50 protein-coding genes (2 of these 50 running past the window's edge) are annotated in these 56,474 nt (G+C 69.0%); 23 read left to right on the top strand and 27 right to left on the bottom strand.

Features of this window, described 5'->3' with window-relative positions; translation table 11 throughout:
* Nucleotides 1-56 carry the 5' end (the start) of a LysR family transcriptional regulator gene (locus DIE08_RS07315; RefSeq protein ID WP_124901455.1) on the bottom strand. Its footprint begins 871 nt before the window's first position, so 56 of the gene's 927 nt are visible here — the first part of the coding sequence; it begins with the start codon at nucleotides 54-56; its stop codon lies beyond the left edge, outside the window.
* 205 nt (nucleotides 57-261) lie between these two features.
* Nucleotides 262-1,176 carry an NAD(P)/FAD-dependent oxidoreductase gene (locus tag DIE08_RS07310; protein WP_124901454.1) on the bottom strand — a complete coding sequence of 305 codons (915 nt, stop codon included), beginning with the start codon at nucleotides 1,174-1,176 and terminating at the stop codon, nucleotides 262-264.
* Between the two features lie 143 nt (nucleotides 1,177-1,319).
* Here DIE08_RS07310 and DIE08_RS07305 point away from each other — a divergent pair, with 143 nt between their 5' ends.
* From DIE08_RS07305 to DIE08_RS07290, 4 genes are all read left to right on the top strand, one after another.
* Nucleotides 1,320-1,760 carry an Rrf2 family transcriptional regulator gene (locus tag DIE08_RS07305; protein ID WP_059601208.1) on the top strand — a complete coding sequence of 147 codons (441 nt, stop codon included), beginning with the start codon at nucleotides 1,320-1,322 and terminating at the stop codon, nucleotides 1,758-1,760.
* 269 nt (nucleotides 1,761-2,029) lie between these two features.
* A complete protein-coding gene (locus DIE08_RS07300; protein WP_124620768.1) occupies nucleotides 2,030-2,620 on the top strand; it encodes a DUF2760 domain-containing protein in 591 nt (196 codons plus the stop codon).
* Nucleotides 2,617-4,458 carry an Hsp70 family protein gene (locus DIE08_RS07295; RefSeq protein ID WP_124901453.1) on the top strand — a complete coding sequence of 614 codons (1,842 nt, stop codon included), beginning with the start codon at nucleotides 2,617-2,619 and terminating at the stop codon, nucleotides 4,456-4,458. Before DIE08_RS07300 ends, DIE08_RS07295 begins: the two co-directional genes overlap by 4 nt.
* Nucleotides 4,459-4,463: 5 nt before the next feature.
* The gene (locus DIE08_RS07290; protein WP_124901452.1) at nucleotides 4,464-7,244 is read left to right on the top strand and encodes an Hsp70 family protein; all 2,781 of its coding nucleotides are present in this window, start codon (nucleotides 4,464-4,466) and stop codon (nucleotides 7,242-7,244) included.
* A gap of 153 nt (nucleotides 7,245-7,397) precedes the next feature.
* On the opposite strand, the gene ctlX is transcribed toward DIE08_RS07290, so the two are convergent.
* Nucleotides 7,398-8,399: a citrulline utilization hydrolase CtlX gene (gene ctlX / locus DIE08_RS07285; protein ID WP_260436470.1), complete on the bottom strand. Its 1,002-nt coding sequence runs from the start codon at nucleotides 8,397-8,399 to the stop codon at nucleotides 7,398-7,400.
* Between the two features lie 59 nt (nucleotides 8,400-8,458).
* Nucleotides 8,459-9,538: an ornithine cyclodeaminase gene (locus tag DIE08_RS07280; RefSeq protein ID WP_124901451.1), complete on the bottom strand. Its 1,080-nt coding sequence runs from the start codon at nucleotides 9,536-9,538 to the stop codon at nucleotides 8,459-8,461.
* A gap of 295 nt (nucleotides 9,539-9,833) precedes the next feature.
* Between DIE08_RS07280 and DIE08_RS07275 the strand changes: the two genes are divergently transcribed.
* A complete protein-coding gene (locus tag DIE08_RS07275) occupies nucleotides 9,834-10,265 on the top strand; it encodes an Lrp/AsnC family transcriptional regulator (RefSeq protein WP_006753967.1) in 432 nt (143 codons plus the stop codon).
* 218 nt (nucleotides 10,266-10,483) lie between these two features.
* On the opposite strand, the gene DIE08_RS07270 is transcribed toward DIE08_RS07275, so the two are convergent.
* Together DIE08_RS07270 and DIE08_RS07265 are read right to left on the bottom strand one after the other, a co-directional pair.
* Entirely contained in the window at nucleotides 10,484-11,905 is a 1,422-nt protein-coding gene (locus DIE08_RS07270) for a sensor histidine kinase (RefSeq protein WP_124901450.1), read from the bottom strand.
* Nucleotides 11,892-12,557 (bottom strand): response regulator transcription factor, encoded by a 666-nt coding sequence (locus tag DIE08_RS07265; protein WP_124901449.1) that lies wholly within the window; start codon nucleotides 12,555-12,557, stop codon nucleotides 11,892-11,894. The genes DIE08_RS07270 and DIE08_RS07265 overlap by 14 nt, the downstream gene beginning before the upstream one ends.
* Nucleotides 12,558-12,793: 236 nt before the next feature.
* On the opposite strand from DIE08_RS07265, the gene DIE08_RS07260 reads away from it, so the two are divergent.
* Both DIE08_RS07260 and DIE08_RS07255 read left to right on the top strand, forming a co-directional pair.
* A complete protein-coding gene (locus tag DIE08_RS07260; protein ID WP_059601225.1) occupies nucleotides 12,794-13,810 on the top strand; it encodes an ABC transporter substrate-binding protein in 1,017 nt (338 codons plus the stop codon).
* A 113-nt stretch (nucleotides 13,811-13,923) separates the two neighbouring features.
* Nucleotides 13,924-15,243 (top strand): MFS transporter, encoded by a 1,320-nt coding sequence (locus DIE08_RS07255; protein WP_124901448.1) that lies wholly within the window; start codon nucleotides 13,924-13,926, stop codon nucleotides 15,241-15,243.
* 150 nt (nucleotides 15,244-15,393) lie between these two features.
* Here DIE08_RS07255 and DIE08_RS07250 read toward each other — a convergent pair whose 3' ends face one another.
* Nucleotides 15,394-17,190 carry a sensor histidine kinase gene (locus DIE08_RS07250; RefSeq protein ID WP_124901447.1) on the bottom strand — a complete coding sequence of 599 codons (1,797 nt, stop codon included), beginning with the start codon at nucleotides 17,188-17,190 and terminating at the stop codon, nucleotides 15,394-15,396.
* Nucleotides 17,187-17,834, bottom strand: a complete 648-nt coding sequence (locus DIE08_RS07245) for a response regulator transcription factor (protein ID WP_124901446.1) — start codon at nucleotides 17,832-17,834, stop codon at nucleotides 17,187-17,189. The genes DIE08_RS07250 and DIE08_RS07245 overlap by 4 nt, the downstream gene beginning before the upstream one ends.
* Before the next feature lie 281 nt (nucleotides 17,835-18,115).
* Between DIE08_RS07245 and DIE08_RS07240 the strand changes: the two genes are divergently transcribed.
* Nucleotides 18,116-18,568: a hypothetical protein gene (locus DIE08_RS07240; protein WP_124620809.1), complete on the top strand. Its 453-nt coding sequence runs from the start codon at nucleotides 18,116-18,118 to the stop codon at nucleotides 18,566-18,568.
* A 102-nt stretch (nucleotides 18,569-18,670) separates the two neighbouring features.
* Nucleotides 18,671-20,689 (top strand): LssY C-terminal domain-containing protein, encoded by a 2,019-nt coding sequence (locus tag DIE08_RS07235; protein ID WP_124901445.1) that lies wholly within the window; start codon nucleotides 18,671-18,673, stop codon nucleotides 20,687-20,689.
* Between the two features lie 179 nt (nucleotides 20,690-20,868).
* On the opposite strand, the gene DIE08_RS07230 is transcribed toward DIE08_RS07235, so the two are convergent.
* Both DIE08_RS07230 and DIE08_RS07225 read right to left on the bottom strand, forming a co-directional pair.
* Nucleotides 20,869-23,349 (bottom strand): alpha/beta hydrolase fold domain-containing protein, encoded by a 2,481-nt coding sequence (locus DIE08_RS07230; RefSeq protein ID WP_124901444.1) that lies wholly within the window; start codon nucleotides 23,347-23,349, stop codon nucleotides 20,869-20,871.
* Nucleotides 23,336-25,063, bottom strand: coding sequence for a GMC family oxidoreductase (locus DIE08_RS07225; RefSeq protein ID WP_124901443.1), 1,728 nt, complete (start codon nucleotides 25,061-25,063; stop codon nucleotides 23,336-23,338). Before DIE08_RS07225 ends, DIE08_RS07230 begins: the two co-directional genes overlap by 14 nt.
* Nucleotides 25,064-25,427: 364 nt before the next feature.
* Between DIE08_RS07225 and DIE08_RS07220 the strand changes: the two genes are divergently transcribed.
* Together DIE08_RS07220 and DIE08_RS07215 are read left to right on the top strand one after the other, a co-directional pair.
* A complete protein-coding gene (locus DIE08_RS07220; protein WP_124901442.1) occupies nucleotides 25,428-26,471 on the top strand; it encodes an AraC family transcriptional regulator in 1,044 nt (347 codons plus the stop codon).
* A 76-nt stretch (nucleotides 26,472-26,547) separates the two neighbouring features.
* On the top strand, nucleotides 26,548-27,057 hold the full coding sequence (locus DIE08_RS07215) for a GNAT family N-acetyltransferase (protein WP_124901441.1): 510 nt from the start codon (nucleotides 26,548-26,550) through the stop codon (nucleotides 27,055-27,057).
* 8 nt (nucleotides 27,058-27,065) lie between these two features.
* Here the strand turns inward: DIE08_RS07215 and DIE08_RS07210 are convergent, their stop codons facing one another.
* A complete protein-coding gene (locus DIE08_RS07210) occupies nucleotides 27,066-28,019 on the bottom strand; it encodes a leucyl aminopeptidase (protein ID WP_124901440.1) in 954 nt (317 codons plus the stop codon).
* Between the two features lie 58 nt (nucleotides 28,020-28,077).
* Nucleotides 28,078-28,200, bottom strand: a complete 123-nt coding sequence (locus tag DIE08_RS36060) for a hypothetical protein (protein WP_006752127.1) — start codon at nucleotides 28,198-28,200, stop codon at nucleotides 28,078-28,080.
* A 503-nt stretch (nucleotides 28,201-28,703) separates the two neighbouring features.
* On the opposite strand from DIE08_RS36060, the gene DIE08_RS07205 reads away from it, so the two are divergent.
* On the top strand, nucleotides 28,704-29,951 hold the full coding sequence (locus tag DIE08_RS07205) for a YbfB/YjiJ family MFS transporter (RefSeq protein WP_124901439.1): 1,248 nt from the start codon (nucleotides 28,704-28,706) through the stop codon (nucleotides 29,949-29,951).
* A 46-nt stretch (nucleotides 29,952-29,997) separates the two neighbouring features.
* On the opposite strand, the gene hpaC is transcribed toward DIE08_RS07205, so the two are convergent.
* Nucleotides 29,998-30,543, bottom strand: a complete 546-nt coding sequence (hpaC, locus tag DIE08_RS07200) for a 4-hydroxyphenylacetate 3-monooxygenase, reductase component (protein WP_059601253.1) — start codon at nucleotides 30,541-30,543, stop codon at nucleotides 29,998-30,000.
* A gap of 331 nt (nucleotides 30,544-30,874) precedes the next feature.
* On the opposite strand from hpaC, the gene DIE08_RS07195 reads away from it, so the two are divergent.
* Complete coding sequence (locus DIE08_RS07195; RefSeq protein WP_124620829.1) at nucleotides 30,875-31,507, top strand: response regulator transcription factor; 633 nt, start codon at nucleotides 30,875-30,877, stop codon at nucleotides 31,505-31,507.
* A gap of 33 nt (nucleotides 31,508-31,540) precedes the next feature.
* On the opposite strand, the gene DIE08_RS07190 is transcribed toward DIE08_RS07195, so the two are convergent.
* The 5 genes from DIE08_RS07190 to DIE08_RS07170 form a co-directional block, all read right to left on the bottom strand.
* Nucleotides 31,541-32,284 carry an SDR family NAD(P)-dependent oxidoreductase gene (locus tag DIE08_RS07190; RefSeq protein ID WP_124901438.1) on the bottom strand — a complete coding sequence of 248 codons (744 nt, stop codon included), beginning with the start codon at nucleotides 32,282-32,284 and terminating at the stop codon, nucleotides 31,541-31,543.
* Between the two features lie 56 nt (nucleotides 32,285-32,340).
* Entirely contained in the window at nucleotides 32,341-33,465 is a 1,125-nt protein-coding gene (locus DIE08_RS07185; RefSeq protein ID WP_124620833.1) for an amidase, read from the bottom strand.
* A 32-nt stretch (nucleotides 33,466-33,497) separates the two neighbouring features.
* Nucleotides 33,498-34,031, bottom strand: coding sequence for a nuclear transport factor 2 family protein (locus tag DIE08_RS07180; protein WP_124901437.1), 534 nt, complete (start codon nucleotides 34,029-34,031; stop codon nucleotides 33,498-33,500).
* Nucleotides 34,032-34,039: 8 nt separating this feature from the next.
* A complete protein-coding gene (locus DIE08_RS07175) occupies nucleotides 34,040-34,417 on the bottom strand; it encodes a hypothetical protein (protein ID WP_011356094.1) in 378 nt (125 codons plus the stop codon).
* A 63-nt stretch (nucleotides 34,418-34,480) separates the two neighbouring features.
* Nucleotides 34,481-35,674 carry an acyl-CoA dehydrogenase family protein gene (locus DIE08_RS07170; protein WP_124620837.1) on the bottom strand — a complete coding sequence of 398 codons (1,194 nt, stop codon included), beginning with the start codon at nucleotides 35,672-35,674 and terminating at the stop codon, nucleotides 34,481-34,483.
* Between the two features lie 140 nt (nucleotides 35,675-35,814).
* Here DIE08_RS07170 and DIE08_RS07165 point away from each other — a divergent pair, with 140 nt between their 5' ends.
* The gene (locus tag DIE08_RS07165) at nucleotides 35,815-37,368 is read left to right on the top strand and encodes an ATP-binding protein (RefSeq protein ID WP_124620839.1); all 1,554 of its coding nucleotides are present in this window, start codon (nucleotides 35,815-35,817) and stop codon (nucleotides 37,366-37,368) included.
* A 62-nt stretch (nucleotides 37,369-37,430) separates the two neighbouring features.
* Here the strand turns inward: DIE08_RS07165 and DIE08_RS07160 are convergent, their stop codons facing one another.
* The 3 genes from DIE08_RS07160 to DIE08_RS07150 form a co-directional block, all read right to left on the bottom strand.
* Complete coding sequence (locus tag DIE08_RS07160) at nucleotides 37,431-37,817, bottom strand: tautomerase family protein (protein WP_059601269.1); 387 nt, start codon at nucleotides 37,815-37,817, stop codon at nucleotides 37,431-37,433.
* 65 nt (nucleotides 37,818-37,882) lie between these two features.
* Nucleotides 37,883-38,386: an aromatic-ring-hydroxylating dioxygenase subunit beta gene (locus DIE08_RS07155; protein ID WP_124901436.1), complete on the bottom strand. Its 504-nt coding sequence runs from the start codon at nucleotides 38,384-38,386 to the stop codon at nucleotides 37,883-37,885.
* Nucleotides 38,383-39,666 carry a Rieske 2Fe-2S domain-containing protein gene (locus tag DIE08_RS07150; protein WP_124901435.1) on the bottom strand — a complete coding sequence of 428 codons (1,284 nt, stop codon included), beginning with the start codon at nucleotides 39,664-39,666 and terminating at the stop codon, nucleotides 38,383-38,385. The genes DIE08_RS07155 and DIE08_RS07150 overlap by 4 nt, the downstream gene beginning before the upstream one ends.
* 324 nt (nucleotides 39,667-39,990) lie before the next feature.
* Between DIE08_RS07150 and DIE08_RS07145 the strand changes: the two genes are divergently transcribed.
* The 6 genes from DIE08_RS07145 (at nucleotide 39,991) to DIE08_RS07120 (ending at nucleotide 45,858) form a co-directional block, all read left to right on the top strand.
* Entirely contained in the window at nucleotides 39,991-41,325 is a 1,335-nt protein-coding gene (locus DIE08_RS07145; RefSeq protein WP_124901434.1) for an MFS transporter, read from the top strand.
* A 49-nt stretch (nucleotides 41,326-41,374) separates the two neighbouring features.
* A complete protein-coding gene (locus tag DIE08_RS07140; protein ID WP_124901433.1) occupies nucleotides 41,375-42,568 on the top strand; it encodes an acyl-CoA dehydrogenase family protein in 1,194 nt (397 codons plus the stop codon).
* Nucleotides 42,569-42,605: 37 nt separating this feature from the next.
* Nucleotides 42,606-43,133 (top strand): flavin reductase, encoded by a 528-nt coding sequence (locus tag DIE08_RS07135; RefSeq protein WP_059601279.1) that lies wholly within the window; start codon nucleotides 42,606-42,608, stop codon nucleotides 43,131-43,133.
* A gap of 3 nt (nucleotides 43,134-43,136) precedes the next feature.
* Nucleotides 43,137-43,865: an ethyl tert-butyl ether degradation protein EthD gene (locus tag DIE08_RS07130; protein WP_124901432.1), complete on the top strand. Its 729-nt coding sequence runs from the start codon at nucleotides 43,137-43,139 to the stop codon at nucleotides 43,863-43,865.
* A 67-nt stretch (nucleotides 43,866-43,932) separates the two neighbouring features.
* Nucleotides 43,933-44,853, top strand: a complete 921-nt coding sequence (locus tag DIE08_RS07125) for a LysR family transcriptional regulator (RefSeq protein WP_124901431.1) — start codon at nucleotides 43,933-43,935, stop codon at nucleotides 44,851-44,853.
* Nucleotides 44,854-44,940: 87 nt separating this feature from the next.
* A complete protein-coding gene (locus tag DIE08_RS07120) occupies nucleotides 44,941-45,858 on the top strand; it encodes a LysR family transcriptional regulator (RefSeq protein ID WP_124901430.1) in 918 nt (305 codons plus the stop codon).
* Nucleotides 45,859-45,911: 53 nt separating this feature from the next.
* On the opposite strand, the gene DIE08_RS07115 is transcribed toward DIE08_RS07120, so the two are convergent.
* Both DIE08_RS07115 and DIE08_RS07110 read right to left on the bottom strand, forming a co-directional pair.
* Nucleotides 45,912-46,895, bottom strand: a complete 984-nt coding sequence (locus DIE08_RS07115; RefSeq protein ID WP_124901429.1) for a PDR/VanB family oxidoreductase — start codon at nucleotides 46,893-46,895, stop codon at nucleotides 45,912-45,914.
* Between the two features lie 159 nt (nucleotides 46,896-47,054).
* Nucleotides 47,055-48,452: an MFS transporter gene (locus DIE08_RS07110; protein ID WP_124620851.1), complete on the bottom strand. Its 1,398-nt coding sequence runs from the start codon at nucleotides 48,450-48,452 to the stop codon at nucleotides 47,055-47,057.
* A 410-nt stretch (nucleotides 48,453-48,862) separates the two neighbouring features.
* Here DIE08_RS07110 and DIE08_RS07105 point away from each other — a divergent pair, with 410 nt between their 5' ends.
* On the top strand, nucleotides 48,863-49,993 hold the full coding sequence (locus DIE08_RS07105) for a porin (protein WP_124901428.1): 1,131 nt from the start codon (nucleotides 48,863-48,865) through the stop codon (nucleotides 49,991-49,993).
* A gap of 32 nt (nucleotides 49,994-50,025) precedes the next feature.
* Here the strand turns inward: DIE08_RS07105 and DIE08_RS07100 are convergent, their stop codons facing one another.
* Complete coding sequence (locus tag DIE08_RS07100) at nucleotides 50,026-51,057, bottom strand: LysR family transcriptional regulator (RefSeq protein WP_124620856.1); 1,032 nt, start codon at nucleotides 51,055-51,057, stop codon at nucleotides 50,026-50,028.
* Nucleotides 51,054-52,028, bottom strand: coding sequence for an AraC family transcriptional regulator (locus DIE08_RS07095; protein WP_124901427.1), 975 nt, complete (start codon nucleotides 52,026-52,028; stop codon nucleotides 51,054-51,056). Before DIE08_RS07095 ends, DIE08_RS07100 begins: the two co-directional genes overlap by 4 nt.
* A 149-nt stretch (nucleotides 52,029-52,177) precedes the next feature.
* On the opposite strand from DIE08_RS07095, the gene DIE08_RS07090 reads away from it, so the two are divergent.
* The gene (locus DIE08_RS07090) at nucleotides 52,178-53,284 is read left to right on the top strand and encodes an NAD/NADP-dependent octopine/nopaline dehydrogenase family protein (protein ID WP_124620860.1); all 1,107 of its coding nucleotides are present in this window, start codon (nucleotides 52,178-52,180) and stop codon (nucleotides 53,282-53,284) included.
* Nucleotides 53,281-54,291 (top strand): 3-hydroxybutyryl-CoA dehydrogenase, encoded by a 1,011-nt coding sequence (locus DIE08_RS07085; RefSeq protein WP_124901426.1) that lies wholly within the window; start codon nucleotides 53,281-53,283, stop codon nucleotides 54,289-54,291. Before DIE08_RS07090 ends, DIE08_RS07085 begins: the two co-directional genes overlap by 4 nt.
* A 134-nt stretch (nucleotides 54,292-54,425) precedes the next feature.
* On the opposite strand, the gene DIE08_RS07080 is transcribed toward DIE08_RS07085, so the two are convergent.
* Together DIE08_RS07080 and DIE08_RS07075 are read right to left on the bottom strand one after the other, a co-directional pair.
* Nucleotides 54,426-55,763, bottom strand: coding sequence for an MFS transporter (locus DIE08_RS07080; RefSeq protein ID WP_059601302.1), 1,338 nt, complete (start codon nucleotides 55,761-55,763; stop codon nucleotides 54,426-54,428).
* Between the two features lie 172 nt (nucleotides 55,764-55,935).
* Nucleotides 55,936-56,474: the 3' portion of an ABC transporter substrate-binding protein gene (locus DIE08_RS07075; protein ID WP_124901425.1), read on the bottom strand. It continues 508 nt past the right edge of the window; 539 of the gene's 1,047 nt are visible here — the last part of the coding sequence; the start codon falls outside the window, past its right edge — the gene reads right to left on this strand; its stop codon occupies nucleotides 55,936-55,938.

Raw genomic sequence — 56,474 nt, 5'->3', positions numbered from 1 at the left:
AACGAGTGCGACGCGCCGATCGCGCGCACGAGTCGAAGATCGTCGAGGTCGAGCATTTCGTATCTTTTAATGCTGATGTTGCCGAGCATTAAACACCACATTGCATGATGAATCCATCGACGCATGTTCGGATATCGACAAGCGTTTGTGAGGATCGACGTGCGGGAATGCCTGCCCGGCGAACGGGGTTGGCGTTGACCGGGCCATCGCGCAGGGAAAGCGGGATGACGCTGCGTCACCCCGCACGCCGCTTCGTTCACTTCACGCGTCGAGCCCGAAAATCAACGACCGATGCGCGCCCACGCCGGCCGCGACGCCGGATGCCGACGCGAACGTCGCATTCGTCATCAGGCTCGACGCATCGCCGGCCGCGAACACACCGGGAATGCTCGTCTGCTTCCACGTATCGACGCGAATCGCCGTGCCCAGCGGCCCGTCGTCGAACGCACAGCCGAGCTGTTGGGCGAGATCGCTCGCCATCTCCGTGCGCGCGCCGATGAACAACGCATCGATCGGCACGACTTTCCCGTCGGCGAGCCGCAGCGCGTCGATCCGCGGCGCTTCGCCGAGGATCTCGACGACCGGCGACCGTTCGATACGCACGCCTCGCGCGGCGAGCAATGCGGCTTCCTCCTCGTTCGCTTCGACTACGCGTTGCGTGAACCACGTCGTCGGTCCCCAGTCAGGAATCAGGATCGCCTGATGCACGGAAAGCGGATGCGTCGCCAGCACGCCGAGTTGCCGGCCCGACACCTCGTAGCCATGGCAATACGGACAATGCAGCACGCTGACGCCCCAGCGTTCCGCGAGCCCCGGCAGCGCGGGCAGTTCGTCGCGGATGCCGGTCGCGAGGATCAGCCGCTCGGCGCTTGCACGGCTGCCGTCCGCCAGTGTCACGTGAAAGCGGCCGTTCGCATCGCGCTCGGCGGTGCGCGCCTCGCCGGCGATCCGCTGCACGGTCGGATAGGTCGCGAGTTGCGCGGCGGCTTCCGCGACGATCTGCGCAGGCGGCTTGCCGTCCTGCCCGAAAAATCCGTGCGCATGTTCGGCAAAACGATTACGCGGCCGCCCGGCATCGATCACGAGCACGCGGCGCCGTGCGCGTGCGAGCTGCATCGCGGCCGACATCCCGGCAAAGCTGCCGCCGATCACGATCACTTCATGATGGCTCTGCATGTGGTCACTCCTTTCCTGAATCCGTATCAAGCGAAGAACGTGCTCCGATGGCGGCCAACTCATGAAACACGAGAAGTTGCATGATAGGCCGATGGTATCATTCATGCAACTTCATAAGTTTCGAGAGTGGGAGCCAACCGTCCGTGAGAACCGATAGCCGTTTGTCGCGCATGCTGCATGCGCTGATCCACATGGACCAGGCCGACGGCCCGCTGACGTCGGAGGCGATCGCGGCGATGCTGTGCACGAATCCGGTCGTCGTGCGGCGATTGCTCGGCGGGCTGCGCGACTGCGGCTACGTGCAGTCGGAGAAAGGGCACGGCGGCGGGTGGGCGCTCAGCGTCGCGCTCGACGACATCACGCTGCTCGACGTCTATCGCGCGGTGGGCGAGCCGCCGGTATTTTCCGATCTGGTGGCCGAGGATGCACCCGAATGCCTGGTCGAACAGGCGGTCAATGCGCATCTGTCGGCCACGCTGAAGGAGGCCGAAGCGGTGCTGCTTGCGCGCTTCGGGGAGGTCACGCTCGGCATGCTGTCGCGCGATTTCGAGGCGAAGGCGGCGCGCCGCCGCAAGCCGCGCTGACGCGCCGCAACATCGCGACCGTCACCCGACCGTCACCCTATAGCCGGCATTCCGACGCATCCGGCGCGGCGCGAAACCCGCGCGCCGCCATGTTCTGTCCCCCAACTTCTGCCCGGTTTGCCCGCCACAGGGCAAAATACGGGTTTTCCGCACCCGAGAGGGCGCGCCCGAATCATGCGCCGGGCGGTGGCAGTGCGCAATCGCACGCCGCCACCGGGCGCCCAGGCAAGATGCTCGCCGTGTCGCGAGCCCACAGGAGTCCAGACCCCATGCCCGAATCCAACCTGTCCTTCTTCGGCCGGCTGTCGCTGGCCGTCGGCACGTTCTTCTCCGTGCTCGGCAACCGCGAGTTCGCGGCCGGCGTGCTGCGCGTGCGCGACGGCGCCCCGGCACCGGTCGCCCCGGCGCCGGTTGCGCCGGCCCCCGCCGCGGCTCCGGCGCCCGCGCCCGCGAAGGCCCCGGCCCCCGAGCTGCGCGAAGCGAGCCCGCAAGCCGCGCTGCAACTGCTCGGCCTGTTGCAGCGCGATGCGCGCTTCATCGACTTCGTCGAGGAAGACATCGCCGGCTATGCGGACGCCGACATCGGCGCCGCCGCACGCCTCGTGCACGACGGCTGCCGCGCTGCGCTGCGCGAGCACTTCACGATCGTGCCGGTGCGCGATGAAGCCGAAGGCAGCCGCGTGACGCTGCCGGCCGGCTTCGACGCGACGGCCGTGCGCGTGACGGGCAACGTGGTCGGTTCCGCGCCGTTCACGGGTACGGTCAGCCATCGCGGCTGGCGCGTGGCCGACGTGCGCCTGCCGAAGCTGACGGGCAGCCACGACGCATCGGTGGTTGCACCGGCGGAGGTGGAACTGTGAGCGATCCGCGCTATTCGATCGGTATCGACCTCGGTACGACCCATTGCGCGCTGTCGTACGTCGACAGCGCCGCGAGCGACGGCGAAAAGATCACGCAGCAGGTGCTGCCGATCGCGCAGCTGACCGCGCCCGGCGCGCTGGAGTCGCGCGACCTGCTGCCGTCGTTCCTCTATCTTCCGCATGAAAGCGAGCTGACGCAGGGCGATCTGACGCTGCCGTGGACGGCCTCGCGCGGCTTCGCGGTCGGCGAAATGGCGCGCACTCGCGGCGCGGGCACGCCAATCCGCCTCGTCTCGAGCGCGAAGAGCTGGCTGTGCCACCCGGGCGTCGATCGCCGCGCGGCGATTCTGCCGAGCGATGCGCCGCCCGAGGTGTCGCGCGTGTCGCCGCTGGAAAGCTCGATCCGTTATCTGACGCACCTGCGCGAAGCGTGGGATCACGCGCATCCCGACGCGCCGTTCGCCGACCAGGACGTGACGGTCACGATCCCCGCGTCGTTCGACCCGGCCGCTCGCGAACTGACGGCGGAAGCCGCGCGTGCCGCCGGCTATTCGCGGATGACGCTGCTCGAGGAGCCGCAGGCGGCGCTGTACAGCTGGATCCAGAAGAGCGAAGGCGGCTGGCGCAAGCAGGTGCAGGTCGGCGACCTGATCCTGTGCGTGGACGTCGGCGGCGGCACGACCGACCTGTCGCTGATCGCGGTGGTCGAGCGCGAAGGCAACCTGGAACTGCATCGCGTGGCGGTCGGCGAGCACATCCTGCTCGGCGGCGACAACATGGACCTCGCGCTCGCGCACGTGGTCGCGCGCAAGCTCGCGCAGCAGGGCACGCAGGCCGATCCGTGGCAACTGCGTGCGCTGACCTACGCATGCCGCTCCGCGAAGGAAACGCTGCTGTCCGACCCGACGACCGATGCGGTGCCGCTCGTCGTGCCGAGTCGCGGCTCGAAGCTGATCGGCGGTTCGATCCGCACGGAACTGACGCGCGCCGAACTCACGCAGACGATCCTCGAAGGCTTCTTCCCGCAGGTCGATGCGGCCGCGCGCCCGGTGAGCCGCGCGCGCGTCGGCCTGACGCAACTCGGCCTGCCGTATGCGCAGGACGCGGGCATCACGCGCCATCTCGCGGCGTTCCTTGGCCGCCAGGTCGCGGCGCTCGACACGCTCGAAGGCGTGCAGCGCACGCTGCCGCAAGGCGCGACGTTCCTGCATCCGACGGCCGTGCTGTTCAACGGCGGCGTGTTCAAGTCGACGCTGCTCACGCAGCGCGTGCTCGATACGCTCAACAGCTGGCTCGCCGCCGAGGGCGCGCCGCCCGCACGCCTGCTCGAAGGCGCCGATCTCGATCTCGCGGTCGCGCGCGGCGCGGCTTACTACGGTTACGTGAAGCGTGGCCGTGGCGTGCGTATTCGCGGCGGCACGGCGCGTGCGTACTACGTCGCGATCGAATCGGCGATGCCCGCGGTGCCGGGGCTGGAGCCGCCGGTGCAGGCGCTGTGCGTCGCGCCGTTCGGGATGGAGGAAGGCTCGGACGCGGCGCTGCCGCCGCAGGAGTTCGGCCTCGTCGTCGGCGAGCCGGTGCAGTTCCGCTTCTTCGGATCGTCGGTGCGCCGCCAGGACCAGGTCGGCACGCTGCTCGACTACTGGTCGCCGGAAGAACTTCAGGAACTCGAGGAAATCCAGGCGACGCTGCCCGCCGAAGGGCGCACGGTCGGCGAGATCGTGCCCGTGAAGCTGCATGCGCGCGTGACCGAAGCCGGCACGCTCGAACTCGAGGCGATCCCGAGCGGCACGGACGAGCGCTGGAAGGTCGAGTTCGACGTGCGCGGCGCCGCCTGAGCACGATGAAGCGCTATACGGTCGGCATCGACCTCGGCACGAGCAACACGGTCGTCGCATACGTCGAGGCCGGCTCCGACGCGATCCGCGTGTTCGACGTCGAGCAACTGGTCGGCCCCGGCGCGGTGGCCGCGCAGCCGCTGCTGCCGTCGGTGCGCTATCACCCGGCGGCCGGTGAGCTCGCGGCGGACGCGTTGAGGTTGCCGTGGCAGGCGGCCGGCGCGCGCGACGCGGCCGCCCGTTCGGGTGGCGGCCGTGACGGCGCCGCTGGTGACGCGCTGCCGCCCGTGATCGGCCGCTATGCGCGCACGCTCGGCGCGCAGGTGCCGGGCCGGCTCGTGACGAGCGCGAAGAGCTGGCTGTCGCACGCATCGGTCGACCGGCTCGCCGCGATCCTGCCGTGGGGCGCGGCCGACGGCGTCGACAAGGTGTCGCCGGTCGACGCGAGCGCGAGCTATCTCGCGCATGTGCGCGACGCGTGGGATGCCCGTTTTCCCGATGCGCCGCTCGCGAAGCAGGACGTGATCCTGACGGTGCCCGCGTCGTTCGACGACGGCGCGCGCGCGTTGACGGTCGAGGCCGCGCGGCGCGCGAAGCTGCCCGCGCTGCGGCTGCTGGAAGAGCCGCAGGCCGCGTTCTACGACTGGTTGTACGGCCAGCGCGAAACGCTGCGCGACACGTTCGCCGACGCGCGGCGCGTGCTGATCTGCGACGTCGGCGGCGGCACGACCGATCTCACGCTCGTCGATGTCGCGCCGGGCGACGGCGGCGAGCCGACCTTTACGCGCGTCGGCGTCGGCAATCACCTGATGCTCGGCGGCGACAACATGGACCTCGCGCTTGCGCGCCTGGTCGAAACGCGGCTGACCGAGCCCGGCACGCGGCTGTCGGCCGCGAGCCTGTCGCAGCTCGTCGAGCGCTGCCGCGCCGCGAAGGAGCGGCTGCTCGGCGACGATGCACCGGCGTCGGTCACCGTCACGCTGCTCGGCGCGGGCAGCAAGCTCGTCGGCGGCGCGCGTTCGGCCGAACTGACACGGCAGGAAGTCGAACAGATCGTCGTCGACGGTTTCTTTCCGCAGGTCGAGGCCGGCGAACTGCCGCGCCGCGCGCGGGCGGCGATCGTCGAATTCGGGTTGCCGTATGCGAGCGACCCGGCCGTCACGCGGCACGTCGCCGCGTTCCTGAACCGTCACGCGGAAGGCCCGCTGCCCGACACGCTGCTGCTCAACGGCGGCGTGTTCCGTGCGGGCGCGCTCGCCGGCCGTCTCGCGCAGACGCTCGGCGCGTGGCGCGGCGCGCCGCTCGACGTGCTGCACAACGCGCATCCGGACGTGGCCGTCGCGCGCGGCGCGGTGGCGTATGGCCTCGCGCGCGCCGGGCATGCGCCGCGCATCGGCGGCGGTTCCGCGCGCAGCTATTTCCTCGTGCTGGACGACGGTGCCGGCGATGCAGCCGCGCGCGGCGTCTGCCTGCTGCCGCGCGGAGCGGAAGAGGGCCGCGAGATCCGGCTGGAGGATCGTACCTTCGCGCTGCAGCTCGGGCAGCCGGTGCGTTTCCACCTCGTGTCGACGGTGGCCGACACCGCGTACCGTCCCGGCGATCTCGTCGCACTCGACGGCGGCGATTTCGTGCGGCTGCCGCCGATCGCGACGGTCGTCGAGCGGCAGGCGGGCAGCGATGCGCGCGAAACGCCTGTGAAGCTCACCGCGTCGCTGACCGAGGTCGGCACGCTCGAAATGCATTGCATCGCGACCGACGACGCGGCACGCCGCTGGCGGCTCGAATTCCAGTTGCGCGGCGACGCGCCGGCGCACGGCGGCGACGATGCATCCGCGCGGCATCCGCGTCTCGACCAGGCCATCGAGCTGATCGAGCGCTCGTTCGGCAGCAAGGCCGCGGACGTCACGCCGAAGGACACGCGCCGGTTGCGCGCGCAATTGGAACAGGTGCTCGGCCCGCGCGAAGAGTGGGACGTCGCGCTCGCGCGCGAACTGTTCGACGCGCTGCTTGCGCGGGCGCGGCGCCGCCGTCGCTCGGCCGATCACGAACGCGCGTGGCTGAACCTCGCCGGTTATTGCCTGCGCCCGGGCTTCGGCCATCCGCTCGACGCATGGCGCATCGAGCAGCTGTGGCCGCTGTTCGACGACGGCATTCAATACGTGAACGACGGGCAGGTGTGGTCCGAGTGGTGGACGCTGTGGCGGCGCGTGGCCGGCGGCCTCGACGACGATGCGCAGACGCAGGTGCGCGACGCGATCGCGTTCCTCGAACCGTCCGACGACAAGCGGCGCAAGCTGCCGTTCGATCCGGGCAAGGTCGGCCCGGCCGACATGACGCGGCTGTCCGCGTCGCTCGAACGATTGCCCGTCGAGCGCAAGGTCGAGCTGGCCGAGCGCCTGATCGCGCAATTGCAGAAGCCGGCCGAGCGCGCGCTGTGTGCGTGGGCGCTCGGGCGCATCGGTGCGCGCCGGCCGTTCTACGGCAGCGCGCATAGCGTCGTGCCTGCGGAAGTCGTCAATGGCTGGCTCGACGCGCTGTTCGCGCTCGACTGGAAGCAGGTCGAGCCGGCCGCGTTCGCGGCCGCGCAGATTGCCCGGATGACGGGCGACCGTTCACGCGACCTGCCGGACGATACGCGCGACGCGGTGATCAAGCGTCTGTCGGCCGCGAATGCGTCGGCCGCATGGATCGACATGGTGCGCGAAGCGATCGCGTTCGACGAAGCCGACACGGCGCGCGTGTTCGGCGAAACGCTGCCGGCCGGGTTGAAGCTGCTGGCCGGGTGAGTGGCGCGATGTGCTCCGGTATCGTTCGGATACCGGAGCATTTCGCGGCGTTGCCGATGCGGGCTGACGCGCGCCGATTCAATGCCCTTCGAACAAAAAAACGGCTGCCGTTGCATCGCATCGGCAGCCGTTTGCGCTTTGTGATCCTGTCGGTCAGATAGGCGGCGTCGTCTCGCGTGGCAATGCGGCCGACTCCGCGGCGATCGTATCCGGCACGGCCGCCCGCCGCGCGAGATGAATCCCCGCGAGCATGCAGCGCACCGATCCGCCGGCCAGTTCGATCGTCGGCACGTCGAGCGGCAGCAGCCGCGCGGAGCGCTCGATCACCGCACGCTGGTCAGGTGTGAGGCAATCGAACGCACGCCGCGACAGCGCGAGCACACGCCCGTTTCTTCCCGACAATTCCAGCGTATTGCCCGCGAAGTTCGCGATCTGCGACTGATCGAGCGCGATCACCGCGCGACCCGTTTCAGTCAGGCGTTGCGCGATCTCGGCGCGGCGCCGGCCGTCGGCGATCAGGTCGAGGCCGACCATCGCGAACTCCGTCGCGACGCTCATCATCACGTTCGTATGATAGATCGGGCGCCCGTCGGCGTCGGCCGTATCGAAGCAGATCGGCTCGAAATTGAAGTGCGTGCAGAAGCGTTCGAGCGCGACCGGATCGGCACGGCGCGACCGCGCGGTATAGGCGATCCGCGCGACGTGGTCGAGCACCATCGCGCCGGTGCCTTCCAGGAACACGTCGTCGCATTCGAGACCTGAATAGTCGATCACGTCCTGCACGCGATACTCGGCCTTCAGCATCTCGACGATGTCCGCACGCCGCTCGCGGCGGCGGTTCGGGCTGTGCATCGGATACAGCGCGACGTGGCCGCCCGGATGCGTCGAGAACCAGTTGTTCGGGAACACGGAATCGGGCGTGTCGCGCTCGCCGTGGTCGTCGAACACGTGCACGCGCACGCCCGCATCGGCGAGCGTCTGCGCGGCGGCCGTGACTTCGTCGCGTGCGGCGGCGGACACCGACGACGTGTCGGTCGAGCCGCCCCCGGCCGTGCGCTGGAACGCGTTGTCGGCCGCGGTCTGCGGGTTCGGCAGGAAACGGTGCGGCCGGATCATCACGACGGCGGCCGGCGCCTGGATCGATACGAGATTCATGGAAGGCAGGAGCGAAAGGCAGGGAACCGGGCAGCGCACGGGCCGCCCGGCGATGACGGTCAGCGCGCGAATGCGGCGACGGCTTCGGTGACGAACGCCGCGTGACCCTGCGCGATCGCGGCCGGGTCATCGATCAGCGCGAACAGGTTCTTCGGGTCGACGGCCGGCGGAATCAGCGCGATCTCGACACCGGCGTTGTGCTGCTGCGCGAGCGCGTACAGGTAGCGCAGCGCCGAGTAGTCCTCCAGCGCGAAGCCGACCGAGTCGAACACGGTGACTTCGTCCGCGCGTTCGCGGCCGGTCGTTTCGCGTTGCAGCACGCGCCACAGTTCGGTGACGGGGAAGTCGGCCGGCATCTGCTGGATCTCGCCTTCGATGCGCGACTGCGGCTCGAATTCGACGAACACGCGGCCCGCCTGCAGCACGCCCGCTTCAAGCTCGGTCTTGCCGGGGCAATCGCCGCCGACCGCGTTCAGGTGCATGCCGGGCTCGATCATGTCGGCCGTGACGATCGTCGCGTACGCCTTGTCGGCGGTGACGGTCGTCACGATGTCGGCGCCGCGCACGGCGTCGGCGGTCGATGCGGCGCGCACGACGCGCAATTCAGGGTATGCGGCGAGGTTCTGCACGAGCTTGTCGGTTGCGAGCGGATCGACGTCGAACACGCGGATTTCGTCGATGCCGAGCAGCGTGTGGAACGCGATCGCCTGGAATTCGCTCTGCGCGCCGTTGCCGATCAGTGCCATCGTGCGCGAGTCGGGACGTGCGAGACCCTGCGCGGCGAGCACCGACGTGGCGGCCGTGCGCAGCGCGGTCGTCAGCGTGAGTTCGGCGAGCAGCAGCGGGTAGCCGGTATCGACTTCGGCGAGCGCGCCGAATGCCATCACCGTGTGCATCCCGCGCGTCGCGTTGACGGGGTGGCCGTTCACATATTTGAACGCGAACAGCGACGCGTTCGCGACGGGCATCAGTTCGATCACGCCGTCGCGCGAGTGGCATGCGACGCGCGGCGACTTGTCGAAATCGGCCCACTGCAGGTAATCGGCGCGCAGCGTGTCGACGAGTTCGCGCAGGAACGTCGTGACGCCGGTTTTGGCGATCAGGCGGGCGGTGGCGGGAACGTCGAGGAAGCGAGTCATCGGTCTGTCTCCATTGTCTTTGCCGGTACGGGTGTCCTGGCATTCCGGTCGACCGGGCGATGCTTCGGTGCGGGCGCGGGCTTGCTGAAAAGCGGCGGCACGGCGTATTCGGCCGGTCGATGGAGTCATTATTTCCGGGAGTCGAGCCAACAAAAAGACGGCAAAAGTGGCAGATTTATCGATAGACTTGTCAAAATGCCGGCCATATCCGGCAGTTTGCCCGGTTCGCGCTGGTCGGAATGCGCAGCCTCCGGCACGCTGGCGGCCGGTTCACGCTCAACAGGAAGGCCCCTTCATGATCACGCTCGACGACGTCGACCGGCAGCTGATTGCGCTGCTGCGCGACAACGCGCGGCTGCCCGTCGTCGCCCTGGCGAAGGAATTGCGCGTCGCGCGCGCGACCGTGCAGAACCGGCTGACGCGGCTGGAGAAAAACGGCGTGATCGTCGGTTACACGGTACGGCTCAAGCCGGCGGCCGAACGGCACCGGATCCGCGCGCTGATGTCGATCGCGGTGCAGGGCAATCGCGGCGCCGAGGTGGTGAAGGTGCTGCGCGGGCATCCGAATGTCGCGTCGATCCACAGCACCAACGGCCGCTGGGATCTCGTCGCCGAGCTGCATGCCGATTCGCTCGAGCATTTCGATCGCGTGCTCGGCGCGATCCGGCTGATCGACGGCATCGCGAGTACCGAGACGAGCATTCTGCTGTCGACGCACAAGGCGTAGCTATCCAGTTGCATTGCTATTGCTGAAGTTGCGATGCTGCGGATGTCAGGAAACGCGCCGACGTCGACACGTTGTGGTGGCCGTTCTGCGGCCGCCAGTATGGACCGGCTGGTGGCGCGACATGAGGGGCACAATGCCGACGACGATCGCGACAGCGACGACTGAGCGTCTGTCGCCATGTGGCGTTCGATCGGTCGTATGTCAGATCATACGGTAACCTAAGCTTTGCCTGCGCGCTGCGTCGCCGCCCTCGGAAACGTCATCACCACCGCGAACCCGCCGGCATCCGGAAACGCGAACCCGATGCGCCCGCCGTGCGCTTTCATGACTTCCTGCACGATCGCGAGCCCGAGCCCCGACCCGGTTCGACGCTCGCTGCCGTCCGGCGCGATCCGGACGAACGGCTGCAATGCCGCCTCCCAATGCTCGCGCGGAATCCCCCGCCCGTTGTCGGTGACGGTCAGCGTCACCGCTTGATCCGCGTTGCCCGCGCTGGCGACCGACACGACGATATCGTCTGCATGTCCATGCAGCAGCGCGTTGTGCAGCACGTTCGACAACGCTTCTTGCAGACTGATCGCATCGCCGTCGATCCACGCATGCGGGGCGTCGCTCGCGAACGCGACGGCCACATCGCGCGTGTCCGCGAGCGGAATCGTGCGGCCGAGCACGTCCTTCGCGAGCGCGACGAGGTCGACGGGTTGCAGCGGCACGACCTCGGTGCGATGAATCACCATCGCATGATTGAGCAACTGCCCCGTGAGGCGGCCGACGTCCGCACTGGTCGCGCGCAGCGCGTCGAGCCGTGCCGCATGGCGCGCGGGATCGGATTCCCCGTCGAGCAATTCGATCTGCGCGTCGAGCCGCGCGAGCGGTGTGCGCATCTGGTGCGCTGCGTCGGCGATGAAGCGCTGCATTGCGTTGATGCGCTCGGCCAGGCGGTGTATCAACCCGTTGATCGAGCCGATGATCGCGTCGATCTCGCTCGGCGTATCGACGGCCACGGGCCGCAGGTCGGCCGGGTCGCGCGCGGCGATGAGCGTGCCGATCTGCGCGAGCGGGCGCAGGCCGCGCCGGATCGCGAGGCCACTCGCGCCGATCGCGAGCACGCTCATCAGCAGGATCAGCGTCCACACCTTGATGCTCATGTCGTTCGTGAGCTGCTGGCGCGCGTTGGTGGTTTGCGCAACGGTCACGAGCGCCCAGCCGGGCGTGCTTTCCTCGGGCATGTAGCGCGCGATGGTCGCCGTGCGGATCCGGTGCCCCTGGTAGACGGCGTTCGCGAACGCGGGGCCCTGTTTCGCGGCGGCGAGCGTCGCGGGGCTCGCGAGATCGTTGTAGCCGGCCACGACGATACCGCGCGAATCGACGACCTTGTAGTAGACGAGGTCGTAGCGCGACAGCGTCGACAACGCGGCGACGGGCGGGTTCAGCGCGAGCACGCCGCCTTGCACGTAGAGGTTCTCCGCGACCTGGATCGACGCGCCGGCGAGCAACTGGTCGTACGCGCGTTCGGCCGCGACGCCCGCGTAGTAGCGTGCGATCGCCGCGAGCGCGAGTGCGCCGGTCGCGACGACGAGCGCGATGAACAGCAGCGTGCGCCCGAACAGGGTCTTCGGGAACCAGTCAATGCGCGGCAATCTGATACCCCATCCCGCGCGCGGTGCGGATCTCGACCGAGCTGCCCTGCAGCTTCCTGCGCACGCGTGTCACGTACTGCTCGACCGCGTTCGCGGTCGGCTCGTTGCCGAAGCTGAACAGCTGGTTCAGCAGTTCGTCCTTGGAGAAGATCCGCTGCGGGCGGCTTGCGAGAATCTCGAGCAGCGCGAATTCCTGGCGCGAAAGCGACAGCGGCTGGCCGTCGAGTTCGGCCAGCCGGCTGCTGCGGTCGATCACGAGGCCGCCGAGCGTCAGCACGTCATTCGCATGGCCGCTGTTGCGGCGCAGCAGCGCCTGCACGCGCGCATCGAGCTCGCGGTAGTCGAACGGCTTCACGAGATAGTCGTCGGCGCCGAGGCCCAGGCCGCTCACTCGGTCGTCGATCGCGGAACGCGCGGTAACGAGCAGCACCGGCGTCGTGCTGCCCGACGCGCGCAGGTTGCGCAGCACCGAGAAGCCGTCGAGGCCGGGCAGGTTCGCATCGAGCACGACGAGGTCGAAGCGCTCGACGCGCAGCAATCCGTTCGCGGTCGAGCCGTCGGTTTCGAGATCGACGGCATGGCCGAGCCGCGCGAGGCGGCTGCGGATCGCCGCGCCGATTTCGGCATCGTCCTCCACGACGAGAATGCGCATGGTGCCGTTTGCAGGTAGATGAGTTAGGGGTTTTCCCGAGGCCGGGATGTCAGCATTTTCTCAGACTCGCTCGATAACCTGTGTTCAGCCGGAACGAGCGATGACGGCATTAATACCAGAGGAGACGGCAACATGCAGCATGTCACGGGCACGACGAAGGCGCGGCCGAATGCACGGCGAAGCCTGACGCGGGCTGCCGCGTCGTCGCTTGCCGCCCGCGGTACGCAGGCGTGCGCATGACGACGTCGCCCCGCCGCCGCGCGTTGCTCGCCGCCGGCCTCGGCATGCTTGCCGCACCGTCGCTGGTGCGCGCGAAGCCGCGCACGGTGCGGATCTCGAAAGGCTACGGCGTGCTGTACCTGCCGCTGCTCGTGATGGAGAAGCAGCGCTTGTTCGAGCAGCACGCGGCGCGGCACGGCGTGCGCGAGGTCGCGGTCGACTGGGTGCTGCTCGACGGCGGCAATTCCGTCAACGACGCGATGATGGCCGGCACGCTCGATTTCGCGGGCGCCGGCGCGCCGGGCTTCATCGAGCTGTGGGCGCGGGCACGGGGGATTCCGAACGTCGAGGTGATCGGCATCAGCGGATTGTCCACGACGTCGCTGTCGCTCAATGCGAATCGGCCGGGTCTCGCGTCGCTGCGCGACTTCACGCCGTCCGACCGGATCGCCGTACCGGGCATCCGCACGTCGCTGTCGGCGGTCGTGCTGCAGATGGTCGCGAGCCGCCAGCTCGGCGCGAAGCATTTCGCGCAACTCGATTCGATCACCGTGAACCTGCCGCATCCGCAAGCGATGCAGGCGCTGATCCGCCGCGAGAACGGCGTCACGGCGCACTTCACGTCACCGCCGTTCTCGACCCTCGAGTTGCGGCAGCCGGGCATTCATCGCGTCGTGAATTCGGTCGACGTGCTCGGCCCGCTGACGCTCGACGTCGTGTTCGCGCCGAAGCGGCTCGTCGATACGGAACCCGCGCTGGCCTCGGCATTTCTCGGCGCGCTCGACGAAGCGAACCGCCTGATCGCGCAGGACCCGCGCGCGGCGGCCGCGCTGTATGCGGCCTCGTCGGGTGTCGGCGTGTCGCACGACGACGTGATGCAGATGCTCGCCGCGCCGGACACGCGTTTCTCGGTGCGGCCGAACCAGCTGATGGACTACGTCGAATTCCTGTATCTCGCCGGCACGATCAAGGCGAAGCCGCGCGCGTGGCACGAGATGTTCGCGCCGATGCTCGACGACTACCGGACCGGCTGATCGCCGCCGTCCGTCGCCGGACCCCGATTTCATCGATCACCCCCGCGCCCGCGCGTGCATCGCGCGCGGCGCCGATTCAACCGACAAGCAACCGATTCACGGAGGAGCCCGCAGTGAATACCACCGAAACCCTGGACCCCGCGTCCGCCGAAGAGCAGCGCATCATGTCTAAGATGGCGCGGCGCCTGCTGCCCATCCTCGTCGTGATGTTCCTGATCGCGTTCATCGACCGGCAGAACGTCGGCTTCGCGAAATTGCAGATGGTGCACAGCCTCGGGATGACCGAGGCCGCGTTCGGTCTCGCGTCGTCGCTGTTCTTCATCGGCTACCTGCTGTTCGAGGTGCCGAGCACGCTCGCGCTGCATCGCTATGGCGCACGCGTGTGGCTTGCGCGGATCATGCTGACGTGGGGCCTCATCACCGTGCTGATGGGCTTCACGACGTCGATGCCCGCGTTCTGTTCGCTGCGCTTCCTGCTCGGGATCGCGGAGGCCGGCTTCTATCCGGGCGTGATCTATTACCTGACGTTGTGGTTTCCGCAGAGCTACCGCGCGAAGGTGCTCGGCATCTTCACGCTGGGCAGCGCGCTCGCGAACATGCTCGGCTCGCTGGTCGGCGGCGTGCTGCTGGGCCTGAACGGCGTGTGGGGGCTCGCGGGCTGGCAGTGGGTGTTCGTGGCGACGGGCATCCCGGCGGTGATCGTCGCGATCGTCGTGTTTCGCGTGCTGCCGGCGTCGTTCCGCGACGCACCGTTCCTCGACGAACGCGAGAAGCAGATCGTCGCGGCCGCGCTCGAACGCGAGAAGCCGGCGCAGGCCGAGCATGCCCAGCCGTGGAAGGCGCTACTCGATCCGCGCGTGATGCTGTTCGCGGCGACCTACATGCTGATGTCGACGTCGTTGTACGGCGTCACGTACTGGCTGCCGACGATCGTCAAGTCGTTCGGCGTGTCGAGCAGCACGAACGGCTTGTTGAGCATGCTGCCTTGGGCGCTCGCGGTATTGCTGCTGCTGTGGCTGCCGTCGAAGCTGCGCCGCGCGAAGAGCATCCTGCGCACGATCGCGATCGTCGCGGCGCTCGGTGCGCTCGGCTTCCTGCTGAGCCTCGTGCTGCCGTCGACGCCGTTGCGCTTCATCGCGCTCGTGCTCGGCGGTGCGTGCATCCCGCTGCTGTATCCCTGCTTCTGGTCGATGCCGCCGCGCTACTTCACCGGCGCGCGTGCGGCGGCGAGCGTCGCGGCGATCAACTCGATCGGCAACCTCGGCGGCTTCTTCAGCCAGAACCTGATGCCGTTCGCGGGCAAGGTGACGGGCACCGCGTTCGGCCCGATGATCGTGCCGATCGTGTGCCTCGCACTGCTCGGGGTCGGCGCGCTGGTCGCGTGGTCGCGCTCGGAGCGGGCGATGTCCAGATCCAACCTGGGACGATGCTGAAAGCCGCTCGCGCGGCGATAGAAATTGATTGGGCGAGTGGCGACGATCGACGAAAACGTTCGAACAACTCACCATCCTGACCGTTCGTCGCCAGCGGGAAAGGACGACGACTGACCCCCGCAGCGGCATTCCGCCGCTGCATCCTCACCGTTACCCGTGCGTCCGCGACGCCCCCGGTGCTTCATGCGCGATCGCCACATGCGCCGACGCCACCGGAATGTCCACCTCCACCGTCGTTCCCTCGCCGAGCGTCGTATCGATCCGCAGCGTGCCGCCGACGAGATACGCGCGCTCGCGCAAACCGACCAGCCCGAACGATCCCGACTTGCGCGGCGCACCGGGATCGAATCCCGCACCGTCGTCGCGAATCGTCAGCGTGATCGTCTCGTCACGATAAACGAGCGCCACGGTCGCGCTCGACGCGGCCGCGTGCCGCGCGACGTTCGCGAGCGCTTCCTGCGCGATGCGGAACACGGCCGTCGCATACGGTTCGTCGAGGTGCAATTCGCCCGGCTCGACGTGCAGCGCGCACGCCATGCCGTGTCGGTGCCGGAAATCCTCCACGAGCCATTGCATCGCGGCCGCAAACCCGAGGTCGTCGAGCATCAGCGGGCGCAGGTCCGTCGCGATGCGCCGCGTGGCCGTCACCGCGCCGCGGGCGAGCGCATGCATCGCCGCGATCTTGCGCGCCAGCGTCGCATCGTCCTGCGGCACGTGGTCGAGCAGCCATTCGAGATCGTTCTTCAGCGTCGCGAGGGTCTGCGCGAGTTCGTCGTGCAGTTCGCGTGCGATGCGGCGCTGTTCGGCCTCGCGTGCGCTCGCGCTGATCGCCGCGATCTCGCGCAGCTCCTCGCGCGACGCCTGCAGCGCCCGCTCCGCGCGCACGCGCTCCTCGACTTCGCGCCGCAGGTCACGGTTCGACGCGCTCAACTGCGCGGTGCGGGCCGCGACGCGCTGCTCGAGCCGTTCGTTCGCCTCGTTGAGCTGCGCGCTTTTCTGCACGACGAGCAGGTGCTGATAGCGCGCGCCGGCCAGCGCGCGCACCGTCTGCGCATGCAGCCTGCCGTTCTCGAACAGCAGCGCGAACAGCACGACACCGGACGCGACGAGCCCGTAGGTCCGCCCGGCGTAGAAGCCGAGGTCGAAGCGTCCGTGGTTCAGCATCGACGACAGCGCGATGTCGAACAGCCATGCGACGAGCACGATCATCACCCACAGGTCGAGCACGGAATGATGGCGCCGCTGCCGCCACATCAGCACGAGCGCGGCAAGATTCAGCGCCCAGACGACCGCGATCGCATTCGTCATCGTCGAGGCCATCCGGTTGCCCTGCATGATGCGGGGCAGCAGGTCGTGGCCGGCGGTCGCGAGCAGTGCGAGCGCGCCGGTCGCGCCGGCCGTCAGGGCGATGCAAAGCAGCAGCGGAATCGCCGCGCGGCGCTGCTCGAGCGACGGCGGATGCGCGCGCGGGGCCGCGCGCAGCAGCGCGTATGCGGCGACTGCCAGCGGAAAGCCACCGTGCCAGAACAGATAAAGCCACGCGGTGGTCTGTTCACCTGCACCGAGCAGGCCTGTCGGCGCGAACAGCCCCGGAAAGGTCAGCATGTGCGTGCCGGCCATGAAGCCCGTGAACAGGTAGCCGCCGGCGAGCGCGAGCAGCGATTTCTCGCGCAGGATCGCGTACTGGCCGAGCAGCAGGCCGGCCGTCACCATGTCGTTGACGACGATCGCCGACTGGTACACGGGGATGAAGCCCGACACGTGGGCAAGCGGCATGCCGGCGAACGGCGCGAGGGCGATGAAGATCATGGCCGACACGACGACTGTCGCAATCGCGAGCCGCCGCTCCCGCCGGTCGGGCGGCAGCGACGACATGAACAGGCGCGACGGCTCCGACGCGTCGTCGTCATCGGCCGCGGCCGGGCGGAAGCGGAATGCGGGCATCATGCGTCGTCGATGCCGAGATCGAGATCGTGGCGCATCGCGTAGCGCACCAGCGCGGCTTCGTGCGGCAGCTCCATCTTCTCGAGGATGCGCGTCTTGTAAGTGCTGACCGTCTTCGCGCTCAGCGTGAGGTCCGCCGCGATCCGCGTGACCGTCTGGCCCGCGACGATGCGGCGCATCACGTCGAGTTCGCGCTCGGACAACCGCTCGTGCGGCAGCATTTCGTACGGCGCGCGCATCGTGCGCGCGAGGCTCTCGGCCGCCGACGCGCTCACGTACACGCTTCCGGCCGCGACCTTGGTGACGGCCTGGACGAGTTCGGCGGTCGCGCTGTCCTTCGTCAGGTAGCCGGTCGCGCCGGCCTTGAACGTGCGCGCCGCGTACTGCGTTTCCGCGTGCATCGTCAGCACCAGCATGCGCAGCGATGGCACCTGCGTCTTGACTAGCCGGATCAGCTCGATACCGGTCGGCGCGGGCATCGACAGGTCGAGCAGCAGCACGTCGGCGGCGCAACGCTCGGCCAGCGCGAGCGTGGCCGCGCCGTCGCTCGCCTCGCCGACGATCTCGAAACCGCCGGCCGTTTCCAGGATGTGACGCAGTCCGTCTCGCATGACTGCGTGATCGTCAGCCAGAATTACCCTGATCATCTAGCGGCCCTCTTTTGGATAACGCGGCGGCGGTTCTTCTGATCAATATATGCCGCCGAATCGGGAAGTGGTGCTCCCGCGGGACATTTTTGAGACATCTGGGGGTGAATGTGTCTTGAAGCGAAATAATCGTCGTGAAATGGCTCGGGCGGTAGGGGCAGACGGGGAGGGTATTCCCGAGGAATCGTCACGGCCGGGCAGACGGCGTGCCTCGCGGCCCACCCTGATTCAGGGATAAACTGGTGCCCGATTGCATCGTCCAGACCCGAGGAGCCGCCACGATGATCGATCTTGCCGACATCCTGCCGTCCGCGTTGCCCGCCGCCGTCGCGTGGGCCGACGCGCAGGCGGCTCACGGGCTCGCACGGGGCGTGCCGCTGACGCCTGCGCAGGCCGACGACGCGCGTACCGTGGGCGTCGCGCAACCGGAGCGAATCCGCGTCGTGGTCGCCGACCGGCTGCCGTTCCCCGACACGCCGGCGCTGGGCGCGATCGCGCGCGACACCGGTCTGCTGTCGCCGGGGACGATCGGCCTCACGCTCGGCCATGCGGTGTTCGTGCTGCGCGGCCACGACACGCGACGCCTGCTCACGCACGAATTCCGCCATGTGCATCAGTACGAGGAAGCCGGGTCGATCGGCGCGTTTCTCGCGCGCTATCTGCACGAGATCGCGACCGTCGGCTACCACGACGCGCCGCTCGAGGCCGACGCGCGGCAGCACGAGTTCGACTGACGCCACCGGCCGGCGCGAACGCGCACACAAGCCAATGAACCTTCCTCACGCCATCGCCGGCCCGATGCGGAACCGTCGCGCCGCCACGCCGCGCGGCCCGCGATGAGCGCCACGATCCACGCGTGGCTCAGTGCGATTGGCGCGCACCCGGCGCTGGTGCTGGCGATCGTGTTCGCCACGGCCTGTGCCGAGGCGATCGCGTTGATCGGCACGGTCGTGCCGGCCGGTGCCGTGATGTTCGCGGCCGGCACGCTGATTGGCGCGGGCGCGCTCGACGGCTGGACGGTCGTCGGCGTCGCGGCCGCCGGCGCGATCGTCGGCGACGGGATCAGCTACGAGCTCGGACGCCACTACGGCGGTGCGATCCGGAATGGATGGGTCCGGCTGGGCTACGCGGATGCGTATGCGCGCGGCGAGCAGTTCGTGCTGCGCCACGGCACGAAGAGCATCGTGCTCGCGCGCTTCCTGGCGCCAGTGCGCGCGGTCGTGCCGGTGGTCGTGGGGTGCGCGACGCTGCCGCGCCGGTCGTTCTATCCGGTCAACGTCGTGTCGGCGCTGATCTGGGCGCCGGTGCACATCGCGCCGGGCATCCTGTTCGGCGCGTCGGCGCTGCTGGCCGCGGCGATCAGCGTGCGGGTCGCCGCGATTCTGCTGGTGGTCGCCGCGCTGGTCGCGCTCGTGTGGATCGGCGTGCGTGTCGCGCTGCGGCGCGGCTGGCCGCTGCTGCACCACGCGCTCGTCGCGGCCATGTACGCGTGCATACGCCGCTGGCCGCGGTTCGGCGCGCGGGTGCACGACATGTTCGTGCGCGTGCGCCGCCTGCCGGGCGCGGTGCCTGTGTTCGCGCTGCTGTTCGTCGGCTGCGTGTGGCTGTTTGCCGGCATCGTTCAGGACGTCGTCGCGAACGATCCGCTGATGCACGCCGACATCGCGCTGTATGCGTTCCTGCAGAACCTGCGCACGCCGCCCGTGGATGCCGCGATGCGCGCGCTTGCGGTGCTGCACGGACACGATACCGGGCTGATCGTCGCGGCCGCATTTCTCGTCTGGCTGATGATCCATCGCTGCTGGGTGACGTCCGCGTGGTGGCTCGCGACGGTCGGCATCGCGGTCGTGCTCGTGCCGGCGTTCGGCGCCGGCTTGCCCGGCACGATGCCCGCGAACCTGCCGCCCGGCGCGCTGCACGTGCCGCTGCCCGACGCCGATGCGGCGTTCGCGATGCTCGCGAGCAGCGGCATCGGCTGGGTGCTCACGCGCGACCGGCCGGCGCTGTGGCGCATCCCGGTCGTGACGGCGGTCGTGCTGTGGATCGTGCTCGGTGGTTTCGCGCGACTGTACGTCGGCGATACGTGGTTGTCGGGCTTGCTCGGCGGCTGGAGCCTCGGGCTCGCGTGGTTCGCGATGCTGGCGGGCGCTTATTCGTACTGGCGCGTGCGCGAGCACGTGCAGCCGCGGGGCGCACTCGTCGCGGTGCTCGTCGTGCTCGCGACGACCGGCGTCTGGACCGTGCCCGCGCAATGGCAGCTCGATCGGGCGGCGCGTCCGCACGTGGGCGACGTCGTCGCGATGACCGTCGATCAGTGGCTGCGGGGCGGGTGGCAGCGCGTGCCGACGCGGCGCTCCGAGATCGGCGGCGATCGCGAGGAATATCTGCCGCTGCAATGGTGCGCGACGTCGGACACGCTCGATCGCCATCTGTCGCTGGCCGGCTGGCAGCGCGCGACGCCGTGGTCGCCCGCCACGACACTGCGCTGGCTGCTGCCGCAGGCGCCGGCCGATGCGCTGCCCGTGCTGCCGCGCTACACGCATGGCCAAAGCACGCGCCGGGTGTTCGTGCGTGTCGATCCGGCCCGTCCGGACAGCCGCCTCGTACTGCGGCTGTGGCGTTATCCGTATGTGCTGCAGGACGCGCTCGGCACGCGGCCGCTGTGGTACGGCGCGCTGTATCGCGAGACGCTGCATCGGCCCGCGCGACTGATGACGATCGTGCGCACGACGACCGTCGACGATGCGGCGACGATCGCGCAGGCGCTGAAGATCGAGCCGACGATCGAGCAGCCGCCTGCGGGGATGAGCGCGGCGCCGGCCGCGATGCTGCTCGTGTGGATGGTGCAGCCTTGAAGCGCGTGCGGCGCATCGGGCGTGCGCCGGTTGCGCGGGGACGACGGACAGGCGCAGGCCGACCGTCTTGAGTGCCTCGAGCAGAAGTCGATCGGGTTGCCCCACGCAACGGGCATGTCCATGTGCACGCCGGTCGTGTATTCGCCAAGCGTGAAGCACTTGCCGGCAACGCCGGAACTTCACGGCGTCGTCGCCGTCGCCGCTACCCGCTGCGCAGCAAACCCTGCCAGCGTGCGCAACGCGTCCCGCGCCGAGCGCAGGTAAAACGCCTGCAGATGAAATACGTGCCAGCGCGCGGTATGAATCTCGAGCCGGCACGGCACGCCGCAGGCGAGCGCATGCGTCGCGAGTCGCTGCGCATCCGACAGCAGCACTTCCTGATCGCCGGCCTGCACCAGCATCGGCGGCAAGCCGCGCAAATCGGTGTCGAGCGGGCCGCGCGCCGCAGCCGAGCCTGCGCCGTGATACCAGCGCAACCCCTGCTCGAGCCAGCCGCGCCGGATCATCGGATCGTCGTGGCGGCGCGATGCGAGCGTCTCGCCACCCAGCGTCGGGTCGGTCACGGGCGAGATCAGCAGCAGCGCGGCCGCGGCCGGCTCGCCGCGCTCGCGCAGCGCGATGGCCAGTGCCAGCGCGAGCGCGCCGCCGGCCGAATCGCCCGCAATCACGATCCGGTGCGGCGCGTAGCCCTGCACGCGCAACGCGTCGTATGCGGCCAGCGCGTCGTTCAACGCCGCCGGGCTCGGATGCTCGGGCGCGAGCCGATAGTCGGGTACCCACACCGGCAGGCCGGCTTCGGCCGCGAGCCGGGTCGTCACGCCGCGATGGGTATGGGGGCCGCCGAGACAGAACGCGCCGCCGTGCAGGTAGAGGATCGCGCCGCCCGCGTCGCCGTGCTTCGGCGCGATCACTTCGACCGGCACGCCGGCGGCGGACGTCCGGTAGCGCAGCGTGCCGCTCGCACCCGGCATCAGCGGCGACAGCAACGCGACGACGCGGCGCTGCATGCGCGCGCCGAACGGCGGCCCGATCAGCGGCCGGAACGCGACGCGCAGGAAACCGCGCAACGACGCGGCGGCAAGCGCTTCCACGCGGCCGGCGGGCGGCGCGATAACGGTGCCGTGCGTCGGCGTGACGGCGCCGTGTGCCGGCGTGGCGGTGTCGGGCAGCGGCTGCGTGAAGCGGTACGCGGACAGTCCCGTGAAGCGCGTGATCCATCGATAGGTCAGCGTGAAGCCGGGCCAGTTCGTGCTGTTGTGGCCGGACGCATCGACGTACCAGCTCTTGCAGCCGCTCCACACCGAGCCGTCGAGCCGCTGCTGCACGTGCGTGTTGTAGCGCCGGTAGCGGCGCGGATCGACGTCGATCGCGCGTGCGCCGTCGCGCCGCAGCGCGCGCACGCAGCGCATCACGTGCGCGATCTGGCTTTCGAGCATGTAGACGATCGAGTTGTGGCCGAGGTTGGTGTTCGGGCCGTACAGCATGAAGAAGTTCGGGAAGCCTGGCACCGTGAGCCCGAGATACGCCTGCGCGCCGCGTCGCCAGGCGTCGTTCAGGTCGAGGCCGTCGCGGCCGGTGATGCGCATCGGCGACAGGAACGCGGTCGCCGCGAAACCGGTGCCGTAGACGATCGCGTCGACCGGATGATGCGCGCCGTCGTCGGTCTCGATGCCGGTCTCGGTCACGCGCCGGATGCGCTGCGTGACGAGCTCGACATTGTCGCGGTCGATCGCGCCGAGGTAGTCGCTCGACAGCAGGATCCGCTTGCAGCCGATCGGATAGTCGGGCGTCAGCCGTTCGCGCAGCGCAGGGTCGCACACGTCGCGCGCGAGCAGCTTGAGAAACGGCCGGCCGACCGCGACATCCATCAGCCCGTGCAGCCGCGTGAACGCGATCGCACGCGATTCATAGCGCACGTAGATCGACGCGCGATGCAGCTTCATTGCCCACGGCAGCCGGCGGAACAGCGCCCGCTCCCACGGACGATACGCGCGGTCCGGACGCGGCATCACGTAGGCCGGCGAACGCTGGAACACGACGAGGCGCTCGACGTCGCCGGCGATCGCGGGCACGAACTGGATCGCCGATGCGCCGGTGCCGACCACGGCGACGCGCTTGCCCGCGAGCGGATAGTCGTGATCCCAGTGCGCGGAGTGGAAAGCGCGGCCGCGAAACGTGTCGATGCCGGGCAGGTCGGGCATCGCCGGGCGGCTCAATTGTCCCGTGCCGCTGACGAGCATGGCGGTGCTGAGCGTCGTGCCGTCGGCGAGCGTGACGTGCCACAACGCACGGGCCTCGTCATACTGCGCGCGCTGGACGTCGGCGCCGAAACGCAGATGGCGCGCGAGGCCGTACTTGCGCGCGCAATGTTGCAAGTACGCATGGATTTCGGGCTGCGGCGCGAATACGCGCGACCAGTCCGGGTTGGGCTCGAACGAGAACGAGTACAGATGCGAGGGCACGTCGCACGCGGCGCCCGGGTAGCGGTTGTCGCGCCACACGCCGCCGACGTCGTGCGAGCGTTCGACGATCACGAAGTCGCGAATGCCGGCGCGTTGCAATGCGATCGCCATGCCGATGCCGGCGAAGCCGGCGCCGATGATGATCGCCGACAGCGGCGCGGCCGGTTCGGCGAAACGGGAGGCTTCAGGCGACGACATGGCGGGTCTCCTCGGTATGAATCGCATCGTGCGAATCACACGATGCAGGAACGGCATCGCCATGCGCTGGCGCAAGCGCCGCTTCGCATTCCGCGTTGGCGGATGATCGTGCCGGCACGCGCCGCACGTCTCGAATCAGGTCGATGGCCTTCTCGGCGATCATGATCGTCGGCGCATTGGTATTGCCGCCGATCAGCGTCGGCATGACGGACGCATCGACGATGCGCAGCCCCGTGACGCCATGCACGCGCAATTGCGGATCGACGACCGCGAGCGCGTCGTGTCCCATCCGGCACGTGCCGACCGGGTGATACACGGTGTCGGTGCGCCGGCGCAGCACGTCGCGGATCTCGTCGTCGGTCGTCACGTTCGCGGTGAACATGTCGCGCGTGACCCATTCGGCGAGCGCCGGTGCTTCCATCAGCGTGCGCGTGAGCCGGAAGCCGGCGACCATGTCGTCGAGGTCGCGCGGATCGTCGAAGAACGCGGGGTCGATGCGCGGCGCGGCGAGCGGATCGGCGCTGCGCAGCGTGACCGAGCCGCGGCTGCGCGGCCGCAGCAGGCACACGTGGCACGACAGCCCGTGACCGGCATGCAGCCGGCGCGCATGATCGTCGACGAGCGCGACGACGAAGTGCAACTGGATGTCGGGCGCATCGAGGCCGGGCCGCGTCTTGAGGAAGCCGCCACCTTCCGCGAAATTCGACGTCAGCATCCCGCGCCGTTCGCGGCGAAAACTCGCGAACTCGCGCAGCATGCGCAGGCCGCCGCGCGCGGACACGCCCATCGTGTCGACGCCGCGCACGCGGTAGCCGAGGATGAAGTCCGGATGATCCTGCAGGTTGCGGCCGACGCCGGGCAGGTCGGTTCGCACCGGAATGCCGAGCCGCTGCAGTTCACGGGCCGGACCGACGCCCGACAGCATCAGCAGCTGCGGCGTCTGCAGCGCGCCCGCCGCAAGCACGATTTCGCGCCGCGCGCGCAGCGTGCGAACCTCGCCGCGCTGCCGCACCTCGACACCCGTCGCGCGCGTGCCGTCGAACAGGATGCGCAGCACCTGCGCGTGCGTTTCGACCGTCAGGTTGTCGCGGCGGCCGATGTGCGGCAGCAGGTATGCGCGCGCTGCGCTCCACCGCTCGCCGTGCTTCTGCGTGACCTGGTACAGGCCGACGCCTTCCTGTTGCGCGCCGTTGAAGTCGTCGGTGAGCGGCAGGCCGGCCTGTCGCGCCGCTTCCAGGTAGCGCGCATGGAACGGGTTGCCGGTGCGCAGGTCGCTGACCCACAACGGGCCGTCGCGGCCGTGAAAGGCGTCGTCGAAGCGCTCGTTGTGCTCGCTCAGGCGGAAGTACGGCAGCACGTCGTCGTAGGACCAGCCTTCGTTGCCGAGCGCGGCCCAGCCGTCGTAATCGACGCGATGGCCGCGAATGTTGACCATCGCGTTGATCGCGGACGAACCGCCGAGCGCCTTGCCGCGCGGCTGATAGCCGATGCGCCCGCCGAGCCCCGGCTGCGGCACCGTGTCAAAAGCCCAGTTGTTCACGCGGGTCGGCAGCATCACGACCGCGCCGGTCGGCGCGTTGACGATCGCGTTGTCGCCGCGGCCGCCGGCCTCGAGCATGCAGACGGTGACGGCCGGGTCCTCGGTGAGGCGCCCCGCGACGACGCAGCCGCCCGAACCGCCGCCGACGACGATGTAATCGAACGTTGTGCTCATGAAATCGTCTCCCGATGGTCGATGGTTCACGCGCTGCACGCCTGCGCGTGCAGCGGCGGGTCGAAGCGCCTGTCGGACGGCGCGCTGCGGCTGCGGCGCCCGGTGTCGTTGCGGGACTCGTGCCGCGCGCGCGAGCGTGGTCCGCGATGCCAGCGGTCGAATGCGTTGCGCGGGGGTTCGAAGCGGGCGGCGAGGTCGGATGGGCGACTCGGTCGCATGGTGTCTCCTCCGGGGGGGGCGTTGGCGTCGTTCACGCGACGACTGATGACGCCGATGGTGCGGGCCGCATGGGAAAACACCAATGCTGCTTGGGGACAATTGTTTTAGTATTTGGGCCAAATCGGCGCTTCGAGGGTTTCTCCGCATGAGCTTCTGGGACTTCACCCGGAGTCCGGCCAGCGCGCGGCTGCTGGTCGATTTCGGCGACGAACGCGGCGTGCCGCGCACGAAGTTGCTGGCCGGCACGGGCCTCGTGGACGCGCAGCTCGACGATCCGAAGGTCGAGGTGACGGCCGCGCAGGAACTGCGGTTGACCGGCAACCTGCTGCGCGCGCTCGGGCGCGCGCCGGGCCTCGGGTTCGAGGTCGGACAGCGCTATCACTTCTCCGCGTACGGCGTGTGGGGCTACGGGCTGATCGCGAGCGCGACCGCGCGCGACGCGCTGGCGCTCGCGATGCGCTTCCTGCCCCTCACGTATGCGTTCACGGTGATCACGTACCGCGAGGAGCCGGAGACGGGTGTGCTGAATTTCGGCGCGCCTGAGCTCGATGCCAGCCTGAGCCGGTTCCTCGTCGAGCGCGACATGGCGGCCGCGGCCGTGCTGCTGCAGGAGATCGGCGGGGGCGATTTCGCGTTGTCGCGCTTCACCATGCAGGCTGCTCGTGCGACGAGCGCGTCCGCTTCCACGCCCGTGCTGCGCATCGCCGGCGTCGAGCCTGCGTTCGGCGCGCGCGCGAACAGCCTTGCATTCGATCGCGCGTTTCTCGATCGGCCGCTGCCGCATGCGAACCCGCTGACGGTTTCGATGTGCGAGCAGATGTGCAGCCAGTTGGTCGACGCGCGGCGCGCGCGGGTCGGCACGTCGGAGATGGTGCGGCAATATTTGACGGCGGCGCCCGGTAACGTGCCGTTCTCGCTCGAGGACATGGCGCGGCTGATGAGCACGAGCCCGCGCACGCTGAAGCGCCGTCTGCAGGAAGAAGGCACGACGTTCCGGGTGCTGCTCGCGCAGGCGCGCGGCATGATGGCCGAGACGCTGCTCGGCGATGCGCACTTGTCGCTGACGGAGGTGGCCGAGCGGCTCGGCTTCAGCGACCTGTCGAGTTTCTCGCAGGCGTTCAAGCGCTGGTATGGCGTGCCGCCGGGCGCTTATCGCAGCGGCCTGTTGCGCGACGGTGGCCCGCAATGACGCTCCGACGCCGTGTCGCGCCACGCGCGTCGGCTCGCACGCGCGCATTCCCCGATCCCTTCACGAGAGAACCCGCATGATCACGCTTCGCCCGATGACCGAAGACGATTTCCCCCGCTTCTGGCCCACGTACCACGCAATCGTCACCGCGCAGGAGACCTATGCATTCGATCCGGCGACGACGCGGGAGGCCGCTCGCGCGCAGTGGCTCGACGCGCCGCTCTGCACGTGGGTCGCCGAGGAGGATGGCGTGCTGCTCGGCTCGTACTACCTGAAGGCGAACGCGGCCGGGCCCGGCAATCACGTGTGCAACTGCGGGTATATGGTTGGCGAGGCCGCGCGCGGCAAGGGCGTCGCCCGCCTGATGTGCGAGCACTCGCAGCAGGTGGCGCGCGAACGCGGCTTTCTTGCAATGCAGTTCAATTCGGTGGTCGCGACGAACGAGGTGGCGGTGGCGCTGTGGCAGAAGCTCGGCTTCGAGATCGTCGGCCGCTTGCCGCGCGCGTATCGCCACGCGCGGCTCGGCTTCGTCGATTGCCTGGTGATGTACAAGTGGCTCGGCGACACGGCGGCCGCCGAAGCCTGATTCGACAGTCAGACGGCGAACGCGCCGTCGAACACGATCCGCTCGTCGAACGCGAGCGTGCCGCGCGCGAAGATCAGGTCGAGGTGGTGGCTGCCGTTCGCGCCGCCGCCGAGGCCGAGATGCAGCCCCGGATGGCGTTCCTCGAACCCGGCGTTGCGGCCGTACAGCGCGCGGATGCCCAGATTCGTGCCGATGCCGAATTCTTCGATGCGCCGGTGATTGTCATGCCGGTCGAGGTACGACGCGAAGTCGCGCCGGAAGCCCGCGTCGTCGCTGTCGAAATCGACGATCAGGCTGTCTTCGACGTGCAGCGTCGCGAGCCGCTCCGTCACGCGGTACTTGATCGCGAACGGCACGGTGCCGAGGAACGTGCCGCTGAATACGATCGAGCCGTGCAGGTCGGTGACGTGCGTCGCGATCTCGCCGGGCACGACGTCGAGATTGCCCATCCCGTCCACGCTCGTCCATTTCTGGTCCGGTGAAAGCGAGCCGGTCAGCGTGTTGCCGGCTTCGTCGATGAAGCGGATCTGCGATGCGCGCGCGGCCGCTTCGATCAGCCGGCCGTTGCGCGCGGCGATGTCGTCGAGCGATTCGGCGAACGCTTCGTCGAGATGTGGGCCGTAATCCTTGAACAGTACCGACTTGCTCCAGTGCTCGACGATCGCGGGACGGATCGCGGCCAGGAACGGCGGGCCGCTCGGCGACGGTGTCGGCAGGCACGACGAGTCGTACAGCAGCACGAACAGATCCGCGCGCGCGAGCGCGGCGGCGATGTCGGCGGGCGGGGTGGTTTCGAGGCAGAGGGTCGTCGCGTCGAACGAGTCGGGCAGGGCGGAAAACGCGCGCAACGCGACGTCGCGGTTGCGGGTGTCGTAACCGACCAGGAGTTTGCCCGTTTCGCCGCGTGCGAGCTTGTCGCGCAGCGCCGGGTGACAGCCGAGCGCGCGGTGCAGGTTCAGCATGCGTGTCTCCGGAAGCGGCGGAAGGGCCGCGGCCCTTCCGCGGGAACGGGCTGGCCGCTCAGACTGGCCAGAGCGCGGTGCCGAACGGCACCACGGCATCCTCGACCATCATGTCGACGGCCTCGGGGTGCGTGTCTTCCTGCATCCAGTCAAGCAATTCGATCTGCCGGGTTTCCTGCATGTCAATTCTCCTGTGGTGAACATGAGCGATTCAACATGAAAGCGCGGTAAAGGGATTACCGCCGCTCGTCCGGAATTTTTTTGAATACCGGGCGAGTGGCGTCGATATTAGTCTGATGATTTAACGAATGCAACGCGTTGCATCGTTTTTAGCTGTGGTGTGCTAAACAAGCGGGTTCGCTGCATATCGCGCAATGAAGGCGAATGAATCGGATCGTGAAGGTCGTGGATTATTTTTTTGAATATCGAGCCCGTCAATGATGAATTCATTCATGTGATTTATTTAAATTGCGAGTGCAATCGCGTCGATCGTTTCGGTTTTCATCATTCGCGAACGATGCGCACGCGGCTGGTGTCCATGCGAATTGTGCGCAAGCAGTCGACGAGCCGGCTCCGGCGGCTGCCACGATTTTCTGGCACCATCTGACGACTTCGCGTGCGGGCCGCAGCCGCGCGCGCACCGCCGTCGCGGCGGCACGATTCGAACCACGATGGAGACATGCGATGCGCGCAGCGCCGCAACCGGAGCACGCCGGCCGAGCAGGGCCGCATGCCGGCGCCACCGAATCCGACCGGATGGCAGCATGGCGGCTCGCGATCTGCCTGTCGCTCGGCAGCGCGATCGCGCTCGGCCTCGCGCGCTTTTCGTATGCGTTGCTGCTTCCGCCGATGAAGGTCGATCTCGGCTGGAGCTTCGCGCAGGCCGGCGCGTTGAACACCGCGAACGCGGCCGGCTACCTGATCGGCGCGCTCGTCTTCCCGTTCCTGTCTCGGCGCTGGCGCACCGGCACGCTGCTGGCGGCCGGCTGCGCGCTGACCGCGGTGCTGATGGCCGCATGCGGGTTCTCGTCCGACATGAACGCGCTGCTCGTCGAACGGCTCGCGACAGGCGTCGGCAGCGCGCTGATCTTCATCAGCGGCGGCGTGCTGGCGGCGCGGCTCGCGTCCGCGTCGCCGCGCGATGCGGGGCTGCTGCTCGGGCTCTATTACGGCGGCACGGGGTGGGGCATCGTCGCGTCGTCGCTGCTCGTGCCCGCGACGCTCGTACATCGCACGCACGGATGGCAACCCGCATGGTTCGCGCTCGCGGTCGCGTGCGTGCTGTTCTCGGCGATCGCCGTGGCGGCGGCGCGTCGCATCGAGCATGCGCACGCGGCACCGGCCGTGCGGCGCGACGGCGCCGCGCCGGCGGCGAGCGCGAGCCCCGCGCGCTTCGCGCTCGCGCTCGCGGGCTACGGACTGTTCGGCGTCGGCTATATCGGCTACATGACGTTCATCGTCGCGCTGCTGCGCGGCACAGGGATGAGCGGCACGGTCGTGTCCGCGTTCTACGTGATGCTCGGCGTCGCGACCATCGTGTCGGCGCGGCTGTGGTCGGGGTTGCTCGACCGGATGCACGGCGGCCAGGCGCTGGCCGTGCTCAATGCGTTGCTCGGCGTGGCGACGCTGATGCCGGCGCTGTTCGCGCATCCGGCGGCTGCGTTCGCGTCGGGCGTGCTGTTCGGCGCGACGTTCCTGTCGGCGGTCGCGTCGACGACCGCGTTCGTGCGCCACAATCTGTCGCCGGAAGGCTGGGCGAAGGGCATCAGCGCGTTCACGACGATCTTCGCGTTCGGGCAGATCGCCGGGCCCGTCGCGATCGGCTGGGTATCCGACAGCGCGGGGCTCGCGCGCGGGCTCGTGTATTCGGCGCTGACGCTGTTCGCGGGCGCGGCGCTCGCGGCGGGACAGCGCGCGTTGCGCTCGGCGTAGCCCTGCGCGATCGGCGAGCGCGGCACCGTTTCGTTACCCCCGACCGTTACCGCACGCAGGCGGTACGCGATACGCGATGGAACGCGCGGCTGAAGTAGATGAGGCTGTCGCCGTCGTTGCGCACGCGAATCGACGTCGCCTCGATGAACATCACCGAATGCGAGCCGACTTCCTTCATGTCGGCGATCGTGCCTTGCAGGCTCGCGAGCGCATCGCGCAGCACGGGCACATCCTGCTCGCCGCGATCCCACACCGGCAGCTCGAAGCGGCGCTCCATCGGCAACTCGGTGAGTCCTGCGAAATGCCGCGCGAGCAGTTCGTGCTCGGCCGGCAGCACGTTGATGCACACATGACGATTGCGCTCGAAGGTCGCATGCATCGCGCTCGACCGGTTCAGGCACACGAGCAGCGTCGGCGGCGCGTCGGTGACGGAACAGACGGCGCTCGCCGTGATCCCGCAGCGGCCGTGCGGCCCCGCGGTCGTGATCACGTTGACGGCCGCGCCGAGGTGGGCCATCGCTTGCCGGAAGGCCTGTTGCGCGGCGGTGGGTTCGGCGCGCGCCGGTTGCGGGGTATCGGTCGGTGCTGACATGGGCGCTCCTGGGTGAATGAGGTGGCGATCGTGCGAGCCGTCGATGCGGCATCGAATCGTCGACGATGCAGCAAGCGTACGTCGCGAAAAAGCCGGCGAACATTCGCACGAGTGATGATGAAGATGGCGTTCTCGCCAATGCATCTAAAGGTTCTACCTAGATGCGCGGCACGGCGCGCGGAAAAAAGTGCGATGGAGCATTGATGCGGCACGTGAAGGGGTATTCAGCGCATTTTCTGCTCGTTATGATGTGCCGCACACCCCGACGAACGACGCCTGCCTCACCCGCGGCGCGTGCGATGCCGATACCGATATCTTGCGAGACACCCCGATGACGTCACCCGCTCCGATCGTATACATCGTCGACGACGACAGCGGCATGCGGACGTCGCTCGCCTGGCTGCTCGAGTCGGTCGGCATCGCGTCCGAAGGCTTCGCGAATGCCGCCGATTTTCTCGCGCGCTTCGACGTGAACCTGGTCGCGTGCCTGGTGCTCGACGTGCGGATGCCGGAGAAAAGCGGTTTCGACGTCCAGGCGGAACTGAACGCGCGCGGCGCGACGCTGCCGGTGATCTTCGTGAGCGGACACGGCGATATCCCGATGTCCGTGCGCGCGCTGCAGAACGGCGCGATCGATTTCGTCGAGAAGCCGTACAACTCGCAGCAGATGCTCGAGCGCGTGCAGCGCGCGTTGCGGCTCGCGCAGCAGCGGCACGCGGTCGGCCAGCGGCATCGCGAGCTGCGCCAGCGGCTCGACGCGCTGACCGCACGCGAGAAGGAGGTGCTGCGCGGCGTCGTCGACGGCAAGGGCAGCAAGCAGATCGCGTCGGATCTGTCGATCAGCGTGAAGACCGTCGACGTGCATCGCGCGAGCATCAAGGAGAAGCTCGGTGCGACGTCGATCGCCGCGCTGGTGCGCGACGTGATGGTCGTGTGGGGGGACGACGGCGACACGCCGCGCTAGATGCACGAATGCGCGCCGTCGCGCGCGCCGCGTTCAACGCATGTATAACCCGCCGTTGATGTCCCAGCACGCGCCGTTCGCGAAATGCGCGTCGCCCGACGCGAGCAGCACCGCCGCATCCGCGACGAAACCGGCCGATCCGAGCTTGCCGCCCGGCAGGCTCGCGAGCACCTGCCGCAGCTTTTCCGGCGCGACGCTTTCGTAGACGATCGGCAGGTCGAGCGGGCCCGGCGAGATCGCGTTGACGGTCACGCCCTGCGCGGCGAGGTCGCGCGCGAACACCTTGGTCAGCGTCAGCGTGCCGCCTTTCGCGGCCGCATAGTGCGCCCCCGTCGCCGAGCCGCCGTTCTGCCCGGCGAGCGACGCGATGTTGACGATGCGGCCCGCGCCGCGTGTCGCGAAGTAGTGGCCGAACACCTGACAGCCGAACAGCACGCTGCGCAGGTTCACGTCGATCACCTGGTCGAACTGCTCGGCCGTGATCTCCATCGCGGGCACGACCTTCGATGCGCCGGCATTGTTGACGAGCACGTCGATTGCGCCCCAGCGCGCGACGAGCGCATCGCGCGCGGCTTCGAAATCGCGTTTCGACGTGACGTCGAGCGGCAGCGCGATCGCGCGTTCGCCGCTCGGGTCGATTTGGCGCGCGTGCGCATGAATGGCGTCGGCGGCGATGTCGGCCAGCGCGACGCGATAGCCGGCCGCGAGGAAGCGTTCGGCGATGACGGCGCCGAGCCCGCGCGCGGCGCCGGTGACGAGGACGACTCGGTCTGACATGGTGCGTGATTCCCTGGTTTGCGGGCGCGTGGCCGAAGCGGCACCCGCATCGTGGTTCATGCGGCAAGCGCCGTTTCGAAGTGTGCCGCAATCGCGCACACCTGTTCGTCCGCGCCCTTGCGGCCGACGATCTGCAACCCGGCCTTCAGCGGTGTTCCGGCGAGCGGCAGCGGCAGGCTGAGCGCCGGATGGCCGCTCAGGTTGAACGGCCGGATCAGCGACGACATCGCGATGACCGATACGCCCTCGCGCGCCTGTTGAAGCGTGATCGGCAACGCGGGCAGCGTCGGCAGCACCAGCACGTCCGCGCGTTCGAGCGCGGCATCGACCTGAGCGGTGAAGCGCGCGCGTACGGCTTCGGCTTGCACGAGCGCGGCCGGTGTCGTCTGCGCGGCCATGCGCAGCCGCGCATCGAGATCCGCGCCGAGCTTGCCGGTGTCGACGAGATGCCCGAATGCGCGCGACGTTTCCGCGTTGATGACGGCGAGCCCCGCGGCGAACGCGGCAGGCAGTTCGTCGAGCGCAACATCGTGCGTGCGCAGGCCCGATGCGCGCACCGCCGCATCGAGCGCGGCGGCGATGGCCGGATCGGCATCGGCGATCACGTGCGCGATCGTGCAGCCGGCAACGGGCGCTGTCGCGCGCGTCGGATCGAAGTCCGGTGCAATGGCGGCCATCACGGCTGCGAGCGTGCGGACGTCGCGCGCGAACGGTCCGACGCAATCGAGCGTGGTGTCGGTGGGTGCGACGCCGCGCCGCGACACGCGGCCGAACGTCGGTTTCAACCCGACCACGCCGCAGCAGGCGGCCGGCCCGCGAATCGAGCCGCCGGTGTCGGTGCCGAGCGCGGCGTCGACGACACCGAGCCCGACGAGCGACGCCGATCCGCTCGACGAGCCGCCGGGAATGCGCGTCGGGTCCTGCGGATTGACCGGCGTGCCGGTGGTGTCGTTGATGCCGGTCATGCCGAACGCGAGCTCGTGCATGTTCGCCTTGCCGGCGATCTGCCAGCCGGCGTCGAGCAGCAGGCGGACCACGTCCGCGTGCTGCGCGGCGGGCGGCGCGTCGGCGAGTGCGCGGCTGGCCGCGCGGGTCGGATGGCCTGCGATGTCGATCGTGTCCTTGATCGCGATCGTCGGACCCGGGCCGCCCAGCGTGAAGGTATCGATGAAGCCTGTCATGGTGCGATGGCGTGGGAGCGGAGTGAAAGGGTTCAGGATTGCGGCGCGGCGGCGAGTGGCCACGGGCCGTCGAGCACGCGCTCGGTGCGGAAATGGCGGATCAGCCAGGTCGCGCCGCCTCCGGCCGGCGCGAAGTCGACGCTCAGCCGCGCGGCGATCAGCTCCGCCGTGCCGTCCGCGTAGCGCGACGCCTGCAGCATGATCCAGCGGCCCCGTGCGCTCGCATGGTCGGCGCCGACGTCGATCGACTCCGACGTCAGGAAATGCAGGTTCGCCGCGAAATGCGGATCGGGCGGCAGATAGCGACGCAGCATCGCGACGATCGCATCCGTGCCTTCGAGGCGGCCGAACTTGCGCGCGTACTGCGGGCCGATGCCTTCCCACACCGCGTCGGACGTGAACAGCGCAGCGAGCGCCGGGCCGTCGCCGGCGTCCACGGGCACGTCGCACAGCGCCATGTAGCGCGTGATCGTCGCGCGCACCGCGCGTTCGGCGTCGAGCGCCGCCACGCGCCGTTCAAGCGCTTCGAGCGCCGCGATCGAGCGCGAAGAATCGGGGCCGGTCATCGCGCGCCTCACGCTGCGGGTTTCGCGGCCGGCGGCACGGTCAGCGCGCGGCCGACCCGCGCCTCGATCTTGCCATAGCGCCACAGGTTGTATTCGCCGACCGGCGTCGTGCGGTACAGGTTGCAGACCGCGACCGTCGTGTCGAAGTCGGCGACGTCGGCCATGATGTAGAACGTCCACGGCGCGCCGTCGGCCTGGCCGACCACGAGGCGGTCGTCATCCATCACGCCGAGCACGCGCACGCCGGGCATCGCCTCGACGGCGGCGAGCATCGCGCCATACGCTTGCCACACTTCGCCGATCTTCTCGCGCGGCAGGTCAAAGAAGTTTTGCGACACGCCGCAGCAGAACAGCACGCGCAGCGGCAGCGGATTCGAATCGGACATGACAGGTTCTCCTGAAGAATGCGTCGAGCGGCGTTGAAGCGAATCGATACGAATCGACGCGGATTACAGATAGCCGGGAAACGGCGTGACGCCGGTGAACACCGCGCCAGCGCCGTCGAAGTTGCCTTCGCCGAGAAACGCGTGCTGCGTGACGACCATCGCGTCGCGCAAGAGGCGCTGCAGTGGATGCGTGCGATAGATCGCGGCCGTGCCGCCGAGGCGGTACGCGCGCTCGACGACGCTCGCGCCTTCGCGTGCGATATGCGTGGCGGCGAGTCTCAGCAGGCTGACCTGCTCGGGCGTGACCGGGTTGCCGGCCAGAATCGATTGCCAGACCGAGTCGGTCGCGTCGTAGAAGAACGCGCGCGCCGAGCGCAGCTGTGCCTCGGCCTTCGCGAGTTCGATGCGGAAATACGCGCGATCGGCGAGGCGCGGCGCGCCGGTGGTCGTCTGGCGGCCGCCCGACATGCGGTTCGCGACGTCGAGCGCCGCGCGGGCCAGCCCGAGGTTGACCACGGCGAGCACCTGCGCCGCATATGCGACGGTCGGATAGCGGTACAGCGGCTCGTCGACGGTCGCCTCGCCGCCGCGCACGAAGGTCCACGCTTCGGGCACGAAGCGGTCGTCGACGCGCAGGTCGTGGCTGCCCGTGCCCTGCATGCCGACCACGCTCCAGTTCTCGACGATCTCGACTTCGGTGGCACGGAACACGGCCGTGCGGGGCTTGTTCGGCGCGGCATCCTGCGCGCCGGGCACCGCGATGCCGACGCCGAGCCAGTCGGCGCCCTTGCAGCCGCTCGCGAACTTCCACGTGCCCGTTACGCGCCAGCCGCCGGGTGCCGCCTGCGCCGGCTGCACGGGGAACAGCCCGCCCGCGAACACCTGGTCGGGGCCGCTCGCGTACAGCTCGGCCTGCGTGGCGAGCGGCAGCGCGGCGAGATAGGCGTTGGCCGAGCCGAAGCTCGCGACCCACGCGGCCGACCCGTCGGCGGTCGCGATCCGCTCGATCATGCCGAGGAACGCGGTGGGCGCGAGCGCATCGCCGCCGAAGCGGCGCGGCGTGCCCGCGCGATAGATGCCGGCCTCCTTGAACAGCGCGATCACGTCGCGCGGCACATGCGACAGGCGGTCGAACTCGTCGCGGCGCGCGGCGACGGTCTCGATCACCGCGTCGAGCGGCGACATACGTGCGGCCGCTTCGCGGACCGCATGCGGCGAGGGGGGCGCGGCGTCGATGGCGAGGGCGGCGTTGGGCATGGCTGTCTCCTGGGGATGGGGTTCGATTGCGGGGATGGACACGGCATGGACCTAGTCTAGAAACGCCGAAAACACGCAGCAATTGGTGCGTAGGGCTGCGTGACTGGTGTCGCTCCGTGCCGGGCTAAAGAAATCTTCAGATGCGGGCCGCGCACGCCGGTGCTATGTTGGACATCCGGCCGCGCGACGCCGCGTGCCTTCATCCGGATCCGATCATGAGTTTTCCCGACGAAGACGATTTCCACCGGCTGCTCGACGCATTGACCACCTGCGTGCTGCTGCACGACGCGCATACCAAGGCGATCGTGTGGGCGAATCGCGCCGCGTGCATCGCGCTCGGCTTTTCCGTCGAGGAACTGCTGCCGCTGAAGGCGCCGGACATGACGCGTCCCGAACCGAAATACCAGCGCGAGATCGCCGTGAGTGCGTGGGATCGCGCGCTCGTCGACGGGCCGCAGGTGTACGAGTGGTGTTACCGCTCGCGCACGGGCGTCGACATGCTGTCGGAGGCGACCGCCACTTACGTGCCGCTGCGCGGTCGCGACGTCGTGATGGTGCAGTTCCGCGACATCAGCGCGGAAGAAGCGGTGCGCCAGCAACTGCGCCGCTACGAAGCACGGCTGCGCGAGTTCATGCAGGACCTCGATGAAGGGATCGCGGTCGTGACACCGCACGGCGGCGTGCAGTTCATCAGCGAGTCGGGCCGCCGCGTGCTCGGGCTCGCGCCGGACGAAGCGCTCGGCGAGGTGCTCGACTATTGCAGCGCGGCCGACCGCGACCGGCTCGTCGCGCAGCTGCGCGATGCGCCGTCCGCGTGCCCGTCCGAGCCGCAGCGTTACCGGATCGTGCGGCGCGACGGCTCGGCGTGCTGGCTGCGCATCCAGTGCCGGCAGGTCGAGATCGAAGGCGATCTCGACGGGCTGCTCGTGCAGTTTCGCGACGTGAGCGACGAAGTGGCGATCGAGGATGCGCGGCGCGCGCAAGCGCGGATGCTCGAATACGCGGGCCGCTACAACGCGATGGGCGAGATGGCGAGCGTGATCGCGCACGAGCTGAGCCAGCCGCTCGCGGCCGTGCGCAACTTCATCGAGGGCGCGGTGCAGCGGCTGAACGCGCGCGGGGCCGTCGACGACGCGATCTGGGGCCTGCGCAGCGCGGACCGGCAGGCCGAGCATGCGGCGCTGATCATCAAGAGCGTGCGCGAGTTCATCGTGAAGCGCGAGCCGGTCGTCGCGCTCGCCGATTTGCGCGAGATCCTCGCTGACGTCGCGTATTTCATCGAGCTGCGCGCGAAGGAGGCGGGCGTGACGGTGACGATCGTGCAGGCCGATGTGCCGCTGCCGATCCGCTGCGAGCGCGTGCTGATCGGGCAGGTGATGCTCAACCTCGCCTTCAACGCGATCGAGGCGTTCGCCGGCTGCGAGCGCGCACCGTGCATGCTGACGCTCGGCACCGCGAACGTCGACGGGCACGCCGAGCTGCGCGCGATCGACAACGGACCCGGTATCGCGGAAGGTGCGCACGATCGGCTGTTCGACGGCTTCTCGTCGTCGAAGGCCGGCGGCAACGGGATCGGGCTGTCGCTGTGCAAGAGCATCGTCACGCGCCACGGCGGGCGCATCGGCGCGAGTCCGGCCGAAGGCGGTGGGCTCGACTGCCGCGTGACGCTGCCGCTCGCCGGAGCGCACGCGTAGCCGCTGCGCTGCATCGCGTGCATCACATGCGTCACGGCAGGGCAGCGACGCGCGGCACACGGTCAGCGCCCCAGCGCCCGCGCAGTCTGGCCGCCGATCCCGAAGTCGGTGTTCGGGATGTCCTTGATCATCACGCGCGTTGCCTGCAACGGCGCATCGAGCACGTTCGCGGCAGCGTCGGACAGCGCGGCGATCAGCGCGCGTTTCTGCGCATCGGTGCGGCCGGCGATCAGGATCGCGACGATCACCGGCAGCGACGGCGGTGCGCCGTCGGCGGCCGTGCGCCCGCCGAGGCCGATATGCGTCGCGGGCAATTCGGTGAGCAGCACGCGCACCGATTCGATCGGCGCGCTTGTCGCGTCGACGGTCGCGCTGCTGAGCCGCGCAATCAGCTCGGCCTTGCAGGCGTCGTCGTGGCCGGCCGGCAGGAAAACTTCGAGTGTGGGCATGGTCGTCCGGAAAGGTGAAGGTGACCGGTTCACCGTTGCGGATTCGGCGGTGAACCGGCGGCGGCTTACAGCAGGAAGCCGATCGCGCTGAGCGCTTCGGTCGAGTCGATCAGGCGCACGACCTTCTCCGCGATCCGCATCTCGCCGTCCGCATCGACACGCAGCTTGTGCGTGACATTGGCCGCGAACAGGGTCGCGACGCCACGCTTGTATGCGACGACAACCTGCGCGGATTTCAGCTCGACGGTGTCGGCGCTGCCGCTTTCCAGCGTGAAGCGCGACACGGTGCGCACCGTGCGCGCCGCGTCGGACGCCGACGCCGAATAGCCGGACAGCATCCGCTGCACGCGCTTCTCGCGCATGTCCTGGTCGTCGAACACGTAGTTCAGCGTCGCCGCGAAATCGGTCGCGTCGGGATCGATCGGCACCACGTAGTGGCCGGCCGGGTCCCACAGGTCGAGCCACGCGCGATAGTCGCGGCGATCGAGCATCTCGGCTTCGCGCCACACGAATTCGACCGCGCGGGCGAAGGTCTGCTCGGAAAAAAGGGCGTTGCGGTCATCCATCACTGTTGCTCCATCATTTTTCGCCATTGCTGGTAGGCCTCGCGCATGCCCGTCTCGTCGGTGGCATGCGCGGTCTTTTCGCCGTTCGCGGCCGTCGTCTCGCGGTTCAGCCCGCGGTTCACGAGGATCGGCACGTCGGGGCCCGCATGCGCGCCGCGCTGTACGCGCTCCCAGGCTTCCGCGTCGTCGGGGCTGCCGAAGCCGAACGGGCCCTGGAAGTGCTCGTGGATGCGCAGCCGCTCGCGGTTCGCCTCGTCCGGGCCGCCGTCCATCGCGAGCGCGACGTGGCGGATCTCGGTCTCGTTCGCCGAGATCGGCCGCAGCACGCGGAAGAACGCCATCGATAGCGCGAGGTTCGGAAACAGGTTCAGGTTGAAGCCGACGCCCATCAGCGAGCGCACGATGCGGCGCACTTCGTCCGGCGCGTGGCGCTCGGCGAGCTTCGCCGCGAGCGGCGCGAAGCGCTCGGGCAGCGGCGCGCCGTCGTCTTCGTCGAGATCGATCAGTTCGGGCATGAGCACCGCGAGGCTGTGGCCGTTGCCCAGCGCGCGGCAGAACGCGTCCTCGCTCGTCATGAAGCTCGTGATCGCGGCGGCCGTCTCGTCGTCGATCGACTTCATCCACGACTTGTGCACGACGGGGAAGTGATAGAGGTCCGTCGTGTTCTCGAGCTGGATCTTCCAATTGCCCTTGAACTTGAACTTGTGCTCGCCGTTCGCCTTGATCGGGTAGCCGGCACCCTGCTTCATGAACAGGTCGATCCACGGTTTCGCGCCGCCGAGGAAATCCTCGAGCGGTTCGATGGCGTCGTCGAAGCTCGCGAAGATCAGCCCCTGGTACACGCCGACGCGCAGCTTCACGAGCGGCAGGTCGCCCTTCTCGCACACGCCTTCGTAGCCGTCGCCATACGGCAGCGCGCGCAGCGTGCCGTCGAGCGCGTACGACCAGCTGTGATACGGGCACGTGAAGCCTTTCGCGTTGCCCTTGTGCGATTCGCACACGGTCGCGCCGCGATGGCGGCAGCGATTCTGCAGCACGTTGATCTCGCCGGTCTTATCGCGCACGACGATCACCGGCTGGCGGCCGATCGTCGTCGTGATGAAGTCGCCCGGGTTCGGCAGCTCGCTTTCGTGCGCAACCCAGATCCAGGTGCGGTAGAAGATGCGGTCGAGCTCGGCTTCGAACAGCGCGGGATCGTGATACATCGCGGGTGCGATGCGGTCGGGCTGCGCGAAGCCGTGCAGCGCGCGGGTGTCGATCGTCTGGTAGGAAATGTCGCTCATCGTCGTCGTGGGGAAAGAGTCGCGAGGAAGTGCGGGTCCGGTCGGGCGGACCTCGCACGGATAGCGGGACCAGTTTCGTCGTCGCGTTTTCATCCGTCAAATTGATCTAAAAAAGGCGATCAAATAAGCGCGATGGATAATTAGATGGGCGACTCGCGGCACGGCATGCCCATGCATGCGATTCATGTTCATCATTTTTGGCGGGAATTTGACCGCATTCCGCTGCGCTCTTATCGTGATTCGGACGCAGTGAACAGATTCGATCGCGGACCTGCCGCCCGATGCCGGACAGGCAGGACAACTGAACTTATCCTCCAACACACCATGAACTCACCAGCGCCCCTGTCAGCGGTTTCGTTGCCCGTTTCCCGCAGCACGAGTTCGGTCCGACGCGCGGTCGCGACCGCCGTGATCGGGCAGGCACTCGAATGGTACGACTTCTTCCTGTACGGGACGGCCGCCGCGCTGCTGTTCGGCAAGCTGTTCTTTCCGGTCGGCAGCGATCCGCTGACCGGCACGATCGCGGCGTTCGGCGGCTTCACGGTCGGCTTCGTCGCGCGTCCGATCGGCGGGCTGCTGTGCGGGCACATCGGCGATCGCTACGGGCGCAAGACCGTGATGATGCTGACGATGTTGACGATGGGCGCGGCGACGGTCGGGATGGGGCTGTTGCCGACCTATCGCGAAATCGGCATCGCCGCGCCGGTCGCGCTGGTATTGCTGCGCGTGCTGCAGGGGCTCGCCGCCGGCGGCGAGTGGAGCGGCAGCATCCTGCTGATCCATGAGAACGCGCCGGCCGACCGGCGCGGTGCGCTCGCCGCATGGAGCCCGTGCGGCGCGGCGTTCGGCTTCGTGCTGTCGACTGCCGCGTTCCTGCTCGTGCAGCAGCTGCCGGCAGCCGACGTCGAGCGCTGGGGCTGGCGCATCCCGTTCCTCGCGAGCATCGTGCTCGTCGGGTTCGGCCTGTGGATGCGCCGCTCGATCGGCGAGAGCGCGGAATTCGCCGATGCGCGGTCGACACGGAAGTCCAGCGCGACGCCGCTCGTCGACGTGCTGCGCGAATGCCCGCGCGAAGTGCTGACCGTGTTCGGGCTGCGGTTCGGCGAAGGCGCGGTGTCGTACCTGTTCTTCGCGTTCTCGCTCGCGTACGGCAAGTTCATCGGTCTCGATGCATCGTGGCTACTGAGCGGGCTCGTGATCTCGATGCTGCTGATGATTCCCGTGACGCTGCTCGCGGGCCGCCTGACCGACCGGATCGGCCGCAAGCCCGTCTACTTGCTCGGCGCCGTCGCCGTAGTGCTGATCGCGTATCCGTACTTCACGTTGCTGCAGTCGGGCCGCTTCTCGCACGTGATCGTCGCCCTGCTCCTGGCCAACAGCATCGCGATCGGCATTCTCGAAGGCGCGCAGCCGGCGTTCATCAGCGAACTGCTGCCTGTGCACCTGCGGTTCTCGGGGCTCGGAATCGGTCGCGAGATCGCGTCGGTGCTCGGCGGCGGGCTGTCGCCGGCGATCGCGACCGCGCTGCTCGCGCACTACCGCAGCGCGACGCCGATCGTCATCTATCTCGTGCTGCTCGGCGCAATCACGGTCGTCGCAACCTGCATCGCACCGGAAACCCATCCGAAGACGATGCGCGATGCTGCCCGATCGCGCTGACCGGCGCACCGTCTTTCCTCCATACCTTTCGCCTTTTCAGGACATCACCATGCAAGCTCATTCCGCCATCCGTGCCGTCGTGCCCGACGTGCCCGTGCCGCCGCAACCGGCCGACCGGTCACCTTTGCCTCTCGATACGGTGATCGCCGAGGTCGAACGCCGGCGCGACGAATTCGACCGGCTGTCGCACGTGCCGCGCGACGTGGTCGCGATGATGAAACGCGCGGGCATCTTCCGCGCCGGCACGCCGGCGCGCTTCGGCGGCGACGCGCTGCCGCCGCACGTATTTCTCGCGATGCTCGAACGGATCGCGATCGCCGACGGTTCGGCCGCGTGGGTCGCGGCATTCGGCTCGGCCAACACGTATCTCGCCGCGCTGCCGCTCGACACGCAGCGTACGATCTACGCGGACGGCCCCGACCAGGTGTTCGCGGGCGGGCTTTACCCGCTGCAGCCGGCCCGGCCCGCACCGGGCGGCTACCGCGTGACGGGCCGCTGGCGCTTCGCGAGCGGCTGCAAGGGGGCGGACTGGATCGGTGTCGGCATCGGCGGTGCGCCGGCCGACGGCGGCGCGCCGGGCAAGCCGTTCACGGCCGTATTTCGCGCCGAGGACGTCGAGATCGTCGAGAACTGGCACGTGGTCGGCATGCAGGGCACCGGCAGTCACGACCTGGCGCTGAACGACCGGTTCGTCGATGCAGCCTGGACGTTCGTGCGCGGCGGCGAGCCGACCGTCGACGAGCCGCTGTACCGCTATCCGGCGGTCGCGTACCAGGCGCAGGTGCATGCGGCCGTGAACGTCGGCATCGCGCGCGCCGCGCTGGACCTGCTCACCGCGATGTCGGGCGCGACGAAGACGACCACCGGCGCGCCGCGCCTCGCCGATCGTCCGTATTACCGCGAAGGGCTTGCGAAGGCCGAGGCCGACTGGCGCAGTGCGCGGGCGTTTTTCTACGAGACGGCGGAAGCCGCATGGGCGTCGCTGGCCGCTGGCCGGCCCGTATCGCCGCAGCAGGCGAACCTGCTGCGCCTGAGCGCGACGCATGCCGCGCAGGTGTGCGCGAAGGTCGTGATGCAGGCCTACCAGCTTGCCGGCACGGCCGCGATCTATCGCGAGAACCGGCTGCAGCAGCTGGTGCGCGATTCGATCGTGGTCACGCAGCACGCGTTTCTCGGCGAGGCGACCTACGACGGCTCCGGCGCCGTGTTTGCCGGCATCGTACCCGTTACGCCGTACCCGTGATCGGCACCACGCCGATTTTTCGCAGCAGGAGCACAAGATGAACGAAGCAACGATCCAATGCGACGTCCGCCAGGATTTTCGCGAGGCGATGTCGCGCCTGCCGGCCGGCGTCAATGTCGTCACCACCGACGGTGCGCACGGCCGCTGGGGCATCACCGCGAGCGCGGTCTGCTCGGTGACCGATATGCCTCCGACGATGCTGGTGTGCATCAACCGCGGCAGCCGCGCGCACGACATCATGCGCGGCAACGGGCGCGTCGCGATCAACCTGTTGCCGTCCGCGTGCCAGGAGGTCGCGAGGACGTTCGCAGGCATGACGCCGGCGCCGGGCGATACGCGCTTCGACGACACGCGCTGGCTGGACGGCAAAACCGGCGTGCCGGTGCTGGCCGATGCGAACGTCAGCCTCGAAGGGCGCATCATCGACAGCAAGTCGGTCGGTTCGCATTCGGTGATGTTCGTCGAGGTCGATCACATCGCGCTGCATGCGGCGGCCGACGGGCTGATCTACTTCGGCCGCGCGTTCCACCGGCTCGCGCATCCGCTGGCCGCGCAGGCGGGGTGACGGATGGAAGTCTGCCTGTTCCTGATCGTCGAGCATGGCGCCGATGCCGATGCCGATGCCGATGCCGATGCCGACGTGCCGCTGGCCGGCATCGGCGGTGCCGTGGCGACGTTGCGCGCCGCGCCCGGGCTGGAGCGGCTGGTCGTCCATCGGCCCGTCGCATTGGCCGCCGACCGTGCCGACCCCGTGGCGCGGCCGCCATCGCCCGCATGCGTGCTGCAAGGCTATTTCGCCGAGCTCGACGCGCTCGAAGCGACGCTTGCGCCGACGGGCGCCGCATACGCCTGCATGGTGCGATGGCAGGCGGCAGCTTGGCGCGTCGCGCAGCAGGCGATGGCCGTGCGCCGGATTCCGGTGGCGGGCCCGGGTGTGGGCCCGGGCGCGCGAAGCTGTACCTTCCTCGTCAGCTATGAAGGCGAGGCCGAGGATCCGAACGCGTGGCTGTCGCACTACCTCGATCGTCATCCGCCGCTGATGGCGCAATTGCCGGGCATCCGCGCGATCGAGATCTACACGCGCGTCGATTACCGGAGCGCGCTGCCGGCGCCGCGCGCGCACGCGATGCAACGCAACAAGGTCGTGTTCGACGATGCCGATGCACTGGCGCACGCGCTGGCGTCGCCGGTCCGCCTGCTGATGCGCAGCGATTTCGATGCGCTGCCGCCGTTTTCGGGCGCGACGCCGCATTTCCCGATGGCGAGCGAAAGTTTTGAGATAACATCGGCCGAGTAGTCTGCGCCGCGTCGCGCGACCGCTTGCCGGCCGTGCCGACGCGCCCCCGCCGCGGCTTGCGAGCGCCATGACCAAATCCCATCCGGTCGTCACCGACCTCAACCTGTTGCGGGTGTTCCTCGCGATTTCGGAGCTGCGCAGTCTCACCGCGGCCGGCGAGCGGCTCGGGCTCACACAGCCGGCCGTCAGCCACGCGCTGCGGCGCTTGCGCAATCTCTTCGACGATCCGCTGTTCGTGCGCACGCCGGCCGGCATGGCGCCGACCGACGTGGCGCGCCAGCTGCACGGCCCGCTGACGCGGGCATTCGGAATCATCGATCTCGCGGTGCAACAGGTCGCGCATTTCGATCCGGCCACGGCCAGCCGCACGTTCCGCCTCTCGATGTCCGACATGTCGGAGTTCTATTTCCTGCCGCCGCTGCTCGCGAAGCTCGCGGAAGTCGCGCCGGGCATTCACGTCGAGATCGCGAGCGCGGCGGTCGAGGCGGTCGGCGCCGCGATGCGCAGCGGCGAGATCGATCTCGCGCTCGGCTACGTGCCCGACCCGGGCCCCGGCTGCGTGAGCGAGACGCTGTTCTCGGACGAGCACGTATGCATGGTTCGAGCGGGCCACCCGCTGCGCAAGCGCGCGCCGACGCAGGAAGACCTGACCGCGCTGCGCTACGTCTACGCGAGCAGCAGCGCGACCGGCCACCGCATGGTCGAAAAGTGGCTCGACGAGCTGCACGTGGAGCGCACCGTCGTGCTGCGGTTGCCACATTTCATCGTCGCGCCGGAGATCGTTCAGCACACCGATCTGGCGATCATCTTTCCGCGCAGCGTCGCCGAGCGTTTCAATCGCGGCCGCGCGTTCCGGATCTTTCCGCTGCCGTTCGTGCTGCCGCCGATCGAGATCCAGATGCACACGCACGTGCAGTTCGCGGCGGACCCCGGCATCGCATGGCTGCGCGGTGTCATCCACGAGATGTTCCATCGGCCGGAAGCCTGACAGCGAATTCTCGCCGCCCGCGTAATAATCCGCTTCACTGATTTAGAATGCGTTCACGCATCAATTGGACGAATAGTGGAGGCGGTCATGACATCGGTCGATCATCTCGATCTGAACCTGCTGCGCGTATTCCAGGCGATCGTCGAGGAGCGCAGCCTGACGAAGGCCGGCGAGCGGCTCGCGCTGTCGCAGCCGGCCGTCAGCTATTCGCTCGGCCGGTTGCGTACGCTGTTCGACGATCCGCTGTTCGTGCGCACGCGCGCGGGCATGCAGCCGACGCCGGTCGCGCTCGAACTCGCGGGCATCGTCGGCAAGGCGCTCGACATGGTGCGTGTGGCGCTGCGCTACGCGGAGCGCTTCGATCCGGCCACCAGCACGCGCACGTTCCGGCTGTCGCTGTCGGACGCGGGCGAGATGGCGTACCTGCCGGCGATCTGCCAGGCGCTGCGCGAGCGTGCACCGCGCGTGACGCTGAGCGTGCAGCCGCTGCCGGTGGAGGAGATCGAGGAAGCGTTGCGCGCGAGCCGGCTGGATTTCGCGATCGGCAACCTGCCGGAGCTGATGCCGCGCACTCGTCACCAGGTGCTGTTCGAGGAGACCTACGTTTGCATGACGGGCCGTCGGCGCGGGCTGCCAGGTGGCGCCGTGCTGAGCCTCGACCAGTTCGTGCGCGCCGCGCACGTCAACGTGAAATCGGTCGAGCACAGCCATCACGCGCTCGACGACGCATTGCGCGCGCAGGGCGTGGGCCGCAACATCGCGCTCGAAGTGCCGCATTTCGTCGCGCTGCCGAGCGTGCTGTCGGTCACCGATCTCTATGCGACGCTGCCGAAGCGGCTCGCGCAGATCCTGAACCGCGATAACGCGTTCCGGCTGTACGACCTGCCCGTCACGCTGCCGCCCGCGCCGGTGACGATGCACTGGCACGAGCATTTCCACGAAGACGAGGGCAACGCGTGGATGCGTGCGCTGCTCGCCGAGATCGTCGAGCGGTTCGACGCGTGACGGCTGCGCGGCGCGTGCGCGCCCGCATGTCGGTTCTTCCATGCATCAAGGCATCAGAGATCGAGGACGAGCACCGCCGATCGCGCACGCGACACGCAGCAGCAGATCACCGTATTGCTCGCACGCTCGGCCTTGCTGAGGCAGTGGTCGCGATGATCGGGCTCGCCGTCGAGCACCGGCACCATGCAGGTGCCGCACACGCCTTCGCCGCATGACGTATCGACCTCGATGCCGATCCGCGCGAGCGCGTCGACGATCGACGTGTCGGGCGTGACGCGTACCGACTGCCCGCTGCGCTGCAGGCGCACTTCGAAGCCGTGTGCGGGGCCGGCGCCGGCATGGTCCGCACCGACGGCGGCCGGTTCGGCAGCGAAGCGTTCGAGATGAATCGAATCGTCGGGCAAGCGCGTCGCGGCTGCCGCGACGACTGCATCCATGAACGGCCCCGGGCCGCACGTATAGACGTGTGCGTGCGCATCGACCGATTCGACGCAGCGGCCCAGCTCGGCCACGAGCGCATCGGGCTCGATGCCGTAGTGGAACGTCACGTGCGACGCGAACGGTTCGGCCGACAGTTCTTCGACGAATGCGGCGTGATCGCGGCTGCGCGCGAAGTAATGCAACCGGTAGCGCGCGCCGCGCTTGTGCAGCGCATAGGCCATCGACAGCAGCGGCGTGATGCCGATGCCGGCCGCGATCAGCACGTGCTCGCTTGCGTCATCCGTCAGACGAAACAGGTTGCGCGGCGCGCCGATCGACAGCTCGGCGCCGACGGTCACGTCGTCGTGCAGCGAACGCGAGCCGCCGCGCGACTGCGCTTCCTTCTTCACCGCGAACAGGAAGCTGCCGCGCTCGTCGGGGTTGCCGCACAGCGAGTACTGCCGCGTGATGCCGGACGGCGCGGTGACGTCGATATGGGCGCCTGGTTCGTATGCGTCGAACGGCTGGCCGTCGACGCGCGAAACCCGGAAACAGCGGATGTCCTGCGCCGCGTCGATCAGCGCGTCGATCCGGACTTGGTGGCGGTTCGCTTGCATGGGTAAATCCGTGGGGGAGGAGGAACACGCGGCGCGGCAGACACCGCGCCGTCATGCGATCGAGAATAGGGAGAGGCATCGCATAAATCAAATCGATTAAAAAGCGATGCCTGAATCAGTGAGATGGATGATGGCCAGGCGACCGATTGCGCTCGATGTTCAGCGGGCGGCGATCGCGTTGGCAGCCTCGGCCGCCTGCGGCGCGGCTGCCGATGCATGGCCGCGTTCGCGATCGAGGCTGCGGCGATAGTGCCGGCACCCGGCTGCCAGCAGCAGCGCGGCGAGCGTGGCCGCCGCTACGTTGACGATCGACATCGAATGGCCGACCGCGGCCGGCGCGCCGAATACGCGATCGGTAAACAGGGCGACCACGGTCGTGCCGATACCGAGCGCGATCAGGTTCGACACGAGCAGGAACAGCGCGGAGATCTGCGCACGCATCTGGTTCGGCGCGAGCGTCTGCATCGCGGCGGTCGACGTCGGCATCGGAAACGACGCGAAGAACATCGCGACGACGAGCATCGCGAGCGACGCCGGCAGGCTGTCGAGCTGCGTGAACAGCGTCGCGGGAATCGCCATGCATGCGGCACCGATCGCGCCGGCACGCATCGGCGCATCGGTGCGGCCGCGCCGCAGCAGCCAGTCGTTGAGCCAGCCGCCGCAGAACACGCCGGCCGTATTCGCGACGAGCAGCACGATGCCGAGCGTGTAGCCGGCTTCGACGGCCGTCATGCCGAAGCGGCGGATGTAGAACGCGGGCGTCCAGCTCAGCAGGCAGTAGAGCGTCATCGCGTAGAACGAAAAGCCGAGGTAGTGGCACGCGAAGGTTGTGCGATGCGTGCCGACGAAGCGCAGCGAGTCGCGCATGGACACGCGTCGCACGGCGCCCGAGCGATCCTGCGCGAGCCCCTTGCGCTGCGGGTCGCGCACGGTGGCCGCGAACAGCAGCGCGACGAGAATCCCCGGCAGCCCGACGATCAGGAACGTGACCTGCCACGCATGCACCTGCCCGACGACCGGCAGCGTGAACGCGCTCGCGTGCTTGAGCAGCGCGATCACGTAGCCGCCGATCAGGAATGCGACGCCGCCGCCGATGAACGAGCCGAGCGAATACACGGCGATCGCGCGGCCGAGCCTCTCCTTCGGGAAATAGTCGGCGAGCATCGAATACGCGCCGGGCGACAGCGCGGCCTCGCCGACGCCGACGCCCATCCGCGCGACGAACATCTGCACGAAGTGCTGGCTGAACCCGCAGGCGGCGGTCGCGACGCTCCACAGCGCGATGCCGAGCGAGATGATGCGCGGACGTGCGTAGCGGTCGGCGAGATACGCGACGGGCAACCCCATCACCGCGTAGAACAGCGAGAACGCGAACCCGTTGAGCAGGCTGAACTGCGTGTCGGTGAGATGCAGGTCGCGCTTGATCGGTTCGATCATCAGGACGAGCACCTGGCGATCGACGAACGAAAAGACATACGCGAGCATGCAGATGACGACGACATACCATTCGTACGTATAGCGCTTGCCGTCGGCAGCGCGGGCCGTGGGTGCAGACATGCGGATTCTCCAGGAGCGGGCGGTGGAAAAGCGCGGCGCCGGCCTCGCGGGCCGGGTGCCGTCGCGGCGCGAAAGCGTGCGGGTGACACGATTGGAGAGGCAGCGTAGTCGGCCAAATTCGGCCGCCATAGCCGGAGTGACAGCCGCGCCACACGGACATCTACCGACCCGGATAAAGAAAACACCGAGGCCGTGCGCACGGGGCGCCCCGCAGCGCGCGTGCGGCGGGGCGCGTGCGCATCATGCGGCACATCTATAAGCGTTATAGAGCGGATTGCGTCGACGTCCGAAATTGTCGTTCCTAGACTCGGCCCGTTTTTGATCGGCAGCGTTGGCCCTTCGCGGCGAATGCGCTTCACATCAAGCGGCGCGATGCCGACAGGCGCCGCAATCTCCACGGGACGACCAAGATGAACCATCCGAACGGGCGAGCCGACCGGCTTGCCGCACCGCTTGCCACGCTGGCTGCCGCGCTGCTTGCATGCGTATCGCTGCCGGCTGTCGCACAATCGAGCGTGACGCTCTACGGCCGCGTCGATACCGCGATCGAGTACGCGAACGCCGGGCCGAACCACGTGACACGCATGGGCAGCGGCAACCTGTGGGCATCGCAGTGGGGATTGAAGGGTGTCGAGGATCTCGGCGGCGGCTACGCGACGATCTTCAAGCTCGAGGACGGCTTCAACGCGGCGAGTGGCGCATTGTCGAACAGCAGCGCATTGTTCGGCCGCGAGGCCTGGGTCGGCATCACGGGGCCGTTCGGTGGCGTGCAGCTCGGCGAGCTCTACACGATCGTGCATACCACGCTCGTCACGTACAGCCTGCCCGGCCTCGGCGCGGGCCTCGCATGGGGCAACGCGACGAACAACTTCGTCGGACCCGCGTTCCTGCGCGTGCGCAACGCGATGCGCTACACGTCGCCGCGTTATGCGGGCTTCATGCTGCGCGCGATGGCCGCGCGCGGCACCAACGGCGCGGCCGGCCGGCCGGCATCGCTCGGCGACACGTACGGCGCGGGCCTCAACTACGTGCGCGGCGGGTTGTCGGTCGACGTCGACTACATGCAGCAGAAGTTCAGCCCGGTCGCCGCACCCGCGCTCGGCGACACGAGCCCGGCCGCGAACGGCAACTACACGGTCGGCGCGATCTCGTACGACTTCGACGTCGTGAAGGTCGCCGCGCTGTACATGCGGCATCGCGGCGGCCCGGACGTCGCAGCCGCGATCGACAGCCAGAGCGCGTATCCGCACAGCGACACGATGGAACTCAGCGCGACGGTGCCGATCGGGCGCGCGTCGCTGCTGCTGAGCATCGGCCACTACCGGAAGGTGGCCGACAGCGATGGCAACGCCGATTCGTACGGCATCCGCTTCGACTATCCGTTGTCGAAACGCACGGTGCTGTACACGGGGGCCGCGATGGTGCGCAACGGCGCACATGCGCGCTTCGTCGTGAACGGCGCGGCGGGCGGCGGCGTCGCGGTCGCCAAGCCCGGCGCGACCGCCAGCTCGATCGTCGCGGGCATCCTCACGTCGTTCTGACCGCCGACGGTTGGCCCTGTCCGCCTGCGCCGCTACGCGCAGGCGGGTGGTTGCGGCGCGAGCCATGCATCGAACGGCGCCTGCCGGCCGATATCGAACAACTCCAGCAGCAGCGCACGCAGCCACCGATGGCCCGGGTCCGCATCGAAGCGCCGGTGCCAGTACGCATTGACCGCCCACTCGCCGGCACCGGCGATCTCGTACAGTGCGCACGGCTGCCGCGCGGCGAACGTGATCGCGATCGTTTCCGGCAGGATCAGCGCATAGTCGCCCTGTTCGAGCAACGCAGGCACCACCATGAAGTCGGGGAGCGCCGCACGCACGCGCGGCATCAGTCCGTGCCGCACGAGCAATTGCATCGACTGCGGATGCGCGGACACCGCGACGAAGCGCAGCGTGTCCGGCGCGTCGCCGTCGAGCACGAAATCGTCGGGCAGCGCGACGCGCTGCGCGGTGCGGCGCGGCATCAGCAGCACGCAGCGCTCGTGCAGCAGCGCGGTGCGCTGGAAGTGGCTCGACGCGTCCGCGAAATGTCCGAGCGCGAAATCGATGCGGCCCGACTCGAGCGCGACGTTGAGCTGGCATTCGTCGACGTGCAGCGTCTCGATCACCGCGCCCGGTGCGCGCCGGTCGAATTCCGCGAGCAGCGTCGGCAGGAACGCGCTCGCCGCGAAGTCGCTCATGTGTAGCCGGAACACGCGCTGCGTGCTGTCTGGCACGAACCGCGAGCCTTCGTCGAGCACGTCTTGCAGGATCGCGAGGGCCTTGTCGACCGACACGGCGAGCCGTTGCGCGCGCGGCGTCGGCTCGACGCCGGTGCCGGTGCGCACGAACAGCGCGTCGCGAAACATCAGCCGCAACCGGCCGAGCGCGTAGCTGACCGACGGCTGCGTGACGCCGAGCCGCAACGCCGCACGGCCGACATGCCGCTCCGTATAGACCGCGCGGAACGTCTTCAGCAGATTCAGGTCGAGGTCCTGCACGCGCAGGCCGTCGGGCGCGTCCGCGTCGTGCGGCGCGGCTTCATGGCGGGCCGGCGGCCGGCCGGTGGCGGAATGCGTCATCGTGCTCGCCTCGCGGTGACGGAAGGTGCGTGGCCGTAACGCCGCGCGTAGGCCTTCGCGAAATGGCCGAAGCCATGAATGCCGTGCGCGAGCAGCACGTCGGTCACGCTGCGTGCGTCGCCGCGTTCCAGCGCGGCGTGCACTGCGGCCAGCCGGCGCTCACGCACGTATGCGGCCGGCGTGGTGTTCAGGAACGCGCGAAATGCGTGCTGCAGCGTGCGCGGCGCGACGCCCGCGACAGCTGCCAGCGCGGTGAGCGCGAGCGGATCCCCCAGATGCGCGTCGACGTGGTCGCATGCGCGGCGCACATGCGCCGGCAGCGGCGGCGTGCCGCGCGCCAGCGCAGCGCTGTACGAATGCGGCAGGTGTGTGAGCAGCAGCGACATCAGCCAAGCGGTGAGATCGGCGCCGAACGTCGTCGTCGACGCGCCGATGTGCGGCTGTGCGCCGAGCCGGCACAGGTATTCGAAGGTCGGCAGCACGAGCGCGACGCCCGTGCCGTTGCCGCCGGCGGCGAGATCGAACTGCAGCGGCCGCGTGAGCGTCGCGTGCAGCATGTCCCGCAGCTTGCGTTCGAGTGCGCCGCGTTCGAGTCGCAGCACCAGGTTGCGGCAATCGGGACTCGTGCATAGGCGGCTCGCGCGCGCCGGCGACGACACGGTCAGCTGGCCCGGGCCCGCCCGCGCGACGCCATCGCCGGCCCGCAGTTCGCACGCGCCCGACAGCGTCAGCCGGAACAGGAAATGATCGGCATCGTCGCCGAAATCGATGCGCGTTTCGCGGCCGTAGCAGAGTTCGAGCAGCGCGCCGTGATGCAGCGGCACCTCATACAGCTCCGCATGAAACGGATCGCGGCCGCGCGCGGCCATCCGGTGCGGCCCGAGCCGGTGCGCGACCGCGCGTTCGACTTCGTCGGGCGCATGCAGCGTGCCGAGCCGGTTCGGCGCATGTCGGGAGAGCGCGATATCCATATGGTGGCCTCGTATTGGATGCGTGAGCGCGGCGGCGTGCGTGTTGTTGCGATTGCGTTGCGCGAACGGGCGTGCCGTTGCGCGTTTCGAAGCGACGCGATATGCGCCACCGCGTAGTCTCGGAACCATCCACTCACCGGGAGACAACGATGAAGGTATGTGTACTGGGCGGAGGCCACGGCTGCCATGCGGCCGCGATCGACCTGTTCGAGAAGGGCCACGACGTGACGTGGTGGCGGCGCGACCGCGAACCGCATGCGCGGCTGCGCGAGCTCGGCGCGTTGCACGTGACCGACTATCGCGGCAAGCGCGCGGTGCCGCTCGGCGACGCGCCTGGCGCGATCCGCCTGACCGACGATCTCGAGGCCGCGCTGCGCGGCGCGCGGCTCGTCGTGGTGCCGCTGCCGGCCGTTTCGCACGACGCGCTCGCCGCGCAGGTCGCGCCGCTGCTCGAGGACGGCCAGGTCGTGTTCCTGCCGCCCGGCACGTTCGGCAGCTTCGTGTTCGCGCGCGCGGCGGCCGACGCCGGCAACCGTGCGCGCGTTGCGTATGCGGAGACGGGCACGCTGCCGTATCTGGTGCGCAAGCACGGCGAGAACGCGGTCGTGATCAGCGCGTATGCGACGCGCCTGCCGACCGGCGTGTTTCCCGCGAACGCGGCCGGCTGGGCGTTCGACGTGCTCCGCGCGGGCTATCCGCCGGTCGAGCCGGTCGAGGATGCGCTGTCGGGCGCGCTGATGAATGCGGGTCCGGTGATCCACCCGCCGCTGATCCTGATGAACGCCGGGCCGCTCGAACACTTCGACGCGTGGGACATCCACAACGAAGGCACGCAACCGTCGATCCGCCGCGTGACGAACGCGCTCGACGCAGAACGCATCGCCGTGCGCGAAGCGCTCGGCTATCGCGCGCCGCATTTCCCGCTCGCGGACCACTATGCGACCGACGGCGACGAATGGATGTACGGGCGAGGCGCGCACGGCAAGCTGACCGACAGCGGCGACTGGCGCGAGAAGATCGATCTGTGCACGCATCGCTACATGCTCGAGGACACCCGGCTCGGGCTGTCGTTCATCGTGTCGTGCGGGCGTTGGGCGAACGTGCCGACGCCCGTTGCGCAGGGGCTGCTGAGCGTCGCGTCGGCGGTGACCGGGCGCGACCTGTATGCGCAAGGCCGTACGCTGGACGGGTTCGGCCTTGCCGCCCTGTCGCGCGATGCGATGCGCGCGCTGCTCGATGCGGGATACGCCGCATGACGCCCGCCACCGACGTGACGCGCGTGCACGTGCTCGGCGCCGGACGCATGGGGCAGGGGATAGCGCTCGTCTTCGCATTCGCGGGCCTCGACGTGACGCTGATCGACTTCAAGCCGCGCGACGCGCAAGGATGGCGTGTGTTCGAGGATCGCACGCGAGGCGAGATCCTGCGGCCGCTGCATGCGCAGGTCGCGCTCGGGCGTATCGACGACACGCAGGCCAGGGCCGTGGTCGCGCGTATCGCACTGGTCGCGCGAGACGGCGCGGCAGACGCCGTGCGCGGCGCCGGCATCGTGTTCGAAGCGCTGCCCGAAGTGCTCGATGCAAAGGTCGACGCGCTGCGCTGGCTGGGCGCGCATGTCGATGCGCGCGCAACGATCGCGTCGACGACGTCGACGTTCGTCGTCACCGAGCTGCAGCGCCATGTTGCACACCCTGAACGGATGCTGAACGCGCACTGGCTGAACCCGGCGTTGCTGATGCCGCTCGTCGAGATCAGCCGCAGCGGCGCGACCGATCAACGGGTCGTCGATGCACTGGCCGCGCTGCTCGAACGCGTCGGGAAGAAGCCGGTGATCTGCGGGCCGGCGCCGGGCTACATCGTGCCGCGCATCCAGGCGCTCGCGATGAACGAGGCCGTGCGCATGGTGGAAGAGGGGGTCGCGAGCGCCGAGGACATCGACACCGCGATCCGCACCGGCTTCGGCCCGCGCTTCGCGGTGCTCGGGCTGCTCGAGTTCATCGACTGGGGCGGTTGCGACATCCTGTACTACGCGTCGACGTATCTCGCCGGCGAAATCGGCCCGCGCTTTGCGCCGGCCGACAGCGTCGTGCGCAACATGGAAGCCGGGCGCGACGGCGTGCGCACGGGGGCTGGCTTCCACGACTATGCGGACGTCGACGTCGCCGCGTACATGCGGCAGCGGCTTGGCGAGTTCGGGCGCTTGCTCGATCATCTGGGGCTGGCGCCGGCGTTCGACGGCGCGGGGCGGGCATCGGGTATGTAGCCGTCGCGGCAGGGCCGCGTGGGCGCCGGGCGGTGCTGGCAGGGTGGGGATGCCTGCGCCGCACGACGCGCTGCTGCATCGGCCACGGCCGGCTGGCGCACGTGGCCCGACCTGCGTGCGGGCGCGCCGCACGCTCACGCCCCGTCGCCGTGCGAATCGCCGGCCCGCACGACGCGCGTCTCGCGCATCGCGCATAGCGTCACGACCGTCACGAGGCCGAGCGCAACGAGGAACAGCGACACAGGCCATGAAGCCTGGTAGCGCGCGAGCAGCGCGGTCGCGATCAACGGCGACATCCCGCCCGCGAAGATCGACGCGACTTCATGACCGAGCGCGACGCCCGAATAGCGCACCTCGGTGCTGAACAGCTCGCCGACCAGCGCGGGCAGCGTGCCGATCATCGCGCCGTGGCTCACCGCGGTTCCGACCGTCAGCGCGAGCCACACGAGCGGCGTCGCGCGCGTGTCGAGCAGCCAGAAGAACGGGAATGCACACGCGATGAGGCTCAGCGCGCCGATCAGGTACACGGGCTTGCGGCCGATCCGGTCGGACAGGCGGCCCCACGCGAGCATCGCGGCCATTTCGACGACCATCGCGATCATCACGCCGGTCAGCATCACGCCGTTCGGGATGCCGACATATCTGCCGTAGACGAGCGAGAACGCGAGGAAGATGTACGCGCCGCCGTTTTCGGCGACACGGAGCCCCATCGCGAGCAGGATTTCCTTCGGATGGCGGCGGAGGCATTCGACGACCGGTAAATGCGTGTGCGCGCCGCGCTTGCCGGCCTGTTCGTAGTCGCGGCTTTCCGGCAGGTGGCGGCGGATATAGATGCCGATCGCGAAGATCGCGATGCTCGCGAGGAACGGCAGCCGCCAGCCCCAGGTGCGGAACGCGTCGTCGGGCAGTGCCTGTGCGGCGAGAAACGCGGCCGACGACAGCACGAAGCCGCCGCCGACGCCGAGCTGGCTCCACGCCGCGTAGTAGCCGCGCTGCTCGGGCGGTGCGTTCTCGCTGATCATCAGCACACCGCCGCCCCATTCGCCGCCGGACGCGATGCCTTGCAACAGCCGCAGCACGACGAGCGCGGCCGGTGCCCACAGGCCGACCTGCGCGTAGGTCGGCAGCAAGCCGATCGCGAATGTCGACGCGCCCATGATCAGCAGCGTCCACACGAGTGACGCCTTGCGGCCGTAACGGTCGCCGACATGGCCGAACACGATCCCGCCGAGCGGCCGCGCGACGAAGCCGAGCGCGAACGCCGCGAACGCGGCGAGGCTGCCGGCGAGCGGCGACGCGCCCGGTGGAAAGAACACGTGGCCGAACACGAGCGCGGCGGCCGTTCCGTAGACAAAGAAGTCATACCATTCCATCGCGTTGCCGGCGACGGAGGCGATGACGATTCGGCGAAGCTGCCGGTCGGCGAGCGGCCGGGCGGCGCTCGGGGACTGCACGGTGTCGGTCGGGTACATGGCGGACTCTGAAGGGGGCGGGTGCGTGCCGTCTCTGGAACGCATGCGGCACTGCGGGCTAGTGTTGTCGGCACCGCCGCCCCGGTCAAATCCGCAGAAAAAGGGGAGTGTCATCACTCCCGCAAATGATGGTCGCGGCGCGCACGGCCGTGCCCGCGCGCGCCGGCGCCTGTTAACGCTCGATCTGCCGGTTCCAGCGCGTGTCCCACTGCGCGCGGCGCGCGTTGATCGCCGTCCAGTCGACCACCGTCACCTTGCGCACCAGCTCGTCGACGTTGCCGAGGCTTTGCTGCATCGCGGCGGGCATCTTCGCGAGACGGTTGGTCGGGATCTGCTTGCCGGCCTCGGCCGCCTTCGTCTGCGCCGGCGCGGACAGCAGGAACTGCGCGAGCTTCTGGGCCAGTTGCGGATCCGGGTTGTTCGCGACCACGCACAGGTCGACGAGCAGCAGCACCGGGCCTTCCTTCGGGTTCGCATACGCGACCGGGATGCCCTTGTCCTGCAGGTCGCCGACGCCGGTCGGCGTCAGCGGGAACAGGCCGGCCTCGCCGGTCTGCACCATCTCGGAGATCTTCGCCGAGTTCGGGATGTACTCGACGACGTTCGGCCCGACCGTGCTCGCCCACTTGCTGAAGCCGGGCTCGACGTTCTGTTCGTTGCCGCCGAGCAGCCGGTTGATCGCGAGAAATCCGTGCAGCCCGAACGTACTGC

The organism is Burkholderia sp. Bp9004, assembly GCF_003858025.1.
Classification (GTDB): Bacteria; Pseudomonadota; Gammaproteobacteria; order Burkholderiales; family Burkholderiaceae; genus Burkholderia; species Burkholderia diffusa.
This window is presented reverse-complemented; position numbering and strand designations above follow the sequence as displayed.

Bases quoted from the DNA above. Each gene is read 5' to 3' on its own strand.
- DIE08_RS07310 (WP_124901454.1), bottom strand. From the start codon at position 1,176: ATGCAGAGCCATCATGAAGTGATCGTGATCGGCGGCAGCTTTGCCGGG.
- DIE08_RS07300 (WP_124620768.1), top strand. From the start codon at position 2,030: ATGCCCGAATCCAACCTGTCCTTCTTCGGCCGGCTGTCGCTGGCCGTC.
- DIE08_RS07290 (WP_124901452.1), top strand. From the start codon at position 4,464: ATGAAGCGCTATACGGTCGGCATCGACCTCGGCACGAGCAACACGGTC.
- ctlX (WP_260436470.1), bottom strand. From the start codon at position 8,399: ATGAATCTCGTATCGATCCAGGCGCCGGCCGCCGTCGTGATGATCCGG.
- DIE08_RS07280 (WP_124901451.1), bottom strand. From the start codon at position 9,538: ATGACTCGCTTCCTCGACGTTCCCGCCACCGCCCGCCTGATCGCCAAA.
- DIE08_RS07275 (WP_006753967.1), top strand. From the start codon at position 9,834: ATGATCACGCTCGACGACGTCGACCGGCAGCTGATTGCGCTGCTGCGC.
- DIE08_RS07265 (WP_124901449.1), bottom strand. From the start codon at position 12,557: ATGCGCATTCTCGTCGTGGAGGACGATGCCGAAATCGGCGCGGCGATC.
- DIE08_RS07260 (WP_059601225.1), top strand. From the start codon at position 12,794: ATGACGACGTCGCCCCGCCGCCGCGCGTTGCTCGCCGCCGGCCTCGGC.
- DIE08_RS07250 (WP_124901447.1), bottom strand. From the start codon at position 17,190: ATGATGCCCGCATTCCGCTTCCGCCCGGCCGCGGCCGATGACGACGAC.
- DIE08_RS07245 (WP_124901446.1), bottom strand. From the start codon at position 17,834: ATGATCAGGGTAATTCTGGCTGACGATCACGCAGTCATGCGAGACGGA.
- DIE08_RS07240 (WP_124620809.1), top strand. From the start codon at position 18,116: ATGATCGATCTTGCCGACATCCTGCCGTCCGCGTTGCCCGCCGCCGTC.
- DIE08_RS07235 (WP_124901445.1), top strand. From the start codon at position 18,671: ATGAGCGCCACGATCCACGCGTGGCTCAGTGCGATTGGCGCGCACCCG.
- DIE08_RS07230 (WP_124901444.1), bottom strand. From the start codon at position 23,349: ATGTCGTCGCCTGAAGCCTCCCGTTTCGCCGAACCGGCCGCGCCGCTG.
- DIE08_RS07225 (WP_124901443.1), bottom strand. From the start codon at position 25,063: ATGAGCACAACGTTCGATTACATCGTCGTCGGCGGCGGTTCGGGCGGC.
- DIE08_RS07220 (WP_124901442.1), top strand. From the start codon at position 25,428: ATGAGCTTCTGGGACTTCACCCGGAGTCCGGCCAGCGCGCGGCTGCTG.
- DIE08_RS07215 (WP_124901441.1), top strand. From the start codon at position 26,548: ATGATCACGCTTCGCCCGATGACCGAAGACGATTTCCCCCGCTTCTGG.
- DIE08_RS07210 (WP_124901440.1), bottom strand. From the start codon at position 28,019: ATGCTGAACCTGCACCGCGCGCTCGGCTGTCACCCGGCGCTGCGCGAC.
- DIE08_RS36060 (WP_006752127.1), bottom strand. From the start codon at position 28,200: ATGCAGGAAACCCGGCAGATCGAATTGCTTGACTGGATGCAGGAAGAC.
- DIE08_RS07205 (WP_124901439.1), top strand. From the start codon at position 28,704: ATGCGCGCAGCGCCGCAACCGGAGCACGCCGGCCGAGCAGGGCCGCAT.
- hpaC (WP_059601253.1), bottom strand. From the start codon at position 30,543: ATGTCAGCACCGACCGATACCCCGCAACCGGCGCGCGCCGAACCCACC.
- DIE08_RS07195 (WP_124620829.1), top strand. From the start codon at position 30,875: ATGACGTCACCCGCTCCGATCGTATACATCGTCGACGACGACAGCGGC.
- DIE08_RS07190 (WP_124901438.1), bottom strand. From the start codon at position 32,284: ATGTCAGACCGAGTCGTCCTCGTCACCGGCGCCGCGCGCGGGCTCGGC.
- DIE08_RS07185 (WP_124620833.1), bottom strand. From the start codon at position 33,465: ATGACAGGCTTCATCGATACCTTCACGCTGGGCGGCCCGGGTCCGACG.
- DIE08_RS07180 (WP_124901437.1), bottom strand. From the start codon at position 34,031: ATGACCGGCCCCGATTCTTCGCGCTCGATCGCGGCGCTCGAAGCGCTT.
- DIE08_RS07175 (WP_011356094.1), bottom strand. From the start codon at position 34,417: ATGTCCGATTCGAATCCGCTGCCGCTGCGCGTGCTGTTCTGCTGCGGC.
- DIE08_RS07170 (WP_124620837.1), bottom strand. From the start codon at position 35,674: ATGCCCAACGCCGCCCTCGCCATCGACGCCGCGCCCCCCTCGCCGCAT.
- DIE08_RS07165 (WP_124620839.1), top strand. From the start codon at position 35,815: ATGCGGGCCGCGCACGCCGGTGCTATGTTGGACATCCGGCCGCGCGAC.
- DIE08_RS07160 (WP_059601269.1), bottom strand. From the start codon at position 37,817: ATGCCCACACTCGAAGTTTTCCTGCCGGCCGGCCACGACGACGCCTGC.
- DIE08_RS07150 (WP_124901435.1), bottom strand. From the start codon at position 39,666: ATGAGCGACATTTCCTACCAGACGATCGACACCCGCGCGCTGCACGGC.
- DIE08_RS07145 (WP_124901434.1), top strand. From the start codon at position 39,991: ATGAACTCACCAGCGCCCCTGTCAGCGGTTTCGTTGCCCGTTTCCCGC.
- DIE08_RS07140 (WP_124901433.1), top strand. From the start codon at position 41,375: ATGCAAGCTCATTCCGCCATCCGTGCCGTCGTGCCCGACGTGCCCGTG.
- DIE08_RS07135 (WP_059601279.1), top strand. From the start codon at position 42,606: ATGAACGAAGCAACGATCCAATGCGACGTCCGCCAGGATTTTCGCGAG.
- DIE08_RS07130 (WP_124901432.1), top strand. From the start codon at position 43,137: ATGGAAGTCTGCCTGTTCCTGATCGTCGAGCATGGCGCCGATGCCGAT.
- DIE08_RS07125 (WP_124901431.1), top strand. From the start codon at position 43,933: ATGACCAAATCCCATCCGGTCGTCACCGACCTCAACCTGTTGCGGGTG.
- DIE08_RS07120 (WP_124901430.1), top strand. From the start codon at position 44,941: ATGACATCGGTCGATCATCTCGATCTGAACCTGCTGCGCGTATTCCAG.
- DIE08_RS07115 (WP_124901429.1), bottom strand. From the start codon at position 46,895: ATGCAAGCGAACCGCCACCAAGTCCGGATCGACGCGCTGATCGACGCG.
- DIE08_RS07110 (WP_124620851.1), bottom strand. From the start codon at position 48,452: ATGTCTGCACCCACGGCCCGCGCTGCCGACGGCAAGCGCTATACGTAC.
- DIE08_RS07105 (WP_124901428.1), top strand. From the start codon at position 48,863: ATGAACCATCCGAACGGGCGAGCCGACCGGCTTGCCGCACCGCTTGCC.
- DIE08_RS07100 (WP_124620856.1), bottom strand. From the start codon at position 51,057: ATGACGCATTCCGCCACCGGCCGGCCGCCGGCCCGCCATGAAGCCGCG.
- DIE08_RS07095 (WP_124901427.1), bottom strand. From the start codon at position 52,028: ATGGATATCGCGCTCTCCCGACATGCGCCGAACCGGCTCGGCACGCTG.
- DIE08_RS07090 (WP_124620860.1), top strand. From the start codon at position 52,178: ATGAAGGTATGTGTACTGGGCGGAGGCCACGGCTGCCATGCGGCCGCG.
- DIE08_RS07085 (WP_124901426.1), top strand. From the start codon at position 53,281: ATGACGCCCGCCACCGACGTGACGCGCGTGCACGTGCTCGGCGCCGGA.
- DIE08_RS07080 (WP_059601302.1), bottom strand. From the start codon at position 55,763: ATGTACCCGACCGACACCGTGCAGTCCCCGAGCGCCGCCCGGCCGCTC.